This is a genomic window from Candidatus Paralachnospira sp. LCP21S3_A2 (assembly GCF_052118925.1).
Taxonomy (GTDB): Bacteria; Bacillota; Clostridia; order Lachnospirales; family Lachnospiraceae; genus Lientehia.
Genome location: NZ_JBQKGG010000006.1, coordinates 57672 through 115342, shown reverse-complemented (window position 1 = coordinate 115342; position 57671 = coordinate 57672). Strand labels below are relative to the sequence as shown.

General features: G+C 51.5%; 42 protein-coding genes and 1 other annotated feature (2 of these 43 cut by a window edge). Of the genes, 37 read left to right on the top strand and 5 right to left on the bottom strand.

The genetic code is table 11. The features are described from left to right. The 7 genes from ACTQ3K_RS06730 to ACTQ3K_RS06700 form a co-directional block, all read left to right on the top strand. Positions 1–228 carry the end of a helix-turn-helix domain-containing protein gene (locus ACTQ3K_RS06730; protein WP_441568115.1) on the top strand. Its footprint begins 306 nt before the window's first position, so 228 of the gene's 534 nt are visible here — the last part of the coding sequence; its start codon lies beyond the left edge, outside the window; its stop codon occupies positions 226–228. Between the two features lie 253 nt (positions 229–481). After that, the gene (locus ACTQ3K_RS06725; protein WP_441568116.1) at positions 482–1555 is read left to right on the top strand and encodes an ABC transporter ATP-binding protein; all 1074 of its coding nucleotides are present in this window, start codon (positions 482–484) and stop codon (positions 1553–1555) included. Beyond that, positions 1548–2360 carry an ABC transporter permease gene (locus ACTQ3K_RS06720; protein WP_441568117.1) on the top strand — a complete coding sequence of 271 codons (813 nt, stop codon included), beginning with the start codon at positions 1548–1550 and terminating at the stop codon, positions 2358–2360. The genes ACTQ3K_RS06725 and ACTQ3K_RS06720 overlap by 8 nt, the downstream gene beginning before the upstream one ends. Further along, entirely contained in the window at positions 2360–3142 is a 783-nt protein-coding gene (locus ACTQ3K_RS06715; protein ID WP_441568118.1) for an ABC transporter permease, read from the top strand. The genes ACTQ3K_RS06720 and ACTQ3K_RS06715 overlap by 1 nt, the downstream gene beginning before the upstream one ends. Further along, positions 3139–4200: an ABC transporter substrate-binding protein gene (locus ACTQ3K_RS06710; RefSeq protein ID WP_441568119.1), complete on the top strand. Its 1062-nt coding sequence runs from the start codon at positions 3139–3141 to the stop codon at positions 4198–4200. Before ACTQ3K_RS06715 ends, ACTQ3K_RS06710 begins: the two co-directional genes overlap by 4 nt. 400 nt (positions 4201–4600) lie before the next feature. Then, positions 4601–5422 carry a PHP-associated domain-containing protein gene (locus ACTQ3K_RS06705; protein WP_441566687.1) on the top strand — a complete coding sequence of 274 codons (822 nt, stop codon included), beginning with the start codon at positions 4601–4603 and terminating at the stop codon, positions 5420–5422. 5 nt (positions 5423–5427) lie between these two features. Next, positions 5428–6189, top strand: coding sequence for a hypothetical protein (locus ACTQ3K_RS06700; protein WP_441566688.1), 762 nt, complete (start codon positions 5428–5430; stop codon positions 6187–6189). A gap of 189 nt (positions 6190–6378) precedes the next feature. Here ACTQ3K_RS06700 and pckA read toward each other — a convergent pair whose 3' ends face one another. Next, positions 6379–7983, bottom strand: coding sequence for a phosphoenolpyruvate carboxykinase (ATP) (gene pckA / locus ACTQ3K_RS06695; RefSeq protein ID WP_441566690.1), 1605 nt, complete (start codon positions 7981–7983; stop codon positions 6379–6381). Positions 7984–8250: 267 nt separating this feature from the next. Here pckA and ACTQ3K_RS06690 point away from each other — a divergent pair, with 267 nt between their 5' ends. From ACTQ3K_RS06690 to ACTQ3K_RS06670, 5 genes are all read left to right on the top strand, one after another. After that, complete coding sequence (locus tag ACTQ3K_RS06690) at positions 8251–9399, top strand: exonuclease SbcCD subunit D (protein ID WP_441566692.1); 1149 nt, start codon at positions 8251–8253, stop codon at positions 9397–9399. Next, entirely contained in the window at positions 9396–12740 is a 3345-nt protein-coding gene (locus ACTQ3K_RS06685) for an AAA family ATPase (protein ID WP_441566694.1), read from the top strand. The genes ACTQ3K_RS06690 and ACTQ3K_RS06685 overlap by 4 nt, the downstream gene beginning before the upstream one ends. A 27-nt stretch (positions 12741–12767) precedes the next feature. Further along, positions 12768–12992, top strand: a complete 225-nt coding sequence (locus ACTQ3K_RS06680) for a substrate-binding domain-containing protein (protein WP_441566696.1) — start codon at positions 12768–12770, stop codon at positions 12990–12992. 194 nt (positions 12993–13186) lie between these two features. Beyond that, complete coding sequence (locus tag ACTQ3K_RS06675; RefSeq protein ID WP_441566698.1) at positions 13187–13762, top strand: xanthine phosphoribosyltransferase; 576 nt, start codon at positions 13187–13189, stop codon at positions 13760–13762. 39 nt (positions 13763–13801) lie between these two features. After that, a complete protein-coding gene (locus tag ACTQ3K_RS06670) occupies positions 13802–15769 on the top strand; it encodes a diguanylate cyclase (protein ID WP_441566699.1) in 1968 nt (655 codons plus the stop codon). 300 nt (positions 15770–16069) lie between these two features. On the opposite strand, the gene tyrS is transcribed toward ACTQ3K_RS06670, so the two are convergent. Both tyrS and ACTQ3K_RS06660 read right to left on the bottom strand, forming a co-directional pair. Next, positions 16070–17293 carry a tyrosine--tRNA ligase gene (gene tyrS / locus ACTQ3K_RS06665; RefSeq protein ID WP_441566701.1) on the bottom strand — a complete coding sequence of 408 codons (1224 nt, stop codon included), beginning with the start codon at positions 17291–17293 and terminating at the stop codon, positions 16070–16072. Positions 17294–17349: 56 nt separating this feature from the next. Next, positions 17350–17607 (bottom strand) — a binding site (T-box leader). Between the two features lie 134 nt (positions 17608–17741). Continuing rightward, positions 17742–19352, bottom strand: a complete 1611-nt coding sequence (locus ACTQ3K_RS06660; protein WP_441566703.1) for a CTP synthase — start codon at positions 19350–19352, stop codon at positions 17742–17744. A 328-nt stretch (positions 19353–19680) separates the two neighbouring features. On the opposite strand from ACTQ3K_RS06660, the gene ftsH reads away from it, so the two are divergent. The 23 genes from ftsH (at position 19681) to ACTQ3K_RS06545 (ending at position 52302) form a co-directional block, all read left to right on the top strand. Next, a complete protein-coding gene (ftsH, locus tag ACTQ3K_RS06655) occupies positions 19681–21747 on the top strand; it encodes an ATP-dependent zinc metalloprotease FtsH (protein ID WP_441566705.1) in 2067 nt (688 codons plus the stop codon). Positions 21748–21862: 115 nt separating this feature from the next. After that, positions 21863–23740 (top strand): excinuclease ABC subunit UvrC, encoded by a 1878-nt coding sequence (gene uvrC, locus ACTQ3K_RS06650; RefSeq protein WP_441566707.1) that lies wholly within the window; start codon positions 21863–21865, stop codon positions 23738–23740. A gap of 151 nt (positions 23741–23891) precedes the next feature. Then, on the top strand, positions 23892–24845 hold the full coding sequence (gene hprK / locus ACTQ3K_RS06645) for an HPr(Ser) kinase/phosphatase (protein WP_441566709.1): 954 nt from the start codon (positions 23892–23894) through the stop codon (positions 24843–24845). Continuing rightward, positions 24835–25752 carry a UDP-N-acetylmuramate dehydrogenase gene (gene murB / locus ACTQ3K_RS06640; protein WP_441566711.1) on the top strand — a complete coding sequence of 306 codons (918 nt, stop codon included), beginning with the start codon at positions 24835–24837 and terminating at the stop codon, positions 25750–25752. The genes hprK and murB overlap by 11 nt, the downstream gene beginning before the upstream one ends. Before the next feature lie 48 nt (positions 25753–25800). Further along, positions 25801–26742 carry a DNA-binding protein WhiA gene (gene whiA / locus ACTQ3K_RS06635; protein ID WP_441566713.1) on the top strand — a complete coding sequence of 314 codons (942 nt, stop codon included), beginning with the start codon at positions 25801–25803 and terminating at the stop codon, positions 26740–26742. Then, positions 26739–26996 (top strand): HPr family phosphocarrier protein, encoded by a 258-nt coding sequence (locus ACTQ3K_RS06630; RefSeq protein WP_441566715.1) that lies wholly within the window; start codon positions 26739–26741, stop codon positions 26994–26996. The genes whiA and ACTQ3K_RS06630 overlap by 4 nt, the downstream gene beginning before the upstream one ends. Before the next feature lie 86 nt (positions 26997–27082). After that, positions 27083–30568 carry a DNA polymerase III subunit alpha gene (locus ACTQ3K_RS06625; RefSeq protein ID WP_441566717.1) on the top strand — a complete coding sequence of 1162 codons (3486 nt, stop codon included), beginning with the start codon at positions 27083–27085 and terminating at the stop codon, positions 30566–30568. A 76-nt stretch (positions 30569–30644) separates the two neighbouring features. After that, a complete protein-coding gene (gene pfkA / locus ACTQ3K_RS06620; protein ID WP_441566719.1) occupies positions 30645–31619 on the top strand; it encodes a 6-phosphofructokinase in 975 nt (324 codons plus the stop codon). Positions 31620–31828: 209 nt separating this feature from the next. Beyond that, a complete protein-coding gene (locus ACTQ3K_RS06615; RefSeq protein ID WP_441566859.1) occupies positions 31829–34075 on the top strand; it encodes a RelA/SpoT family protein in 2247 nt (748 codons plus the stop codon). Beyond that, on the top strand, positions 34075–34716 hold the full coding sequence (locus tag ACTQ3K_RS06610) for an MBL fold metallo-hydrolase (protein ID WP_441566721.1): 642 nt from the start codon (positions 34075–34077) through the stop codon (positions 34714–34716). The genes ACTQ3K_RS06615 and ACTQ3K_RS06610 overlap by 1 nt, the downstream gene beginning before the upstream one ends. Positions 34717–34781: 65 nt before the next feature. After that, positions 34782–36242 carry a coproporphyrinogen dehydrogenase HemZ gene (gene hemZ / locus ACTQ3K_RS06605; RefSeq protein ID WP_441566723.1) on the top strand — a complete coding sequence of 487 codons (1461 nt, stop codon included), beginning with the start codon at positions 34782–34784 and terminating at the stop codon, positions 36240–36242. A 95-nt stretch (positions 36243–36337) separates the two neighbouring features. Further along, a complete protein-coding gene (gene hisS / locus ACTQ3K_RS06600) occupies positions 36338–37594 on the top strand; it encodes a histidine--tRNA ligase (protein ID WP_441566725.1) in 1257 nt (418 codons plus the stop codon). A 3-nt stretch (positions 37595–37597) separates the two neighbouring features. After that, the gene (gene aspS, locus ACTQ3K_RS06595; RefSeq protein ID WP_441566727.1) at positions 37598–39364 is read left to right on the top strand and encodes an aspartate--tRNA ligase; all 1767 of its coding nucleotides are present in this window, start codon (positions 37598–37600) and stop codon (positions 39362–39364) included. 74 nt (positions 39365–39438) lie between these two features. Next, positions 39439–40680: a serine hydroxymethyltransferase gene (gene glyA / locus ACTQ3K_RS06590; RefSeq protein ID WP_441566729.1), complete on the top strand. Its 1242-nt coding sequence runs from the start codon at positions 39439–39441 to the stop codon at positions 40678–40680. Between the two features lie 597 nt (positions 40681–41277). Beyond that, positions 41278–43248 carry a cadherin-like beta sandwich domain-containing protein gene (locus ACTQ3K_RS06585; RefSeq protein WP_441566731.1) on the top strand — a complete coding sequence of 657 codons (1971 nt, stop codon included), beginning with the start codon at positions 41278–41280 and terminating at the stop codon, positions 43246–43248. A gap of 389 nt (positions 43249–43637) precedes the next feature. Next, a complete protein-coding gene (locus ACTQ3K_RS06580) occupies positions 43638–44612 on the top strand; it encodes an aldolase catalytic domain-containing protein (protein WP_441566733.1) in 975 nt (324 codons plus the stop codon). A 279-nt stretch (positions 44613–44891) separates the two neighbouring features. Then, the gene (locus ACTQ3K_RS06575; RefSeq protein WP_441566735.1) at positions 44892–45275 is read left to right on the top strand and encodes a GntR family transcriptional regulator; all 384 of its coding nucleotides are present in this window, start codon (positions 44892–44894) and stop codon (positions 45273–45275) included. A gap of 26 nt (positions 45276–45301) precedes the next feature. Next, entirely contained in the window at positions 45302–45904 is a 603-nt protein-coding gene (locus ACTQ3K_RS06570; protein ID WP_441566861.1) for a UvrB/UvrC motif-containing protein, read from the top strand. Beyond that, complete coding sequence (locus tag ACTQ3K_RS06565) at positions 45897–46928, top strand: ATP--guanido phosphotransferase (RefSeq protein WP_441566737.1); 1032 nt, start codon at positions 45897–45899, stop codon at positions 46926–46928. Before ACTQ3K_RS06570 ends, ACTQ3K_RS06565 begins: the two co-directional genes overlap by 8 nt. A 17-nt stretch (positions 46929–46945) precedes the next feature. Then, complete coding sequence (locus ACTQ3K_RS06560) at positions 46946–49387, top strand: ATP-dependent Clp protease ATP-binding subunit (RefSeq protein ID WP_441566739.1); 2442 nt, start codon at positions 46946–46948, stop codon at positions 49385–49387. Positions 49388–49546: 159 nt separating this feature from the next. Further along, on the top strand, positions 49547–49960 hold the full coding sequence (locus ACTQ3K_RS06555; protein ID WP_441566741.1) for an endosialidase: 414 nt from the start codon (positions 49547–49549) through the stop codon (positions 49958–49960). Between the two features lie 92 nt (positions 49961–50052). Further along, positions 50053–51447, top strand: coding sequence for a DNA repair protein RadA (gene radA, locus ACTQ3K_RS06550; RefSeq protein ID WP_441566743.1), 1395 nt, complete (start codon positions 50053–50055; stop codon positions 51445–51447). Positions 51448–51465: 18 nt separating this feature from the next. Continuing rightward, positions 51466–52302: an HAD family hydrolase gene (locus ACTQ3K_RS06545; protein WP_441566745.1), complete on the top strand. Its 837-nt coding sequence runs from the start codon at positions 51466–51468 to the stop codon at positions 52300–52302. 133 nt (positions 52303–52435) lie between these two features. Here ACTQ3K_RS06545 and ACTQ3K_RS06540 read toward each other — a convergent pair whose 3' ends face one another. Then, the gene (locus tag ACTQ3K_RS06540) at positions 52436–53491 is read right to left on the bottom strand and encodes a lactonase family protein (protein WP_441566747.1); all 1056 of its coding nucleotides are present in this window, start codon (positions 53489–53491) and stop codon (positions 52436–52438) included. 238 nt (positions 53492–53729) lie between these two features. Between ACTQ3K_RS06540 and ACTQ3K_RS06535 the strand changes: the two genes are divergently transcribed. Together ACTQ3K_RS06535 and ACTQ3K_RS06530 are read left to right on the top strand one after the other, a co-directional pair. Next, complete coding sequence (locus tag ACTQ3K_RS06535; protein ID WP_441566749.1) at positions 53730–54461, top strand: ABC transporter ATP-binding protein; 732 nt, start codon at positions 53730–53732, stop codon at positions 54459–54461. Further along, the gene (locus ACTQ3K_RS06530; RefSeq protein ID WP_441566751.1) at positions 54458–57112 is read left to right on the top strand and encodes an ABC transporter permease; all 2655 of its coding nucleotides are present in this window, start codon (positions 54458–54460) and stop codon (positions 57110–57112) included. Before ACTQ3K_RS06535 ends, ACTQ3K_RS06530 begins: the two co-directional genes overlap by 4 nt. Positions 57113–57256: 144 nt before the next feature. Here the strand turns inward: ACTQ3K_RS06530 and ACTQ3K_RS06525 are convergent, their stop codons facing one another. Beyond that, positions 57257–57671 carry the final stretch of a LacI family DNA-binding transcriptional regulator gene (locus ACTQ3K_RS06525; RefSeq protein WP_441566753.1) on the bottom strand. It continues 623 nt past the right edge of the window, so 415 of the gene's 1038 nt are visible here — the last part of the coding sequence; its start codon lies beyond the right edge, outside the window — the gene reads right to left on this strand; it ends in the stop codon at positions 57257–57259.

Below are 57671 nucleotides of genomic sequence, written 5' to 3'. Positions count from 1 at the left end.
CCGATTTTTCTGACATTGGAAAAAGGAGGATCCACATACCCTGATACTCCTCACGAAGGAGAAGAGTTCGGATATGTACTTCAGGGAAGCATCATGATCCATCTGGGAAATAAAAGCTATCGGGCGAAAAAAGGCGAAGCCTTTTACTTCACACCGGATAAAAAACATTATCTGACATCAAAAAACGGCGCAACCCTGATCTGGGTAAGCTCACCACCAAGCTTCTGAGCGATAAGCGACGAACGCGGCAGCTGTCCGACCTGCCCGCCTGCTTGCAGGAAAGGGCAGGTCAGACAGCTGCCATGTGAGTGCAACGGACATCGAAAAGGCCGAAGGCCTTGAGATGGATCGTCGCTTATCGAGAAGAACAGAAGACGCCGGCTGTCGAAGCAGGACATCGAAAAGGCCGAAGGCCTTGAGATGGTTCGTCGCTTATCGAGATCACATTAATCGTATTATTTTCATATAGAGGAGAAAACCTATGAGTACACCACTGATTCGCCTGGAGGGCGTGTCGAAAACGTTCGACGATACCATGGTTCTGGACGACCTGGAGCTGTCCATCCGGGAAAATGAATTTATGACCCTGTTAGGACCAAGCGGCTGCGGAAAAACGACCACGCTCCGGATCATCGGCGGGTTCGAGAAGCCGGACAAGGGGCGGGTGCTTTTTGACGGCAAGGATATCACAAACCTGTCACCAAACAAGCGGCAGCTCAACACGGTATTTCAGAAATACGCCCTGTTTCCCCATATGAACATCGAGGAAAATATTGCTTTCGGATTAAAGATCAAAGGAAAGTCGAAGGCGTACATTAGGGATAAGATCTCCTATGCCTTAAAGCTGGTAAATCTGGACGGCTACGAAAAGCGGAGTGTTGATTCTCTTTCCGGCGGACAGCAGCAGCGGATCGCGATCGCGAGAGCCATCGTGAATGAGCCGCGGGTCCTGCTTTTAGATGAGCCTCTGGGAGCGTTGGATCTGAAGCTGCGCCAGGATATGCAGTATGAACTGATCCGCCTGAAAAACGAGCTGGGGATCACCTTCCTTTATGTGACCCATGATCAGGAGGAGGCGCTTACCATGTCCGATACGGTGGTGGTCATGAATCAGGGCTATATCCAGCAGATGGGAACGCCGGAGGACATTTACAATGAGCCGGAGAATGCCTTTGTGGCAGATTTCATCGGTGACAGCAACATCATTGACAGCATCATGATCGAGGACAGGCTGGTGGAGATCCTCGGTGTGAAATTCCCCTGTGTGGATGTGGGATTCGGAACGAATCAGCCGGTCGATGTGGTGATCCGTCCGGAAGACATTGAGCTTCTGGAACCGGGGAAGGGAACACTGGACGGCGTGGTATCTCATCTGATCTTTAAGGGTGTACACTATGAGATGGAGGTCATGGCCGGCGGCTTTGAGTGGCTGGTACACTCGACAGCCTGTTATCCGGTAGGTACAGGCGTGAGCATTCATGTGGATCCCTTTAATATTCAGATCATGAAGAAACCGGAATCCGAGGACGAGGAGGCCGTGGGAGTCAATGAGTAAAAAAACACTTGCAGCACCGTATATCATCTGGATGATCGGATTTACGCTGATTCCGCTGGCCCTGGTGGTATTTTACGGGCTGACTGATAAAACCGGAGCATTCACCCTAGAGAACATCATGGCGATCGCTTCTACGGAGCGCATGAATGCACTGCTCCGGTCGCTGAAGCTGTCGCTGATCAGTACGCTGATCTGCCTGATCCTGGCCTATCCGCTGGCCATGATCTTAAAAAGCCTGAATATGGGAAAGGGAAGCTTTGTGGTATTCCTGTTCATTCTGCCCATGTGGATGAATTTTCTGCTTCGGACCATGGCGTGGCAGACGCTTCTGGACCGGAACGGCGTCATCAACAGCATTCTGAAATTTTTACATCTTCCAACCCTGAACCTGATCAACACCCAGGGGGCCATTATCTTTGGCATGGTCTACAACTTTCTGCCGTTCATGGTCCTGCCTATTTATAATGTGCTGATGAAGATTGGAGATGATAAGATCGAGGCGGCCAGAGATCTTGGAGCAAATGCGTTCCAGACCTTTGTGAAGGTTATTTTCCCCATGAGCATGCCCGGTGTCATCAGCGGCATTACCATGGTATTCGTTCCGGCGCTGACGACCTTCGTTATTTCGAACCTGTTAGGCGGCGGCATGGTGCTGCTCATTGGTAATGTCATTGAGCAGGAGTTTACGTTTACGTCTGATTGGAACTTAGGCTCCGGCCTGTCTCTGGTGCTCATGGTGTTCATTCTGATCAGCATGGCACTGCTTGCAAAATACGATAAAGACGGAGAGGGGGCCGCATTCTGATGGGAAAGTTTTTAAAACGGTTTTATCTGGTGATTATGTTTATTTTCCTGTATGCGCCTATCCTCGTGCTCATGGTGCTGTCCTTTAACAGCTCCAAATATATGTCCAAATGGACCGGCTTCAGTTTAAAATGGTATCAGCAGATGTTTTCCAGTAACCTGATCATGTCGGCACTGCGAACCACGCTGATCATCGCATTTGTTTCGGCGCTGATCGCGACGGTCATCGGGACGATTGCCTGTATCGGGATCAATAATATGAAGAAGGTGCCGCGGACGCTGATTCTTGGGGTCAATAACATTCCGCTTATGAATGCGGATATCGTAACGGGAATTTCTCTGATGCTCTGCTTCATCGCCTTTGGCGTAAGCCTTGGCTTCGGAACAGTTCTGGTAGCTCATATTACGTTCAATATCCCCTATGTGGTGCTGAGCGTCATGCCGAAGATGAAGCAGACGGAAAAAAGTACCTATGAGGCGGCACTGGATCTGGGAGCATCTCCGCTCTATGCGTTCTGGAAGGTGATCCTTCCGGACATTCTGCCCGGTATTCTGTCGGGCTTTCTGCTGGCGTTCACCATGTCCCTGGATGATTTTATCATCACTCATTTTACCAAGGGCGCCGGTATTAACACGCTGTCCACGCTGATCTACAGCGAGGTAAGAAAGGGTATCAAGCCCAGCTTATATGCACTGTCCACCATCATGTTCCTGGCGGTTCTGATCCTTCTGATCATTGCGAACCTGCCCAAGAGAAAAACGACCAAAGGAGAAACGACATGAAAAAGAGATTACTTGCTGCAGGAATGATCGCGGTACTCGCCATGACCGGCCTTTCCGGCTGCGGCGGAACGAAGAAAGAAGACAAGGGTGTTGTGAAGGTCTACAACTGGGGTGAATACATTGATGAAGATGTGATTGCCGAGTTTGAGGCAGAAACCGGAATCAAGGTTGTTTATGATACCTTCGAGACCAATGAGGAAATGTATCCCATCATCGAGGCCGGCGGTGTGTCCTACGATGTGGTCTGCCCTTCCGATTACATGATCGAGAAGATGATTGCCAATAACCTGCTGGCAGAGATCAATTTTGATCATATACCCAACATGGAGTATCTGAGCGAATCTATTATGGAGGGCTCCAGAACCTTCGATCCGGAAAACAAGTATTCCGTTCCTTATACCTACGGAACACTGGGGATCCTTTACAATAAGAAGATGATCACCGATAAGATCACCAGCTGGAAGGATCTCTGGAATGAGGCCTATTCCGGAGAGATCCTGATGTATAACAGCCCGAGAGACCTGTTCACAGCACCTCTGGAAATCCTGGGATACTCGCTGAATACAACAGATGAGGCACAGCTTGATGAGGCGAAAAATATGCTTCTGGAGCAGAAACCTCTGGTACAGCGCTATGTCATGGATCAGATCAAGGACGCCATGATCTCCGAGAGTGCAGCCATTGCCATGTGTTATTCCGGTGAGGTGCTTCAGCTTCAGGAGTCCAATGAAAATCTGGAGTATGTGATCCCCGAGGAGGGAAGCAATTACTTCATCGATTCCTGGGTCATTCCTGCCAATGCCGAGAACAAGGAGAATGCGGAGGCATGGATCAACTTCTTAAATGATCCGGAGATCGCTTATAAGAACTTTGAGTATATCACCTATGCAACCCCCAACACCGGTGCACAGGAGCTGATGGATCCGGAGGCAGCCGCAAACCAGGCTGTGAACCCCAGCGCCGAGGTACTGTCCCGCTGTGAAGTGTTTAAAACACTGGGAGAAGAAGGAGATGCCCTGTTCAACGAACTGTGGCTCCAGATCAAGGACGCCAACTAAAAATCAGATAAAGAAAAATATAACTGCCGCCGCCCCGGGAAACAACTCGGAAGCGGCAGTTACTATTTTGGAGCATATTCGCATCTAAGCAGGCTTCACTGCCCGGACCAGACAGAGGCAACTTATGTATGAGCCGGTTGTCTGGCCTGAATTTTATGAGAACCGCTCTTCCATAGATGGAACGCATCCGAGCCGGGGCCACTGTCCACACTTTTCAGAGGCAACTTTTATATGTGCCGGTTGGAAAGTGTGGGCAGTGGCCCCGGCAGAAAGAACAAATCTTAAAAAATCCGAAAGGGCTTTACCCGGCGTGGAAAAAATGATACAGTATATCTGGACTGAACGACAGACTCCGCTCGGGAAACCTGCGGCGGAGCATAACAAATAAGGAGGCTTTTAGTTGAAATATGACTTCCACTGTCATACAAAGGAGGGTTCCATCGATGCAAAGGTGGATGTCCTGTCGTATGCGAGATTTTTAAAGGGGAAGGGGTTTCAGGGGATGATGGTCACGGATCATAACAGCTATAAGGGTTATCGGGCGTGGCTGAAACAAAAACAGGAAGGACTGGCTCCGGAGAATTTTACTGTGCTCCGGGGGATTGAATATGATACACTGGATGCGGGGCATATCCTGGTGATCATGCCGGATCACGTGGAATTAAAGCTTCTGGAGCTTCGGGGAATGCCGGTACAGCTTCTGGCCCGCGTGGTGCATAAGTACGGTGGGATTCTGGGGCCGGCGCATCCGTATGGGGCAAAGTTTTTAAGTGCCATGTGTTCGAAAAGGCTGGAAAAGGATCCCTCACTGATCCATGAATTTGATTTTGTAGAGGCATTCAATACCTGCGAGACGCCCTTTTCCAATGAAAAGGCGCGGGCACTGGCCAGGATGCACGGAAAGCCCATGTTCGGCGGTTCCGATTCCCATAAGGAAGCGTATATCGGGACAGCTTATACGGAGCTTCCGGAAAAAATCAGCTGCTGCGATGATCTGATCCGGCTGGTAAAGGAGAGAGCGGAGATCACCTGCGGCGGTACAGAGCGGGAACCGAAGATCCAGCGGCCGTTCACAAAAGCAGTACTCGGCATGTGCTGGAAGGTTTACAACCGGGGACTGGCAGTAGTGAAGCAGCATGCCAGAAAGCTCCGGCTTGAGGAAATCGGGCTGCGTCCGGTGCGATGGAGGCACAGACACGCAGTAAGTAATGGAGGAGAATAAGCAAGATGAGAGGAATAAGACAGTGGCTGTCTGACAATGGTGAAGTTGCAGGCATTCTGATATTTATCCTGATCGTGGTTCTGGTGGGAGGAATTTCCTACGGGATCAGCTATGCGGTAGGCGGAAAGACAGGAAGCAGTAAGTCGTCAACCGTGGCAGCTTCGGAAGAGACAGCTTCTTCGGAGGAGACTACGGCGCCGTCTACAGAAGCGCCGTCCGAGAGCACCGAGACTACGGCACCGGAAACCACCGGCCAGCCCAGTACCACAACGGCAGGCAATAACGAGAATACTGCCCTGGGTGAGACGATCAATGAATACGGCGTGTATTTTACCATTGTGGATGAGCAGGTGACTGCCAAGATCGAGACAAACCTGCGTCGTGTGCCCAGTACAGAAAAAGCGGAAGATGTGGTGACAACCATTTATAACGGAGACTGGATAAAGCGGACCGGAATCGGTCATAACGGCTGGTCCAGAGTGGAATACAACGGACAGGTGCTTTATGCGGTTACCAGCTATCTTTCCACCGACGGTTCCAGTGCATCGGAGCCGACTTACCAGGACGTCAGTGATAACGTAACGGCCAAGGAGGAGTGCTATCTGCGGAGTACCCCGGATTCTGCCAATGATGACAATGTGGTTGCAACGTTGTCAGCAGGGACCGTTGTTCCCAGAACCGGAATCGGAAGCAATGGCTGGTCAAAGTTAAATTTTAACGGAACTGAGGTATATGCGGTTACAAGCCTGCTGGAAGTGCAGCAGTAGGACAGCAGGACAGCAGAAAAAGCAGGAGTTAAAAGCAAAAAAGAAACGATATAATCATAAACCCGGATTTGGGCTTCGTGCAGACAGAAGCCCGATCCGGGTTTTGTGCAGTGTCAGTGAACAAAAACACCCCCTGCAGGCTTATGCCTGACAGGGGGCTTCTGTTTTAAATAAAATTTCGTTGTGCAATTAAGCCTTGGGGCCTGCTGCTACGAGTGCCTTGCCAGCTTCATTGCCTTCGTACTTCGCGAAGTTCTTAACGAATCTGCCAGCCAGATCCTTAGCCTTAGCATCCCATTCGGAAGCATCTGCATAGGTATCGCGAGGATCCAGGATTGCGGGATCAACGCCGGGCAGCTCTGTGGGTACTTCGAAATTGAAGTAAGGGATTTTCTTGGTAGGAGCGTTCTTGATGTCACCGTTTAAGATTGCATCGATGATACCACGGGTATCCTTGATGGAAATTCTCTTGCCGGTTCCGTTCCAGCCGGTGTTTACAAGGTAAGCCTTTGCACCGCTCTTTTCCATCTTCTTAACGAGCTCCTCTGCATACTTTGTAGGATGCAGCTCCAGGAATGCCTGGCCGAAGCAGGCGGAGAAGGTAGGAGTAGGCTCTGTGATTCCGCGCTCTGTACCTGCAAGCTTTGCTGTGAAGCCGGACAGGAAGTAGTACTGAGTCTGCTCAGGAGTTAATACAGATACGGGAGGAAGTACGCCGAACGCATCTGCGGACAGGAAGATTACATTCTTAGCTGCCGGTGCGGAAGAGATCGGGCGGACAATGTTCTCGATATGATTGATCGGGTAGGAAACACGGGTATTCTCGGTTACGCTCTTATCAGCGAAATCGATCTTGCCGTTGTCATCCAGAGTAACGTTCTCAAGCAGAGCGTCACGTCTGATCGCGTTATAGATATCGGGCTCGGATTCCTTGTCCAGGTTGATAACCTTTGCATAGCAGCCGCCCTCGAAGTTGAATACACCGTTGTCGTCCCAGCCGTGCTCATCATCACCGATCAGCAGACGCTTGGGATCTGTGGAGAGGGTAGTCTTGCCTGTACCGGAAAGACCGAAGAAGATAGCGGTATTCTCACCGTTCTTATCGGTGTTTGCGGAGCAGTGCATGGAAGCGATTCCCTTTAAAGGCAGGTAGTAGTTCATCATGGAGAACATACCCTTCTTCATCTCGCCGCCGTACCATGTGTTTACGATAACCTGCTCACGGCTTGTGATGTTGAACATAACAGCGGTCTCAGAGTTAAGACCAAGCTCCTTGTAGTTCTCAACCTTAGCCTTGGAAGCATTGTATACAACGAAATCAGGCTCGAAGTTCTCAAGCTCTTCCGCAGTGGGCTTGATGAACATGTTGGTTACGAAATGTGCCTGCCAAGCTACTTCTACGATGAAACGGATTGCCATACGGGTATCCTTGTTTGCACCGCAGAATGCGTCAACAACGAACAGTCTCTTGTTGGAAAGCTCCTTCTGAGCCAGTTCCTTAACAGCCTTCCATGCCTCCTCGGAAGCGGGGTGGTTGTCATTCTTGTATTCATCGGAGGTCCACCATACGGTATCCTTGGAGTTTTCATCCATTACGATGAACTTATCTTTAGGAGAGCGGCCGGTGTAGATACCTGTCATTACATCGACAGCGCCGAGCTCGCTGACTCTGCCCTTTTCATAGCCTTCCAGGCTGGGCTTTGTTTCTTCTTCGAATAACAGATCGTAAGAAGGGTTGTACACGATTTCCGTTGTACCGGTGATGCCATACTTGGTCAAATCAATTTTTGCCATCTTACATTTACCTCTTTCTTTTGATGTGATCTAACTGTCTGCCGGAGCAGGAGTTACCTTGTCTTATGAGGAAGATCCCTTGTCCTCCACTTTAATTATACATATTTAGCTGATAAAATCAATAAAAAAACCATGACATTTTTGAAAAATTGTCAAAGAAAAGACAAGAGATGGGTAAGAAGGAGAAGCCTTGCTTTTTCGAAGGGGGTGCGATACTATCTTTAATAAGAAAAAGCAGGACACAAGAATCAGAGTGAGGAAACGTTTATGAAAATATTCCATCTGTCCGATCTGCATATCGGACTGCGGCTTTACAATCGGGATCTGAAGGAGGATCAGGAAGCGGTTTTTAAGGAGATCGCGGACTATGCGGCGGAGGAACAGCCGGACGCCATCGTTATTGCGGGGGATCTTTATGACCGGGCTGTGCCGTCGGCGGAGGCGGTCGAGGTGTTTGACCGGTTTGTGGAGTGCCTGACTGCGGCTGCACCGGGGACGGTGCTGATGATGATCAGCGGGAATCATGACAGCGGCCCGCGGATCAACTGTTTCCGGGGGATCCTTGCCCGCCAGAATCTTTATATGGTCGGAATGCCGCCGAAAAGGCCGGAGGATCGGATCCAGCAGGTGACGCTGTTTGATGAGCATGGGCCGGTTCATGTGTATCTTCTGCCCTTTGTCCGCCCGTCCATGGTACGGGAGACTCTGGGCGCAGCGCCGGAGGAGCCTCTGTCCTATGAGGAAGCACTGAGGCGGCTGCTTGCGCGGGAGGAGATCTGTACGGAGGAACGGAATGTGCTGGTGAGCCATCAGTTTTATCTGCCGGACGGAACGGACGCCGATACGGTGGAACGTATGGATTCGGAGATCCGCACCATCGGAAACATTGACCGGGTTTCGTCATCGGTACTGGAGCCCTTTGACTATGCGGCCCTGGGCCATATCCATAAGCCCATGAAGGCCGGGGAAGAGCGGTTTTGTTACTGCGGAACGCCGCTTCCTGTTTCAGTGAGTGAGGCTGGCCAGAAAAAAGGGATCGTGGTGGTGGAGCTGGGAGAAAAGGGAAAGGTGAAAACCAGGGTGCTTCCGCTGCATCCGTTAAGACAGGTCCGTATTATCCGGGGTGCTCTGGAGGAGGTTCTTTCCCAGGCGTGCGGCGATTATGTGAGCATCCTGCTGACAGATAAGGAGGATCTTAATGTGCTGGACATGCAGGACAGGCTCCGGGCAGCATTTCCGAGACTTCTGGAGATCCGCCGGGAGACGGTACGCCGGGCGGATTATCAGGCTCTTCCGGCACCGGTGAAGGAGCTGGATCCGTTTGCACTGTGCTGCGCCTTTTTAAAGGAGGCCGATCCGGAGGAGCAGGAGATCCTGCGTGATGTGATCAATGCGGCAGGGGGAGGTGCGGTATGAGACCATTAAAGCTGACCATGGAGGCCTTTGGATCCTACGGGGAAAAAACGGTGATCGATTTTCGAAAGCCAAGCCAGAAGCTGTTTCTGATCACCGGTGATACCGGAGCGGGAAAAACGACGGTTTTTGATGCGATCGTCTTTGCTCTTTACGGAGAAGCCGGTTCAGAGCGGAACAAAAAGAAGGGCGTGGAGCTTCAGAGCCAATTCACAGGCTATGAAACAGAGCCTTATGTGGAGCTGGTCTTTTCGGACGGGCAGGGAGTGGAGGCGCCGGTCTATACCGTGCGGCGGATTCCGCGTCATGTCCGGCCTTTAAAGCGCGGAAGCGGGACGAAGGAGGAGCATGAGCAGGTAAGCCTCCGTATGCCGGACGGAACGGAATATCCCCAGAAGGAGACTGACAAAAAGCTGGAGGAGCTGGTGGGAATCACGAAAAGCCAGTTTATGCAGGTGGCCATGATCGCCCAGGGAGAGTTTATGGAGCTTCTGCGGGCAGGGGCGGAGAGTAAGAAGGCCATCTTCCGCCGTCTGTTTCATACGGAGCTGTATCAGCGGATCACAGAGGAGCTGCAGCAGCGGAAAAAGAAGCAGGAGCGGGAAATGGAAACGCTGCGGACAGAGTGCCGGACAGAGGCCGGACATGCCGAGGTTCCGGAGCAGTATGAGCGTGCCGGGGAGCTGAACGAGCGGAAACAGAGGCTTCTGGCGGCAGAACGGCTGACTTCGGCAGACCTGAAGGGCTTTCTGGAGGAGCTGGAAGAACTGCTTCTCTGGCTGGAAGCAGAATATAAAAAAGCGGAGCATGATGCGGCAAAGGCAGGAGAGCGGAGGGATCAGGCCATAAAAGCCTGCCAGGAGGCAGAAGCACTTTCCAAAGCCTTTGAGCAGCTTGAGCAGGCAGAGCACAGGCTGGAAGAGCTGGAGCAGAAAAAGACAGCAATGGACGGGCAGAGAAGGCTGGGAGAAGCGCTGGAGCGGGCGTTTATCATCGAAAAAGAATGGACGATCTGGCAGAAAGCGGAAAACCAGAAAACCCGGATCCAGGAGAAGCTGGTACAGGGAAATGAGGAACTGCCGGCGCTGGAGGCGCAGGCGGCTCAGACGAAGGAGCAGGAAGCGGAAGCGGAGGCCTGTTATAAAAAAGCAATTCAGAAAGAAGAGAATGTATGCCGGGCTGTGGAAGCAGCATGTAAGGCGTTTGAAGCACAGGAAGCGGCAAGAAGGGAAATCCTGGCGTGCAAAGAGAAGCTGGAGGAGATAAACGGACAGAGAAAGAATAAACAGACAGAAAAGGAAAATCTGGCAAAACGGCTGGAGGAAGTGAATGCAGAGCTGGAGCAGCTTTCCGGAGCCGGGGAACGGTTCCGCAGTCTGGCGGAGCAGAAAAAACGACTGGAGGAGCTGGAACGGCTGTTATGGGAGTGGGAACAGGCAGAAGGTGAGCTGTCCGGGGCGGAGGCGGCCTTCCGTAGCGCACAGGAACAGTATCAGGCTATGAGCCGGAGCTGGTCGGAGCTCCAGGCGGAAGAGACGGACATGAGCCGCCGGTTTTATGATGCTCAGGCGGGAATCCTGGCGAGAGAAGAACTGAAGCCGGGAAAGCCCTGTCCTGTCTGCGGATCCCTGGAGCATCCCATGCCCCATGTGTTAAAGCCGGAGGAGGAAACATTAAGCCGGGAAACGCTGGAGGCTGTGAGAAAGAAACTGGTTCAGGCTGCCAGGAAAAGGGAATCGGCATCCAAAACAGCAGGAGCCGCCGGTTCCGAAGTGAATGAAAAACAGGCAGCGGCAGAGCAGGCAAGAAAGCGGTTTCTGAGAAATCTGGAATCGCCGGAAGAAAAGGAAGCCGTCGGAACAATGTCGGAAGAATGCGAAGAGGACTTTGTGAGGGGAGGAAAGTCTGCACCGGAAAACGGAAGAATTGTGCTGGACAGGGAAACGCTGCGTTACCAGGAAGAATGGAAACGCCGTCGTGGGGAAGCAGCTCTGGAACAGACGAGAAAAGAAGAAAAACAGAGGCTGGAACAGAAACAGGAAGCTCTGGCGGCGGAGCTGGAAATGCTTCGGAACCGGGAACAGAGTGAAAAGGAGGCGCTGGCACGGGCAAGAACCAGAGAAGAAGCGGCAGCTGCGCCGGCAGAGTATGATACAAAGGCGCTTGCTCAGGCAGCACGGGCTCAGGTGATAAAAGAGCGAAAGGAAGCAGAGCAGGAAGAAAACCGGAAAAAACAGGCGGCTGCTCAGGCAGCAGAGCTGGTTTCCGCACGGAAAGAAGCGGTCCGTCAGTGGAAGGAGCAGCTTCCGGGGCTTATCAAGGATGCAGAAAACGCAAGGGCTGAATATCAGGCGAGGGCGTGCGAATATCAGGACTGGAAAGCGGAAGCAGCATCAAAAGCGGAAGCAGCATCAAAAGCAGAAGCAGCATCAAAACCGGAAGCGGCATTAAAAGCGGAAACAGCATTAAAAGCGGAAGTAGCATTAAAACCGGAATGGAAGCGCCTGACTGAGCAGTATGATCCTGCAATGCCGGAGAAAATCCGCCGGGAAACGGAAGCATACCAGAGGCTTTTGAGTAGTGCCCTGGGAAGCAGACAGACATCGGAAAGGCTGATTGCCGGGAGGGAGAGGCCGGATCGGGAAGCACTCCGGAAAGCGCAGAAAGAAGCGGAAGCAGAGTATCGAAGCGCACAGGAGCGCAGTCAGGAGCTGAAAAACTGCCTTCGGGCTGACCGGAGTACCATGAAAGCCCTTCGGCCAAAGCAGAAGGTCCAGGCGGCAAAGCTGGAGCATCAGGGAAAGCTGGAGGGACTTTACCAGCTGTTTGCCGGGAAAGTCACCGGCTCCCGTATGGATCTGGAAACCTATGTCCAGCGGTATTATCTGGAACGGATCCTGACGGCAGCAAACAGGAGATTTCTGGAAATGTCCGCCGGCCAGTTTGAGCTGCGGCTGGTGGATCTGGAAAATGCCGGGGACGGAAGAAACCGCGGTCTGGATCTTATGGTCTATTCCTATGTGACCGGAAAGACACGGGAGGTACGGACCTTGTCCGGCGGGGAATCCTTCCTGGCGGCATTGTCTCTGGCGCTCGGCATGGCAGATCAGATCCAGCAGAGCCAGGCAGCCATCAATCTGGATATGATGTTCATTGACGAGGGCTTTGGATCTCTGGACGATCATGCCAGAGAGCAGGCCGTCCGTGTCCTTCAGGAAATGTCCGGAGGCTCCCGCCTTATCGGGATCATTTCCCATGTGACTGAGCTGAAACAGGAGATCGAGGATCAGCTGATCGTGACAAGAGATGAAACCGGAAGCCATGTCCGGTGGCAGATCAGTTAGGAAGCTGCTTTGTGCCGGAGGAGCGTGATGCCGGGGATTTCAGAACCGGCGATTTCCACCGCTGTAACGCCAAAGTATCAGATGGGGAAGAAGGCGGCGGAGTTTTTGTATGAGAGAATGAACGGATATGACGGCCCTTCCAGGCATGAGGTATTAAGGGCACAGCTCGCAATCCGAAATTCAACACTGAAAACGGCGGCGAAGACTTTGGACGCAATTGTCCTGGATGATCGAAATACGATCTATAAGTAAACCGAATATTTGAACAAGGAAAGTCCTGTTCGCCTTACGGGCGACTTCCATCGGAGTCGCGTGAGGCGGAGGGACTTTTGTTCTCTTTCTGAAATTTTTTCTACGATCCTATTGAAAAACCGCCCTTTCTTCCTATATAATAGTCAGCAGAATCGGCCCTCGGGCATAAGAAACAGAGAAAGGGACAGGGAGCCATGAAGTTACTGGAAGAGCGTATCAGAAAAGATGGAATTGTAAAAGAAGGAAATGTATTAAAGGTAGATTCGTTTCTGAATCACCAGATGGATATAGAGCTGTTTAATCAGATGGGAGAAGAATGGGCGAGACTGTTTGCAGACTGTCCCGTGACCAAGATCCTGACAGTGGAAGCATCGGGAATCGGAATCGCCTGCGTGGCGGCCCAGCATTTTCATGTGCCGGTGGTCTTTGCGAAGAAAGCGAAGTCTCTGAACATTGACGGTGAAGTGTATGCCACAAAGATCCAGTCCTTTACCCACAAGCGGGTCTATGATGTGATCGTGTCCAGGAAGTTCCTCGGACCGGAGGACCATGTGCTGATCCTGGATGATTTCCTGGCCAACGGCTGTGCACTGGAGGGACTTCTGGAGCTGGTGGAAGCGGCGGGAGCCAGCGTGGCAGGAATCGGAATCGCTGTGGAAAAAGGCTTCCAGGGCGGCGGTGACCGGCTTCGTGAAAAGGGCCTCCGGCTGGAATCCCTTGCCATTGTGGAGCGTATGGATCCGACAACAGGCGAGATTGTATTTCGTTAAGAGAGGAGTAAGGGAAGGAGGAAGCCGGAGAGAAACCATATGAAAAACAATGCAGCAGAATACGAAGTAAAATTAACAAGGGAGCAGGCAGATGACGAACTGTCGGTCCTGCGGAGAATGTTTAAAGAGGTCAGTCTCGTGGATGCGTCCTCCTTTCAGGAGCTGGATGAGGCCAGTCTTGCGGCACAGGTGCTGCGGGAGAAGTGCCAGAAAACGAGGCTGGAATATGTGGGATCGGAGCTTTACGAGACGGTGGTACGGTATGTGGAAATCGATGATGTGCCACATATTCTGAAATTTTCGCTGACAGTGGAGGGTGACCTGCTTCAGACGAAAAAAACGGAGAGCAACGAAGAAAACGCAGGAAATATTTACAGCACCCTTTATACAGATGCACTGACCGGAGCTTATAACCGCCGGTATTATGAGGACAGGATAAAGCGTCTGCCGGTGACCGGCGGTGTTGCCATGATCGATCTGGACGATTTTAAGCTGGTGAATGATATCTATGGACACGATGCGGGTGATATGATTCTGGCGGCTACGGCGGCCATCATCAGGCGGCGGATTCGCCGGGACGATGCGCTGATCCGGTTCGGCGGTGATGAATTTATTCTGGTTATGCCGGGAATTTCCGATGAAATGTTTGACAGAAAGCTGGATGAGATCTGCAAGCGGCTTTATCAGGAAAAACTGCCGGAGAGCATGGAATTCCAGATTTCTGTGAGTATGGGCGGGCTGGTCGTGAAGGAACAGACCGTGGAACTGGCAGTGCTGCAGGCCGACAAGCTCATGTATCAGGCAAAGGTGAAGAAAAATATGATCGTGACGGAGTGGCGCCGCTACCAGGCAGAGAGCATGGAGCTCCAGGAAGAAAATCTTGGGGAAGAGCGGCCGCTGATCCTCATTGTGGATGATTCTCTGATCAACCGCACAATCTTAAAAGAAATGCTCCAGGACAATTATGATATTCTGGAGGCGGGAGACGGAGCGGAAGGGCTGGGGGCTTTAAGCCGCTATGGAAAGAGTATTGCCCTGGTGCTCCTGGACATCATGATGCCGGTGATGGACGGGTTTGGCGTGCTGGAAAAGATGCAGGAGCAGGGATGGATCAATGATATTCCGGTCATTATGATCTCCAGCGAGGATTCTGCTGATCTGATCAGCCGTGCTTATGCGATGGGCGTTTCCGATTATATCAGCCGTCCCTTTGACGCCAGCGTGGTCTACAAGCGGGTCTATAATACCATTAAGCTTTATGCCAAGCAGCGCCGTCTGGTCAATATTCTGACAGAGCAGGTACGGGAGAAAGAGGAAAGCCGGAAGATCATGGTGGGCATTTTAAGCGAGATCGTTGAGTTCCGGAACGGTGAGAGCGGACTTCATGTTCAGCATATCAATGTGCTGACGGAGATGCTTCTGGAGCGGCTGACAAAGCTCACCGACCGTTACAGCTTAACCCGGGCAGAACGGGATCAGATCGTTATGGCCTCATCCCTTCATGATATCGGGAAAATCGGGATTGATGAAAAAATTCTCAATAAGCCGGGAAGGCTGACGGCTGAGGAGACTGAGGTCATGAAGCAGCATACCCTCATCGGTGCCGGAATCCTGAAACGGCTGAAGCCTTATCAGGAGGAGCCGTTAGTCAAGACGGCGTATCAGATCTGCCGCTGGCATCATGAACGGTATGACGGGCAGGGCTATCCGGACGGACGAAAGGGAGAGGAAATTCCCATTTCGGCACAGGTGGTTTCCCTGGCGGATGCGTATGATGCGCTGGTGAGTGAGCGGGTATATAAAAAGGCTTTCAGTCATGAGAAAGCCCTGGAAATGATCCTGAACGGGGAGTGTGGAGCCTATAATCCGATCCTTCTGCAGTGCCTGAAGGATATTCACGGAGACATCCGCAGTACCGTCTATGAAGTACATCATTCGGAAGCAGCGGAAGACGAGAGCATGCCGGAGAACTTTGGTGGACATCTGAGCGGAAGTGTGTTAAGATAGCGCCTTTGACAGTGATATTTAGAGAAACACCGCAGAAAGGCTTATTCTACATAGCTTTTCCGGCGGTGCTTTTTGTTTTATAATATAGTTTTTTGAAAACTAAAGAAGTTTGAGAGAACAATAACGATTAACCAACAGCCTCTTTTCTTTTACCTCATATCCCCATATTGTCTACTATATCTAATCCATCTAAAATTCAGCCCACGATGCAGGCGTCTGCGGTTCTCTCTGAGGAGAAGCAGGCCGGAAGAACATCTGTGGGCTGATCAGTTCCTGTTAATCGAGGCGGTACCTCAGTGCTTATTTTGCCAGTACTGCCTTGTGGAATACTTTCTTTCCCTTTCGGATCTTGACACCGGCTTCCAGAGCAGTCTTTGTAACCTTGGTGTCGAGGGCTGCCTTTTCGTCATCAATGGTGACGCCGCCCTGCTGAACGAGACGTCTTGCCTCGCTTCTGGTGGGAGCCAGCTTGCAGGCCATCATCAGATCCAGGATTCCGATGGCATCCTCGGTGAGCTGATCCCCGGAGATCTCCGTGGTAGGCATATCGGAATCATCGCCGCCGCCCATGAACAGTGCGTGGGATGCGGTCTTGGCCTTGTCGGCTTCCTCTTTGCCGTGAACCAGACAGGTCAGCTCGTAAGCCAGAATCTCTTTTGCTGTATTCAACTGACTGCCCTCCCAGCTGTCCATCTTGTCGATCTCTTCCAGAGGCAGGAAGGTGAGCATACGGATGCACTTTAAGACGTCGGCATCGCCGATGTTGCGCCAGTACTGGAAGAACTCGAAGGGAGAGGTCTTATTGGGATCCAGCCATACGGCGCCCTTGGCGGTTTTGCCCATCTTTTTGCCTTCGGAATTCATTAAGAGGGTGATGGTCATGGCATAAGCGTCATCTCCCAGCTTCCGGCGGATCAGCTCGGTGCCGGCCAGCATGTTGGACCACTGGTCATTGCCGCCGAACTGCATGTTGCAGCCGTAGTTCTGATGCAGGTAGTAAAAGTCGTAAGCCTGCATGATCATGTAGTTGAACTCCAGAAAGCTTAAGCCCTTTTCCATTCTCTGCTTGTAGCACTCGGCGCGGAGCATGTTGTTGACGGAGAAGCAGGCGCCCACATCGCGGAGCAGATCCACATAGTTCAGCTTCAGAAGCCAGTCGGCGTTGTTGACCATGATGGCCTTGTCTTCGCCGAATTCAATGAAACGCTCCATCTGTTTTTTGAAGCAGTCGCAGTTGTGGTCGATGGTTTCCTTTGTCATCATGGAACGCATATCGGTACGGCCGGAAGGGTCACCTACATGGCCGGTGCCGCCGCCGATGAGGACGATGGGCTTGTTGCCTGCCATCTGGAGACGCTTCATGAGACAGAGTGCCATGAAATGTCCCACATGGAGAGAGTCTGCGGTGGGATCAAAGCCAATGTAGAAACGGGCATTTCCCTTGTTGATCAGTTCCCGGATCTCCGGTTCGTCTGTGACCTGGGCAATGAGGCCGCGGGCCTGTAATTCTTCATAGATCTGCATAATGATAATCCTTTCTCAGAAAACATAGTGAAATAAAAATACCCTCTGTCCCATGGACAGAGGGCAAAAGTTTCGCGGTACCACCTCTTTTTGAACTGCCTTCGCAGACAGCTCCTCATCGGGAACTTTTATCCGGATCGGACAAGCATTCCTCTGCGCAGTAACGGGCGCATCCGGTCAGCCTTACTGAGATTCCTGTTGGGGCGGACAGCTCCGAGATGTATTCAGAACGGAACCGCCTGTACCCTTTCACCGACCGGGAACTCTCTGGAAAGCGGGGAAACCGTCTTACTTCTTCTCATCACAGCGTTTTGTTATAACACTAACTGGATTATAACAGAAAAAATAAAAAAAGCAAGGGGAAAATGATAAAAAAGAAAGCAGGTAAAATACCAGACAAAATGCCCCGGTCCGGAAAAGAGACCAGGGCATGGAGGATACGGAGAAATTAATGGGCTTCGCTGTATTCCAGGGCTGCAGCCACGAATCCGCGGAACAGCGGATGGGGACGGTTGGGACGGGACTTGAATTCCGGGTGTGCCTGGGTGGCAATGAACCAGGGATGGCTCTTTAGCTCGATCATCTCAACGATCCGTCCGTCAGGGGAGATGCCGGAGAGAGTCAGGCCCTTTTCCACCATGACTTTACGGAAGTCGTTGTTGACCTCGTAGCGGTGACGGTGGCGCTCATGGATCAGTTCGGTACCATAAAGCTCATAGGCCTTTGTGGTCTTGTCCAGAACGCAGGGGTAGGAGCCGAGCCGCAGGGTTCCGCCGATGTCCTCGACACCGTTCTGATCGGGCATCAGATGGATCACGGGGTGCGCCGTCTGAGGATCCAGCTCTACGCTGTGTGCATCGCCGTAGCCGACCACATCACGGGCAAATTCCACGATGGCAAGCTGCATGCCGAGGCAGAGTCCCAGGAACGGAATGTTGTTTTCACGGGCATATTTGATGGCCTGGATCTTTCCTTCGATGCCGCGGCTGCCGAATCCGCCGGGAACGAGGATTCCGGATACATCACCCAGAAGCTCTGACACGTTGGATTCATTGACTTCTTCGGAATTGACCCATTTGATGGTCACATCGGCACGGTTGGCAACGCCGCCGTGATGAAGGGCCTCAACAACGCTGATATAAGCATCATGAAGCTGGATATATTTTCCGACAAGAGCCACAGTGACCTTCTTCTTCGGATGCTTCCAGGCATCGATCATGGCCTTCCATTCGGACAGATCCGGCTCCGGGCAGTCCAGCTTCAGGCACTGACAGGCAACCTCGGCCAGATGCTCCTGTTCCATAGCGAGGGGCGCTTCATATAAAATATCCACATCAAGGTTCTGAAGTACATGGCTGGCGGGAACGTTACAGAACAGCGCGATCTTGGAGCGGAGCTGCTGGTCCAGGGGATATTCGGAACGGCAGACGATGATATCGGGCTGGATGCCGATCCCCTGGAGCTCCTTGACACTTGCTTGGGTGGGCTTTGTTTTCAGCTCGCCGGAAGCCTTTAAGTAGGGAATCAGAGTGACATGGATCAGAATGGCATTTTCATGACCGACATCATGCTGGAACTGACGGATCGCCTCCAGAAACGGCTGGCTTTCGATGTCACCGACGGTACCGCCTACCTCAATGATGGCGATTTCCGTGTCCTTGGTGGTGTAGTTCCGGTGAAACCGGTCTTTGATCTCATTTGTGATATGGGGGATAACCTGTACTGTTCCTCCGCCGAAATCTCCGCGGCGTTCTTTGGACAGAACCGACCAGTAGATCTTGCCGGTGGTCACGTTGGAATTCTTTGTGAGACTTTCGTCGATGAAGCGCTCGTAATGGCCGAGATCCAGATCGGTCTCCGCACCGTCATCGGTGACAAATACCTCGCCATGCTGGATCGGGTTCATGGTTCCGGGGTCGATGTTGATATAAGGGTCAAACTTCTGCATGGTGACGTTGTAGCCCCTGGCCTTTAACAGACGTCCCAGAGAGGCCGCCGTGATTCCTTTGCCAAGGCCGGATACCACGCCGCCGGTAACGAACACATACTTTACAGGCATACTTATCCTCCTTTTTTCATAGTGAAGCGGTATGTTGAAAAAAATAACTAAGACATTATACAACTATGGAAACAAGAATACCAGAGTTTTTTTGTGATTTTTTTGAGTTCAGAAGAAATTTTGACGAATATGAGATGGAACAAAAAGAGAAAATGTCGTTCAGTTTATAAATCGTTAAGAAATGTGAACAATTTTTCACGGAGGGATATATTGATTTCTTTTTGAAATGCTTTATAATGGTAAAGACAGCCGTTTTCGAAGAGGTCTGCCGGTATGCGGCGGATGTACAGTGGAAAACGGATGAAGAGATGAGATAAAGGAGAAAAGTATGAATAATCCCAACCAGAACCGGAACCAGAAGGGGAACGGGAATGGAAACAAGCCGGGAAAGAACAACCAGATGATTCTGCTTCTGGTGATCGCAGCGGTGGTCACGCTGCTTTGTGTTTCCATAATGAGCAGCTTCCTGTCCGATGGAACCAGGACAGAGGTGGCATACAGTGATTTTATTCAGATGGTAAAGGACGGGAAGGTAGAGTCTGTCGTGATCAGGGAGGATGAGATCCAGATCACACCGAAAAACGGATATTCCGTGAAGAGTACCGAAGACTCGCCGTTCTATTATCTTCAGACAGAGTCTTATTATACTGTAAAGGTGGAGGACCCGGATCTGACACAGATACTCCTGGATAATGGAGTGGAGGTAAAAGGAAAGAAGCCCAGTGCCAATTCAACGCTCCTGGATATTCTTTTGGTCTATGTGCTTCCCATCGCCCTTGTATGGGTATTCCTGATGTTTATTATGAAGCGCTCCGGCGGGGGCGGCGTTATGGGCGTCGGAAAGAGCAACGCCAAGCTGTATGATGTCCAGAGGGAGACCGGTGTTTCCTTTAAGGATGTGGCCGGAGAGGATGAGGCAAAGGAATCTCTCCAGGAGATCGTGGATTTCCTTCATAATCCCGGACGGTATTCGACCATCGGTGCGAAGCTTCCCAAGGGAGCGCTTCTGGTGGGCCCGCCGGGAACCGGAAAGACTCTGCTGGCAAAGGCAGTTGCCGGTGAAGCAAAGGTACCGTTTTTCTCCCTGTCGGGATCGGATTTTGTGGAGATGTTCGTCGGTGTCGGTGCGTCCCGTGTCCGTGACCTGTTTAAAAAGGCGCAGGAAAATGCCCCCTGTATCGTATTCATTGATGAGATCGATGCCATCGGTAAGAGCCGGGATTCCCGTTACGGCGGCGGAAACGATGAGCGGGAACAGACCCTGAACCAGCTCCTTTCGGAGATGGATGGCTTTGACTCCAACAAGGGGGTGTTTATTCTGGCGGCAACGAACCGGCCTGAGATCCTGGATAAGGCGCTGCTTCGTCCGGGACGACTGGACCGCCGGATTATTGTGGATAAGCCGGATCTCAAGGGCCGTGTCAATATCCTGAAGGTTCATTCAAAGGATGTGCTGATGGACGATTCGGTGGATCTGGAGGCCATTGCCCTGGCAACCTCAGGCGCTGTCGGTTCGGATCTGGCGAACATGATCAATGAGGCGGCCATCAATGCGGTAAAGCATAAGCGTCATGTAGTCAGCCAGGCGGATCTGTTTGAGGCCGTGGAGGTCGTTCTGGTCGGCAAGGAGAAGAAAGACCGGATCATGAGCGAGAAGGAACGCCGGATCGTGTCCTACCATGAGGTGGGCCATGCGCTGATCAGTGCGCTCCAGAAGGATTCGGAGCCGGTACAGAAGATCACCATCGTGCCCAGAACCATGGGCGCTCTTGGCTATGTCATGAATGTGCCGGAGGAAGAGAAGTATTTAAATACCGAAGCGGAGCTTCGTGCAATGCTGGTGCAGTTCCTTGGCGGCCGTGCGGCGGAGGAGCTGGTCTTTGATACCGTGACTACCGGTGCGTCTAATGATATTGAGCGGGCAACCCAGGTGGCGAGAGCCATGGTGACCCAGTACGGCATGTCGAAGAAGTTTGGTCTTATGGGCCTGGAATCCATCGAGAATAAATATCTGGACGGAAGAGCCGTACTCAACTGTTCCGATGTGACAGCGGCGGATATCGACGGAGAAGTAAAGGAAATGCTGGACGAGGCTCATAAGGAGGCACTTCGCCTGTTATCTGAGAACCGGGAGGCTCTGGATCAAATCGCAGCGTTCTTAATTAAGAAAGAGACTATCACCGGAGCTGAGTTTATGAAGATCTTCCATGAGATCAAGAATGGACAGAAGGCAGACGGCGAGGCAGAGAACGCAGAGGACGCCGGTGCGGAAGCACAGGACAGCCAGCCGGCCGAAGGAAGACAGAGCGAGTCTGCTCCCTCAGAAAACAGTGATGCGGAAGTATCGAGCTGTGAGACGGAAAGCAGAGGAGCTGAACCAACAGAAGTAAAGTAACAGGACAGAAACGATCACAGAGAAGCAGCCTCTCCGCTGATACCAGAATGGTGGACCGGCGTTGGAAAGGGCGGTGCCGGGTGCGCCGCCTTTTATGACATATCAGGAGCATTCTATGGCATTTAATATAGAAGAGGAATTGAAAAAGCTTCCGGGAAAACCCGGTGTGTATCTCATGCACGATGAAAAGGATGAGATTATCTATGTGGGAAAGGCCATCAGCCTGAAAAACCGGGTGCGCCAGTATTTTCAGAGCAGCCGGAACAAGACGGCAAAGATCAACCAGATGGTATCGCGGATCGCCCGGTTTGAATATATTGTAACGGATTCAGAGCTGGAAGCGCTTGTACTGGAATGTAATCTGATCAAGGAGCATCAGCCACGTTATAATACCATGCTGAAGGATGACAAAACCTATCCTTATATCAAGGTGACGGTGGGAGAAGCCTTTCCGCGGGTACTGTTTTCCAGAGATATGAAAAAGGACAAATCCCGGTATTTCGGCCCTTACACCAGTGCGGGTGCGGTGAAGGACAGCATCGGGTTGATCCATAAGCTCTATAAGATTCGAACATGCAGACGGCGCCTGCCGGAGGATATCGGAAAGGGGCGTCCCTGCCTTAACTACCATATCCATCAGTGTGATGCTCCCTGTCAGGGTTATATCAGCGAGGCAGACTATAAAAAATCCATCGATCAGGTACTGGATTTCCTGGGAGGCCACTATGAAACCATTCTGGACCGGCTGGAAAACCAGATGAATGAAGCGGCAGAGCAGATGGATTTTGAGACAGCGGCAGGCGTGCGGGATCTGCTGTTCAGTGTCCGGAAGATCGCTCAGAGCCAGAAGATCACGGAGGATTCCAACGAGGATCGGGATATCATTGCGTATGCAGTCGACGGCACAGATGCGGTGGTTCAGATCTTTTTTATGCGGGAAGGAAAGCTCATCGGACGGGACAATTTCCATCTGACGCTGGGGCAGGGAGACGGCCCGGCGCAGCTTATGAGTCAGTTTATCAAGCAGTTTTATGCGGGAACGCCGTTTATTCCGGGAATGCTTCTTCTTCAGCATGAAGTGGAGGAGGGGGAACAGGAGCTCTTGGAGCGGTGGCTGACAGGCAAGCGTGGCCAGAAGGTGGTGATCCGTGTTCCGCAGAAGGGCGAAAAAGCCCGTTTAATGGAAATGGCGGAAAAAAATGCCACTATTATTTTGCGGCAGGACCGGGAAAAAATAAAACGAGAGGAGAAACGAACCATCGGTGCGGTCAAAGAGCTGGAAGAGCTTCTGGGACTTTCCGGTCTGGTGCGGATGGAGGCCTTTGATATTTCCAATATCAGCGGGTTTCAATCGGTCGGATCCATGGTAGTCTATGAGTACGGACAGCCCAAACGGGCCGATTACCGGAAATTCCGGATTAAGACTGTGGAGGGGCCAAATGACTATGCGTCCATGGAGGAGGTACTGACCAGAAGATTTACGCATGGAAAGGAAGCCAGACTGGGACAGCGGGAAGGCCGGGGCTTCGATCGGTTTCCGGACATACTGATGATGGACGGCGGAAGGGGACAGGTGTCTGTGGCCGAGGAGGTGCTTTCCCGGCTGGGACTGTCTATTCCGGTCTGCGGCATGGTGAAGGATGATAATCACCGGACAAGGGGGCTTTATTTCCATGGGGAGGAGCTGCCCATCGACCGGCACAGCGAGGGCTTCCGTCTGATCACCAGGATTCAGGATGAGGCCCATCGGTTTGCCATTGAGTATCACCGGAGCCTGCGTGGAAAGGATCAGGTACATTCGGTTCTGGAGGATATTCCCGGTGTGGGACCGGCCAGGAGAAAGGCTCTTATGAGAAGCTACGGGACCATGGAACGACTGAAGGAGGCCACGGAGGAGGAACTAGCGGGAATCCCGGAAATGAACCGGGCTTCGGCACGGTCGGTCTGGGAGTTTCTGCACCGGACGGCGGAAAACGCACAGGAGAATTCCTAAACAGAAGATGGGAGCAGCGGATCCGGAACAGGATTTTCGCAGAACCGCTCCGTAACAAATTGGGAAGAGCCGAATTATCTTGCGATTCCGGGGCTCCTGTGCTAGGATTAGAACAGGTAAAACCAGGCAGATTCAGGTAAAGGGAGGTATTATGCGGACAACAGCAGTGGTAAAGTTAAAAAAACTGATCGATAAAATGAAACTGGAAAATCTGACACCGGAGATTGATTATTCAAAGATCAAGATCGCCCATCCGGAGATCAACCGCCCGGCGCTTCAGCTTGCCGGATTTTTTGATCATTTCAGTAACGACAGAGTTCAGATCATCGGAAATGTGGAATATGCGTATACAGCTTCCATGTGCCAGGATGCAAAGCTTCATGTTTATGAGGAGATCTTTAAGAGGAAGATTCCCTGTATCGTATATGCACGGAATCTGATGCCCGATGAGGATGTGAAGGCTCTTGCTGTCCAGTATGGTGTACCGCTTCTGTCCACTGGAAAAACAACCTCGGATCTGATGGCAGAGGTGATACGCTGGCTGAAGGTGGAGCTGGCTCCGACCATCAGTATTCACGGCGTATTAGTCGATGTATTCGGCGAAGGCGTTCTGATCATGGGGGAGAGCGGAATCGGAAAGAGCGAGGCTGCTCTGGAGCTGATCAAGCGTGGCCATCGTCTGGTAACGGATGATGTGGTGGAGATCCGGAAGGTCAGTGATGCGACTCTTGTCGGAACGGCACCGGATATTACCCGTCACATGATCGAGCTGCGAGGGATCGGAATTTTGGATGTAAAGGCACTGTTCGGCGCAGAGAGCGTAAAGAACACCCAGAACATCGATATGGTGATCAACCTGGAGGACTGGGATAAGGATAAAGAATATGACCGCATGGGACTGGACGAACAGTATACAGAATTCCTTGGAAACAAGGTGGTCTGCCATAATATCCCCATTCGTCCTGGCCGGAACCTGGCGGTGATCGTAGAATCGGCGGCGGTCAACTACCGTCAGAAGAAGATGGGCTATAATGCGGCTCAGGAGCTTTATAACCGCGTACAGCGTAAGCTGATGCAGGGACAGGATGAGGACGATGATGAGTAAAAAAGAAGAGTTTCTGGCGCGGCTGAAGGCTGCTTCTGCCAACGTAAAAACAGAGGAACCCATGAAACGCCACACCACCTTCCAGGTGGGAGGTGCGGCAGATTATTTTGTAACGCCGGAAAACAGCAGAGAATTAAAGGCAGTCCTGGCTCTTTGCAGGAAAGAAGCCATACCGTTTTTTATCCTCGGAAACGGCAGTAATCTGCTGGTCAGCGACAGTGGCTATCGTGGGGTGATCGTTCATATCGGCCGGCCGATGGCGGAGCTTTCCATCGAGGGAACAACGATCACGGCAGGAGCCGGTGTGACTCTTGCAAGGCTGGCACAGGCGGCCATGGAAGCGGGGCTTACCGGACTGGAATTTGCGTCCGGGATTCCCGGAACGCTGGGCGGAGCACTGGTTATGAACGCGGGAGCTTATGGCGGTGAGATGGCCCAGGTGGTGAAGAATGCCTCGATCTTGACGAAAACCGGGGAGGAACGGCGCCTTTCTCTTACGGAGCTGCAGTTCGGCTATCGCACCAGTGCGATCCTGCAGGAAGGGTATCTGGCTCTTGGCGCAGAACTGAATTTACAGCCGGGAGACAAAGCTGAGATCAAAAAGACCATGGAGGAGCTGGCAGCGAAGCGCCGGGAGAAGCAGCCTCTGGAATATCCCAGCGCCGGAAGTACCTTTAAGCGGCCGGAGGGATATTTTGCCGGAAAACTCATCATGGACGCAGGACTGAGCGGATTCGCCGTGGGCGGCGCCTGTGTTTCGGAAAAACACTGCGGCTTTGTGGTCAACAGAGGCGGTGCGACGGCGGCGGATATCTGGGAATTATGCCGCCTGGTAAAAGAGATCGTAAAAGAAAAATTCGGAGTGACCCTGGAACTGGAGGTACGGCTCCTGGGGGATTTCGGTTGACAAGACAGAAGGTAAATGTTATAACTGGAAGTGTTTTGAGGTGAATGCATGTCTTTTTCATCAGAGGTAAAGGAAGAGCTGTCCCGTCATATTCCAGTGGCGAGGCATTGTCAGATCGCGGAAGCGGCGGCAATCTTCCGTATGTGCGGTCAGTCTGTCCGCACCGGATCCGGCGGGATCGGGATCAGAGCCAGGATCGAGAATCCGGCAGTTGCCAGTACATTTGCGGCGCTTCTGCGGCGTGGATTCGGAATTACGCCTGCGGTGTCGGTCCGTGGAGAGGTTCATCTGGTGGAGGTTCAGGATCCGGAGGCAGCGCTTCATGTGCTGCGGGCGATGAAACTCCTGAACGAAAAAGGAGAAGAGGATCCGAGAGAGGATTTTATCAGTGCCATGGTGGTTCAGAATTCCTGCTGTAAGCGGGCGTTTATCCGCGGTGCATTTCTTGCCGGAGGTTCCATCAGTAACCCGGAAAAGTCCTATCATCTGGAAATTGTATGCGCAGATCAGGCGAAGGCCGATCAGCTGGTGAAGCTGATGGCAGCCTTTGAGGTGGAAGCGAAAACGGTACTCCGGAAGCGCTACCATGTGGTTTATATCAAAGAAGGAAGCCAGATCGTTGATATGCTCGGGATCATGGAAGCTCATGTGGCGCTTATGAATCTGGAGAATGTCAGGATCCTGAAGGAAATGCGCGGAACAGTAAACCGAAAGGTGAATTGTGAGACAGCCAATATCAACAAAACGGTATCTGCAGCAGTGGAGCAGATTAGCGATATTCTGTATATCCGGGATCAGGTGGGCTTTGACAGGCTGCCTGCCGGACTGGAGGAAATTGCCCTTGCCCGTCTGGAACAGCCGGACGCTACGTTAAAGGAACTGGGAGATTCCCTGGATCCGCCGGTGGGAAAATCCGGTGTGAACCACAGGCTTCGGAAGCTCCGGGAGATCGCGACACAGTTAAGGGAACACGAGGAGGAAAAATTATGATTACACGGAGAATTACCATTGGTCTTCCGGCAGGCCTGGAGGCCCGCCCGGTTGCAATGTTAGTACAGGTTGCAAGCCAGTATGACAGCAGCATATATATCGAGGATGAGTCCAGAAAAGTCAATGCCAAGAGTATTATGGGAATGATGTCTCTGGGACTTGGAAATGGTGAGGCTGTTACGGTCTCCGCAGACGGCGCAGATGAAGCGAACGCCATGGAAGCCATCGAACATTATTTAAAGAGTGAGGCGTAAAGTCTGAGAGACGAAACGCAGAGAGTGAGAGGATCCTGCTTCGCAGGATCCTTTTTTCCATTTGTTATACAGAAGGAGGAACCGAAGTGGCGTTTACACATCTTCATGTCCATACGGAATACAGTCTGCTGGACGGCTCCAGTAAGATCGGGGAGCTTGTGGCGCAGGCGAAGGAGCTTGGCATGGACAGCCTGGCGATCACCGATCATGGCGTTATGTATGGCGTCGTAGATTTTTACCGGGCGGCAAAGGCTGCGGGGATCCGCCCTATCATCGGCTGCGAGATCTATGTGACAACCGGCTCCCGCTTTGAAAAGGAGGGGGCGAACTCCGAAGACCGGTATTATCATCTGGTTCTTCTTGCAGAAAATAATACGGGATATTCCAACCTGATAAAGCTGGTATCCATGGGATTTGTGGATGGCTTTTATTATAAACCACGGGTGGATTATGAGTTGCTGGAAAGGTACCATGAAGGGATCATTGCGTTAAGCGCCTGTCTGGCCGGGGAAATTCCGAAAAATCTGATCCGCGGTATGTATGAGGAAGCATGTCAGGTGGCAAGACGGCTGGAAGGAATCTTCGGGAAGGGAAATTTCTTCCTGGAGCTGCAGGATCATGGGATTCCGGAGCAGCGTCTGGTAAATCCGCAGCTTGTCCGCATGTCGCAGGAGCTGGGGATCGAGCTGGTAGCGACAAATGATATCCATTATACCTATGCGTCCGATGTAGAGGCACATGACATCCTGCTCTGTATCCAGACGGGGAAAAAGGTCAGTGATACCAACCGTATGCGCTATGAGGGGGGACAGTTTTACTGCAAATCCGAGGAAGAGATGCGCAGTCTTTTCCCTTATGCGCCGGAGGCCATTGAAAACACCCATAAGATTGCCGAACGGTGTGAGGTAGAGATCGAATTCGGGGTAACGAAGCTGCCGAAATTCGATGTACCCGATGGAAAAACCGCCTGGGATTATTTAAATGAGTTATGTCTTGCTGGGCTGGAGGAGCGTTATCCAAACGATGACGGAACCTTAAAGCGGCGGCTGAAATATGAGCTGGCAGTGATCCGCACCATGGGTTATGTGGATTATTTTCTGATCGTGTGGGATTTTATCCATTATGCCAGGGAGCATGACATTATTGTGGGACCGGGGCGTGGCTCTGCGGCGGGCAGCCTGGTTTCCTACAGTCTTGGGATCACCAGCATCGATCCCATCAGGTACAATCTGCTCTTCGAACGGTTCCTGAATCCGGAGCGTGTGTCCATGCCTGATATCGATGTGGACTTTGGCTTTGAACGGCGCCAGGAGGTCATCGATTATGTCATTGACAAATATGGGAAGGATCAGGTGGTCCAGATCGTGACCTTCGGTACGCTGGCTGCCCGCGGGGTGATTCGCGATGTGGGCCGTGTGCTGGATCTTCCCTACGCTCTCTGCGACCAGGTGGCGAAGATGGTTCCCAAGGAGTTGAATATCAGCCTGGACGAAGCACTGAAAAGTCCGGATCTCAGGGAAATATACAACACCAATGACCAGGTTCATTATTTGATCGATATGTCCCGCCGTCTGGAGGGGCTGCCGCGCCATACCTCGACGCATGCGGCAGGCGTTTTGATCTGTCAGAAGCCGGCAGTGGAGTTTGTTCCCCTGTCCCGTGCGGCAGACGGTACCATTACGACCCAGTTCCCGGCACCGACCCTGGAAGAGCTGGGGCTTCTGAAAATGGACTTTCTGGGGCTTCGTACCTTGTCGGTGATCCAGAACACAGAGCGTCTGGTAGAGAAGGAGCGTGGAATTCTTCTCGATGTGAACCATATCGATTTTGATGATAAGGCAGTGTATGATTCCCTCTGCACCGGAAAATGCGAGGGTGTGTTCCAGCTGGAAAGCTCCGGCATGAAGGCTTTTATGAAGGAACTGCAGCCTCATAATCTGGAGGATGTTATCGCCGGGATCGCCCTGTACCGTCCGGGCCCCATGGATTTCATTCCCCAGTATATCCGCGGAAAGAACCACCCGGATCAGGTAACTTATTCCTGTCCTCAGTTAAAGCCGATCCTGGAAGCCACATATGGCTGTATTGTGTATCAGGAGCAGGTTATGCAGATCGTCCGGGATCTGGCGGGGTACAGCCTGGGCCGGAGTGACCTGGTGCGCCGTGCCATGGCAAAGAAAAAAGCCTCTGTCATGGAGAAGGAACGGAAAAACTTCGTTTACGGCAATGAGGAGGAAGGCGTTCCCGGCTGTCTGGCAAACGGGGTGGATGAAGCAACGGCCAATAAGATCTTTGATGAGATGATGGATTTTGCAAACTATGCGTTCAACAAATCCCACGCGGTTTCCTATGCGGTGGTGGCCTATCAGACGGCCTACTTAAAGCATTATTATCCGGTGGAATTCATGGCGGCGCTGATGACCTCAGTGATCGACAACTCTTCTAAGGTTTCGGAATACATCATGGTCTGCCGCAGTATGGGAATTGAACTTCTGCCGCCGGACATCAATGAGGGCTATGCCGGATTTTCGGTTTCCGGAGGGGCCATCCGCTATGGGCTTTCGGCGATTAAAAGCATCGGAAAAAATGTTATCGATGCGATCGTCCGTAACCGGGAAGAATTCGGCCCCTATAAGGATCTGAAGGATTTTATCTATCGTCTGACAAACAAAGAGATCAACCGGAGAAGCCTGGAAAACTTTATCAAGTCCGGTGCGCTGGACTGCCTGCCGGGAACAAGAAAGCAGAAAATGCTGGCATCCATGGAACTGGTGGAGCAGAAAAATCAGGAAAAGAAGCTGGACATTGCCGGACAGATGAGTCTCTTTGACCTTATGGGTGAGGAGGAGCGGAAAACGTATGAGGTTGGATTCCAGGATGTGGGCGAATATAAGAAGGAAGAGCTTCTTGCCTATGAAAAAGAAGTCCTCGGAATCTATCTGAGCGGCCATCCCATGGAACAGTACCGGCAGATCTGGGAAAAAAATGCCACAGCAAGGACCATTGATTTCAATGTGGACGATGAGACCGGGGAGGCGAATGTGCGGGATGGCCAGAAGGTCACCATCGGCGGTATGATTACTGCAAAAACGGTGAAGACTACAAAACATAACCAGCTGATGGCATTTGTTACCATTGAGGACATGGTCGGGACGGTGGAGGTTATCGTGTTCCCCAGAGATTACGAGGCAGGCCGTACAGTATTAAATGAGGATGGCAAGGTATTTGTCTATGGAAAAGTATCCCTGGGCGATGAGCCAAAGGGGCGTCTGGTCTGTGAGAGACTGATTCCGTTTGATGCGGTCCCGAAGGAACTGTGGATCCAGTTTCCGGATAAACAAAGCTGGTTTTCGGCGGAGCAGGAGTTCCGCGGACTGATCTCCGACAGCGACGGGCCGGATCAGGTGGTGATCTATTTGAAGAAAGAACGGGCCAAAAAATTCCTCGGACTGCGGGACAGTGTCAAGGCTGACGCGGCTCTTTTAGGTAAATTAACCGCAAAATATGGGGAAGAGAATGTAAAAGTTGTAGAAAAGGCTATTGAAAACAAGAGGGCAATCCAATATAATTGACTGTAAATAGTGTCAGGTGACAGGAGACCTTTTGCCCCGGCACAGCAATGACCATTGTGATCTGGAGGAAATTAGTATGGCAAATAAAATCAATACGATCGGTGTACTGACCAGCGGCGGCGATGCACCCGGAATGAATGCGGCGATCCGTGCCGTTGTCCGGACCGCTATTTCCAAGGGAATGAACGTAAAGGGAATCCAGAGAGGGTATGCCGGACTTTTAAATGAAGAGATCGTGGACATGAACAGCCGGAGCGTATCGGAAATTGTCCAGAGAGGCGGTACGATCCTCTATACGGCCCGCTGTGAGGAGTTCCGGACGGAAGAGGGGCAGGCCAAGGGGGCTGAGATCTGCAGAAAGCATGGAATCGAGGGCCTGGTGGTCATCGGCGGAGACGGTTCCTACCGTGGTGCCGGAAAACTGGCGGAGCAAGGAATCAATACCGTGGGACTGCCGGGAACCATCGACCTGGATATCGCCTGCACGGATTATACCATCGGCTTTGATACGGCTGTGAATACGGCCATGGAGGCCATTGATAAGATCCGTGATACTTCGACCTCCCATGAGCGGTGCAGTATCATTGAGGTTATGGGACGTAACGCCGGATACATCGCCCTGTGGTGCGGAATCGCCAACGGCGCCGAGGATATTCTGATCCCGGAGCGGTATGACTGCAACGAGCAGACCATTATCAACCATATTATTGAACATCGGAAAAAGGGCAAAAAGCATCATATCATCATCAATGCCGAGGGAATCGGCCATTCGACCAGCATGGCAAAGCGCATCGAGGCAGCCACCGGAATCGAGACGAGAGCATCGATCCTGGGCTATATGCAGCGAGGCGGCATGCCTACCTGCAAGGATCGTGTCTATGCGTCCATCATGGGGGCGCGGGCCGTGGATCTCTTGGCGGAAGGAAAGAGCAACCGGGTTGTTGGCTGGAGAGGCGGCGAGTTTGTGGATTATGATCTTTATGAAGCTCTTGCCATGCAGAAGGACATCAACGAAGATGTCTATGCTATCAGCAAAATGCTTTCGCGATAAAACGGGAGCAGCGTCTGGGAATGCGGAAGAAAGAAGCTGCTGCCGTGACAGCGGGTAAAATGAGATCAGAGGTGTGAGTGATTATGACAGAGCATATTTTTGAGGAAGAACGGGGCTACGGGACCGGTGTTTCGCTGGAACTGGATGACGGTGCGCTGAAGCCTGTGGAGGAGGTACTGCCTTCCGCAGACGGGGAAAAGAAGCGGATCATGGCAGGCGGCGATACGAAGCTGACGGCTACGACCCCGGAAGAATTATTCGAGATCCTGATCGATTCCATAAAAAAATATCACCCCTCCGATGATCTGACCATGGTGCAGAAGGCGTATGAGATTGCTGATTCTGCCCATAAAGGACAGCTTCGGAAGTCCGGGGAGCCGTATATTGTCCACCCGTTAAGCGTGGCAATCATCCTGGCACAGCTGGAGCTGGACAAGGAATCCATCATCGCCGGAATCCTCCACGATGTGGTGGAAGATACGGTAATGACCATCGATGAAATGAAAGCCACGTTTGGCGAGGAGGTCGCCCTGCTGGTGGATGGCGTCACCAAGCTGACCCAGTTATCCTGGTCGGCGGACAAGGTGGAGATCCAGGCGGAGAATCTGCGGAAAATGTTCCTTGCCATGGCAAAGGATATCCGGGTGATCCTGATTAAGCTGGCCGACCGTCTTCATAATATGCGGACGCTCCAGTATATGAAGCCGGAGAAGCAGAAGGAAAAAGCCAGGGAGACCATGGAAATCTACGCGCCCATCGCGGACCGCCTCGGTATTTCCAAGGTGAAGATCGAGCTGGATGATCTGTCCTTAAAATATCTGGAGCCGGAGGTTTACCGGGATCTGAAGGAAAAGATCTCCCTGCGGCGCATGAGCAAGGAAAGCTTTCTTCAGAATATTATGGCGGAGGTGCGGACCCATATTGAGAACGCCGGAATCAAGGGCCAGATCGACGGACGGGTGAAGCATCTGTTCAGTATTTATAAAAAGATGGTGACCCAGAACAAGACTCTGGATCAGATTTATGATATTTTTGCGGTGCGGATCATTGTTGATACGGTGAAGGACTGCTACGCGGCGCTTGGTGTGATCCATGAGATGTATAAGCCCATTCCCGGGCGCTTCAAGGATTATATTGCCATGCCGAAGGCCAATATGTACCAGTCCCTTCATACGACCCTGATCAGCAGCACCGGCCAGCCCTTTGAAATCCAGATCCGGACGTATGATATGCACCGGACCGCCGAGTACGGGATTGCGGCCCACTGGAAATACAAGGAGGGTCAGGACGGAAAGAGCATCGCCCAGAAGGAAGAGGAGAAGCTGAGCTGGCTGCGCCAGATCCTGGAGTGGCAGAAGGACATGTCCGACAACAAGGAATTCCTTTCTTCCTTAAAGACCGACCTGGATATTTTCTCAGACAGCGTTTACTGTTTTACGCCGGAAGGAGATGTGAAGAATCTGCCCAGCGGTTCCACTACGGTGGATTTTGCTTACAGCATCCACAGTGCGGTCGGCAATAAGATGGTGGGAGCCAGGGTCAATGACAAGCTGGTGCCCATCGACTATGTGATCCAGAACGGTGACCGGATCGAGATCATCACATCCCAGAATTCCAAGGGCCCCAGCCGTGACTGGCTGAAATCGGTGAAGAGCGCTCAGGCGAAGAATAAGATCAATCAGTGGTTCAAGACTCAGAATAAGGAAGAAAATATTATCCGGGGCAAGGATCTGATCGATAAATACTGTAAGGCAAAGGGAATCAATTTCCCCAGTCTGGCAAAGCCGGAGTACGAGGAAAAGGTTCTGATGAAGTACGGCTTCCGCGAGTGGAATGCCGTTCTGGCGGCCATCGGACACGGTGGCATGAAAGAGGGCCAGGTCATCAACAAGCTTCTGGAAGAGTATCAGAGGAAGAATCCGTCTGAGGTTCTGACTGATGAAAAGGTTCTGGGCGATGTGGCGGCAAAGGAAAAGCCGGCACAGGAAAAAAGCAAGAACGGCATTGTGGTAAAGGGTGTCCATGATCTGGCAGTCCGGTTCTCCCGGTGCTGCAGCCCGGTTCCAGGTGATGAGATCGTGGGATTTGTGACCAGAGGACGCGGAATTTCCATTCACCGGACAGACTGTATCAATATCATCAATCTGCCGGAGGAGGAACGGGTGAGGCTGATCGATGCTGAGTGGCAGGCACCGGAGGATGATTATCGTTCCGAGACATATACCACAGAGATCAAGATTTTTGCCCATAACCGGATCGGGCTCAGTGTGGATATTGCCCGGATCTTTACGGAGCGTGAGATCGATATTACGACCATGACAGCCCGCAGAAGCAAGCAGGGAACAGCAACCATTACCATGAGCTTTGATATCCATGGTGTGGAGGAGCTGCAGCGTCTGGTGGAAAAGCTGCGCCAGGTGGAAGGCGTTATGGATATTGAGAGGACGACAGGCTGATGAAAAAGGGAATGATCGCCAGTGCCGTGCTGGGCATGGTGCGTACGAATTGTTATTTTCTGATTAACCGGGAGACCGATGAGGCTCTGATCATCGATCCGGCGGATGACGCGGCAGCTGTCCGGGACTGGTTCCTGAACAATCAAAAGAAACCGGCCGCAATTCTGCTGACCCATGGCCATTTTGACCATATACTGGCGGCTGAAGAGCTTCGGAAGCGCTTTGATATAAAGATCTATGCGGGTGACGGAGAGCAGGAGCTTCTTGAAAATGCGTCCTGGAATCTTTCCGCATCCTGGAGCAGCCAGGTGGTTCTTCATGCAGATGAATTTGTGAAGGACGGAGAGATCCTTTCCCTGGCGGGATTTCAGATCAGGGTGATCGCAACGCCGGGGCATACGGCCGGCGGTGTCAGCTATTATCTTCCGGAGGAACAGATTTTGTTCAGCGGAGATACTCTGTTTGCCGGTTCCTACGGGCGGGTGGATTTTCCGACATCGTCCATGTCACAGATGGTCCATTCGGTCCGGGACAGGCTTCTGGTTCTCCCGGAGGATACGGTGGTTTATCCGGGGCATGGCGAGGCAACAACCATTGGCCAGGAAAAGCGGTATAATCCGCTGGCAGAGTATGAGGAATAACGGACAGATCGGTTGGGGTCAGATTCTTGGCCCCAACTTCGTTTTAGATAAGCGGGAGCAGAAATATGATTTATCTGGAATTTAGAGGAAACGAAAATTTTTTATATGATGTGCAGGGGCTTGCCATGTCCTTTTATCCACGGGTGGAGGTAAAAGAAATCCATCAGCCGGAGGAAGAGCCAATGCAGTTTGAACCCGGCGACCGGCTCCTGCGTGTGGAGTATCTGGAGAAGGAGGTGCGGGTCAGCCTTTGCCGGGGAGAAGATTCTCCGGTGCTTTCCGGAGTGGAACCGGTGGATTTTTCCAACCGGAAGGAAGCAAAATCGGTTGTGAAGCGGCTGGTCTATGGGATTCTTTCGGAGGATACTGATAAGACGCTTCCCTGGGGAACCTTGACCGGGATCCGGCCCACCAAGATCCCCATGGCGATGCTGGAAGAGGGCGCTTCGGACGGAGCCATTACTTCTTATATGGAGCAGACTTATCTCACCAGCCCGGAAAAAACGGCACTGAGCCTGGAGATTGCAAAACGGGAGCGGGAAGTGTTAAAGGATGTGGATTATCAGAACGGCTACAGCCTTTATATCGGAATCCCGTTTTGTCCAACCACCTGTCTTTACTGTTCCTTTACCTCCTATCCGGTAAAAAAATGGGCGCCGCGCATGGATGAGTATCTGGACGCCTTGTTTAAAGAGATTGATTATACAAGGCTTCAGTTTGCCGGCCGTCCCCTGGACAGCATCTACATCGGAGGAGGGACGCCGACCACCCTGGAGCCGGAGCATCTGGAACGGCTGCTGACTAAGGTGGAGGAAAGCTTTGATCTGTCTCATGTGAAGGAATGGACGGTGGAGGCAGGACGGCCCGACAGCATCACCATGGAGAAATTAAAGGTATTAAAGCGTCATCCGGTGACGCGGATCTCCATCAATCCGCAGACCATGAAGGCAGAGACCTTAAAGATCATCGGAAGGCGTCATACCCCGGAGCAGATCCGGGAAGCGTATGCCATGGCGAGAGAGGCCGGTATGGATAACATCAATATGGATCTGATCATGGGACTGCCGGAGGAAAATCTGGACGATGTGCGCCGCACCATGGAGGAGCTGACGGTTATGGCGCCGGACAGCATTACGGTTCATTCCCTTGCCATCAAGCGGGCTGCAAGGCTCAATACCATGAAGGAGCAGTATGCACACATGAGGTTTGAAAATACGGAAGAGATGATGGATCTGACGGCGGCATACTGCCGGAGGCTGGGACTGGAGCCGTATTATCTTTACCGTCAGAAAAATATGGCAGGGAATTTTGAAAATGTGGGCTATGCCCTGCCCGGAAAGGCCGGAATCTATAACATTCTCATTATGGAAGAAAAGCAGACCATTGTGGCACTGGGCGCCGGCTCCACCACAAAGGCCGTATTTCCCGACGGGAGGATCGAACGGTGCGATAATGTGAAGGATATTGACCAGTATCTGACCCGGATCGACGAAATGATTGACAGAAAACGGAAACTTTTGGCTTGAAAAGCGAAGATGGTTCGTGTATGATAAACAAAGAGTGCCCGGAAGACGGCACAATCTGCCCGGAGCCGTATGGCGCAGGGCAAAGGAGGAAAACTATGGCAATGACGAAAAAGCCGGTAACCGGCATGAAAGATATTCTTCCTGCGGAAATGCAGGTGCGGGATTATGTGATCGGACTGATCCAGGAGACCTATAAGAGCTTTGGCTTTTCTCATATCGAGACTCCCTGTATGGAAAACATCGGAAACCTTTCCAGCAAGCAGGGCGGTGAGAATGAAAAGCTGATCTTTAAGGTGTTAAAGCGGGGCGAGAAGCTTCATATTGCAGAGGCGAAGGAAGAGGCGGATGTGGTAGACTGCGGTATGCGCTATGATCTGACGGTTCCCCTGTCCCGGTATTATTCCAACAACGCTTCGGTGCTTCCGGCACCGTTCAAGGCACTGCAGATGGGCAATGTATGGCGTGCAGACCGTCCCCAGAGAGGGCGTTTCCGTCAGTTCATGCAGTGTGACATTGATATTTTAGGTGACCCCACCTGTCTGGCGGAGATCGAGCTGATGTCCGCAACAACGACCCTGCTCGGCAGACTGGGCTTTAAGGATTTCAAGGTCTGCTTCAATGACCGGCGCGTATTGAAGGCTATGGCGGCATACAGTGGCTTTGAAGAAAAGGATTATGACCAGGTGTTCATTATCCTGGACAAGATGGATAAGATCGGCATGGACGGTGTAGAGGCCGAGCTTCTGGAAAGCGGCTATGAAAAAGCGTCTGTGGAAAAATACATGGGACTGTTTTCCGGCATGGAGGGCAGCGATGATGCTCTTGCATACCTGACCGGCGTGCTGGACGGTGTGATCGCACCGGACGTATTCCCCGGAATGAAAACCATTATTGAGAGTGTAAAGGCAGCGGCCGCCTGTGAATTCAGGCTGGTCTTTGACCCGACTCTTGTACGCGGCATGTCCTACTACACCGGTTCCATCTTTGAAATCAAGATGGAGGAGCTTGGCGGTTCTGTGGCCGGCGGCGGACGGTACGATGAGATGATCGGCCGGTTCACCGGAATGAACACTCCTGCCTGCGGTTTCTCCATCGGGTTTGAGCGGATCATCACGATCCTCATGGAGAAGGGCTTTACCGTTCCTGAACAGGGTCCCAGAAAGGCATATCTGATCGAAAAGGGAATGCCGGTAGAGGGTATGGTAAAGGTGCTCGCCGAAGCAAAGGAAGAACGGGCAGCAGGCGTTCAGGTGCTGGTTGCCAATATGAATAAGAATAAAAAATTCCAGAAGGAGCAGCTTTCCAAGGAGGGCTACACCGAATTCAAGGAATTTTATGCAGAAAGGAAATAAGCCATGTTTCAGTCAAGAACCCATACATGCAACGAACTGCGGCTTGCCAATGCAGGCGAGACCGTAACGCTGGCGGGCTGGTATGAGAATCTGCGCCGTGTCAGCAAGAATTTAGGATTCCTGATCCTCCGCGATTTTTACGGCGAGACCCAGGTGGTCATTGAGACCGAGGAGATGATGGAAACGCTCTCCGGGATCAACAAGGAATCCACGTTATCTGTTACCGGCGTTGTAAGAGAGCGTTCCAGCAAGAATGCAGACCTGCCCACCGGTGAGATCGAAGTAGTTCCCGAAAAAATCGAGGTTCTCGGAAAATGCTATTACAACGCGCTGCCCTTTGAGATTTCCCATTCCAAGGATGCAGACGAGAATGCCCGTCTGAAATACCGTTATCTGGATCTGAGAAATCCGGCAGTGAAAGATAAGATCATTATGCGTTCCCGGATCGTAGCAGAGCTGCGCCGCCGGATGATGGATCTGGATTTCTTTGAGATCACGACTCCCATTCTGACCTGTTCTTCCCCTGAGGGTGCAAGAGATTATCTCGTTCCGGCCAGAAATCATCCCGGAAAGTTCTATGCACTTCCCCAGGCACCTCAGCAGTTCAAGCAGCTTCTGATGGCGTCCGGCTTTGACCGCTATTTCCAGATCGCGCCCTGTTTCCGTGATGAGGATGCGAGAGCAGACCGTTCTCCGGGCGAGTTCTATCAGCTGGATATGGAGATGGCCTTTGCATCCCAGGAGGATGTGTTCGCCATCATCGAGCAGGTACTGCCTCCCGTATTTGAGAAATACGGAACCTACAGCCGTGCATCCAAAGCACCGTTCACCAGAATCTCTTACCGGGATTCCATGGAACGGTTCGGAAGCGACAAGCCGGATCTCCGGATCAAGCTGGAGCTTTCCGAGGCAACTGATGTATTAAAGGACTGCGGCTTTGAGCCGTTTGACGGAGCGGTTATCAAGACTGTGGTATGCCCCGACTTTACCGAAAGCCGGAAGATCATTGATAAGATCTGCGCCGATACGGAGGTGCAGACCGGACGGAAGTGTTACTGGTTCAAGGCCGGTGCAGACGGTACTTTGACCGGAGGAATCTCCAAATTCCTGGCAGAAAAGAAGGATGCCGTATGCGAGGCTCTTGGCTTAAAGGGCGGCGAACTGGTTCTTGCTGCTGCCGGAACGAGAGCAGAAGCACAGAAGACTGCCGGTGCGGCGCGGAAGATCGTGGCAAATTATGCGGAACGCTATATGGATAAGGAATGCTATGAATTCTGCTGGATCGTTGACTTCCCCATGTATGAGATCGGCGAAGAATCCGGCGAGCTGGAATTCTGCCATAATCCCTTCTCCATGCCTCAGGGCGGCAGGAAGGCACTGGAAGAAACGGATCCGCTGGAGATCTATGCTTATCAGTATGACCTGGTATGCAACGGAATCGAGCTTTCCTCCGGAGCCGTAAGAAACCATGATCCGGAGATCATGATCAAGGCGTTTGAGCTGGTTGGCCTCGGTGAGGAGGATGTAAAGGCCAAGTTCCCTGCTATGTATAACGCATTCTGCTACGGTGCACCGCCCCATGCGGGAATTGCTCCCGGCGTAGACCGTATGGTAATGCTTCTGGCCGGTGAGGACAGCATCCGTGAGGTTATTCCGTTCCCCATGAACAAGAATGCCCAGGATATCATGATGGGAGCGCCTGCGGAGGTAAGTGAACAGCAGTTAAAGGATGTTCATATTAAATTGGATGTAAAAAAAGAAGATAACTAATCCCTTTCTGATTTTGACAGGAAACAATTGTCAGCCCTAAACATTCATATGATTTCTTAACAGGAGGAGACGAGATGTATTCATTTGAAGAAGTACGCGCATACGATCCGGAAATTGCGAAGGCCATTGAGGATGAGCTGGGAAGACAGAGAAGCCATCTGGAGCTGATCGCGTCTGAGAACCTGGTAAGCAAGGCCGTGATGTCTGCCATGGGAAGTGTTCTGACCAACAAGTATGCTGAGGGTTATCCAGGAAAACGCTATTACGGCGGCTGTGAGTATGTGGATGTAGTAGAAGACCTTGCGCGTGAGCGTGCGAAAAAACTGTTTGGCTGTGAGTATGTGAATGTACAGCCTCATTCCGGTGCACAGGCAAACATGGCGGTGTTCTTTGCAATGCTGAAGCCGGGCGATACAGTTATGGGTATGAACCTGGCTCATGGCGGACATCTGACACATGGAAGTCCGGTCAATATGTCCGGTGCGTATTTCCATGTTGTTCCTTACGGGGTAACAGACAAGGGTGTGATCGATTATGAAGAGGTGGAACGTCTGGCAAAGGAATGTCGTCCGAAGCTTATCGTGGCAGGTGCCAGTGCCTATGCCCGTGAGATTGACTTCAAGCGGTTCCGTGAGATTGCCGATGAAGTTGGTGCATATCTCATGGTAGATATGGCGCACATTGCCGGTCTGGTGGCAGCAGGACTTCATGTAAGCCCGATCCCCTATGCCCATGTGACAACCACAACCACGCATAAGACACTTCGCGGTCCCCGCGGCGGCATGATCCTCTGCAGCAATGAGATCGAGGAGAAATTCAACTTCAACAAGGCAGTATTCCCCGGAATCCAGGGCGGACCTCTGATGCACGTGATCGCGGCAAAGGCTGTATGCTTTAAGGAGGCGCTGGATCCTTCCTTTACAGAATACATGAAGCAGACGAAGGTTAACGCAGCAAGACTGGCTTCCGAGCTGATGAACCGTGGCTTTGACATTGTTTCCGGCGGTACAGACAACCATCTGATGCTGGTGGATCTCCGCCCTGCAGGCGTAACCGGCAAGGCGGCTGAGAAGCTTCTTGATGCAGCAAACATTACCTGCAACAAGAATGCAATTCCCAATGATCCCGAAAAGCCGTTTGTTACCAGCGGAATCCGTCTCGGTGCACAGGCTGTTACCAGCCGCGGCCTGAAGGAAGAGGATATGGTGACGATCGCAGAAGCCATCCGCCTGGTAATTACTCAGGATGCGGCCAACACCGAAAAGGCAAAGGCCATGGTAAAGACCCTGACCGACCGTTATCCGCTGTACGAATAAGCGGTTAAAAATCAGAATACCGATGATACAGAAACCAGTGTTCCCCCGGAACAGAAACCGGCGGAGCGCTGGTTTTTGTATCGAAATTGTATCAGAAGATTTTCTTAATCCTGTGCCTATTCGGTTGACTTTTGTTTTTTTAGTCGGTATGATATTAATAGCATTTTTGCGCGCACAGATATCGAAATCCTCTCCGAGCAAATTTATTTGCAGAGGAGAGAAATTCGATATCTGTATGGGCAGGGATGCCCATAAGCCGCAGACAGAAGCTGCAAAGCAGCGTCGGAGCGTAGCACCGGTCTGCGGGTTAAGCGCAAAATAGCAGAACAGCCAGAGCGGAAAGATACATCCGAAGAAGGCGGTTCGGAGCAGACAGAAGCTGCAAAGCAGCATCGGAGCGTAGCACCGGTCTGCGGGTTAAGCGCAAAATAGCAGAACAGCCAGAGCGGAAAGATATAAAAGATATATCTGAAGAAGGCGGTTCGGAGCAGACAGAAGCTGCAAAGCAGAGTCGGAGCGCAGCACCGATCTGTGTAGCGCGTGCGTATTTTAATTGGAAAAGAACATGGAAAACGGTTCAGGATAGAAGGAGATTATATGAAAACACATACAAAACGAGTTCTTTTAATAAGTCTTGTCTGCTGTCTTTTGGCAGCCTGCCTGGGGCTTTCGGCCTTGGCAACGGGCGGCACCGCAGATGCAACTCTGAGCAGCCTGGAGGTTTCACCGGGAACACTGACACCGGCGTTCTCGTCCAATGTATATGAATATCAGGTAGAGGTCGGAGCAGACTGTGATAAACTGCTGGTAAGTGGAAAGACTACTGACAGCGGTGCCAAGATGGTGATTGCCGGAAATGACGGACTGAAGGCCGGAAGCAATGCGGTCATCGTTAATGTGACAGCGGCAGATGGTGTAACCAAAGCAAAATATACCATTACCGTTATTCGCGGATCTGAGCAGAGCGAGTCGGGATCCCAGCCGGCACAGGCTGACTCGACCCAGCCGGCACAGAACTCTTCCGGTGAATCCATCGGAAATTCGCCTTTGTCCGGGCCGAATCTCAGCGGAAGCCAGGCTTCCGGAAGCACGGAAGGCCAGCAGACTGACCAGGCAACAACGGCATCCAGCGGAACTGTGACCAGTGCAGGAAAGACGTATACGCTTTCCGAACCGGCAGAAGGACTTGTTCCTTCCGGATTCATTGCTGTGGATGTGACCATCGGTGATCAGACGGTGAAGGGCTGGCGCTTCAGCGACTCGGAGGCAGAGGGATTCTATCTCCTTTACGGAACCGATGAAGCCGGGAAGACCACATTTTATATTTATGATTCCACCGAAGGAACGGTCATTACAGCACCGGAGGGCATCCTGACCATGAACCAGGAGAGCCAGATCTCCCAGAATCAGTTAAAAACAGCACAGACCAGCTATCAGAAACGGCTGCAGTTCCGCCTTTATATCATTATTGCACTGGCAGTTCTGTGTTTTATCCTGCTGATCGCACTGACAGCTTCTGTGACCGGACATAAACATGGAAAAGAGACGGCGGAAGTATTTGATGAGCCGGAGGAGGAAGTGTCACATCCGGTGGCAGCAAGAGAACGTGCGCGCCGTGCGTATGAGCTGGATGAAGAATACGAAGAAGAGGAAGAGGACTTCTATGCGGACGGTGACGAAGACGAACGTAATTATCATGTGAGCATCGATGAACCGGAGCACGAAGACGTACAGGATGACTTTGCCGGAGAAGCAGAGTACGAAGATGAGGCGGACGAGTTTGCCGGAGAACCGGAGTACGAGGATGAGGCAGATGGGTTTGCCGGAGAGCCGGAGTACGAAGACGAGGCAGATGAGTTTGCCGGAGAGCTGGAAGATGTAGAAAATCTGGAACTTTTTGATGAAGAACCAGGATATGAGGAAGAACCGAAGGATATTGAAATTTCTCAGAAACCGACAGCACCGGTGCAGGCGGAAAAAACCATAAGGAAACAGGAAGTATCGATGGCAGCCCCGAAACAGGAGAAACTGTCAGAGAGTGCTCAGGATGACGATTTAGAACTGATCGATCTGGATTTAGATCTGGATGACAATCTGAATGAAGCGGAAGCAGAACCGGAGTTTGAGGATATTCCGGCGCTGGAAGAGGATGATCTGGAAGAGGATGATCCGGAAGAAGATGATCTGGAAGAAGATGATCGGAAAGAAGATCTGTCGGAGGATGATTTCGATGTAGATCTGGAGGACCTTGTTCTGGAAAACCTGGATCTGGGAGACGATGTGCCGACAGAAGCGAACGCTGAGCCAGCCGCAGCGGAACCGACGGCTGCCGAGCCGGAATACGAAGAGGAATCGGAAGAACCGGCGGAGGCTTCGAAGGCGGAGGATGATCTGGATGCGGATTTTGACCTGCTGGAGGCACTGCTTTCGGATTCCGTAAGAAGCGGAAAGCCGGAAGGAAAAGACAGCATTGTGAACCGGGCCGCCAGACAGGCCGGCCGGAAAGAGCAGCACAGTGAGGAAGAAGCACCGGTGAATCCTGTGAGAGAGCTGAAGCGGAAGAAATAGGAGATAAGGCCGCCGGGATACTTCAGAAAAAGGATAGATTACGGTATCCTTAATCATATCAAGCGTGGTTAACGCCGCCGTCCTTGCCCATGTATGGCATTGGCACATATTTGAGTTGCCGCTGTCATACATGGAAAATGGATCGGCGGCTGTTCTTTTTGATAAGAAAGAATATGTTCACGAAATGAGCATTTTCGGAAAAAGACAGGTGCTAAGAGGGCAGCGGAGAGATACAGTCTGTCTACGGCAGATAGGTATCTGTGCAGAGGCACGAAAGGCAGATCTTTGTGTTGACATTTCTGCCTCCGGGTGCTATGATGATACAGAACACTGATATGCGTTAATGCAAACACACTTCAACGCGCGAAAGAATAAGGGGAGAAACGATCATGACATCAAGAAAGGGAAACTTAATGGGCGTCCGCGGAGATCTGAAGGTACTGGACGCAACGATCCGTGACGGAGGACTGTGCAATAATTTTGATTTTACCGATGAGTTCGTAACAGAGCTTTATAAAACGAATATTAAAAGCGGCGTTGATTATATGGAGTTTGGCTATAAGGCGAGCAGAGAACTGTTCAGTGAGAAGGACTTTGGAAAGTGGAAGTTCTGTAAGGAAGAGGATATCCGCGCCATTGTCGGTGATAATATTTCCGATATGAAAATCTCGGTTATGGCAGATGTGGGGCGCTGTGATTTTAAAAAGGATTTTCTTCCGAGAAGCGAAAGCGTCATTGATATGGTACGGGTGGCATGCTACATCCATCAGATGCCGGCGGCGATTGAAATGATCGAATATCTTCATAATCTGGGATACGAAACCTGCTGCAATATCATGGCAGTTTCTCAGGTCAATGGAAATCAGCTGGAGGAGGCGCTGGAGATGCTGGTGACATCCAGCGTGGATGTGATCTACCTGGTGGACAGCTATGGATCTCTGTATCCGGAAAATGCTTCGGATCTGGCGCAGTTATACCTTCGCTATGCGGAGAAAGCCGGAAAGCAGGTTGGATTCCATGGTCATAATAATCAGAATCTGGCTTTTGCCAATACCATTGATACCATGTCACGCGGAATCTCCTACCTGGATGCAACGGCCATGGGAATGGGACGTGGCGCCGGAAATTGTGCCATGGAGCTGCTGCTGGGCTTTTTGAAGAATCCCAAGTATAACCTGTACAGCCTTTTGAATTTTATTGAGAAGTACATGCTTCCGCTTCATGAGACTGTGACCTGGGGCTATGATCTTCAGTATATGTTTACCGGTCAGCTGAACCGTCATCCGAGAGAGGCCATTGCATTTACCGAGGAGAAGAGGAAGGATTACTGCGAATTCTATAAGTCGCTGCTGGATAATTTCTAAACGAAGAAGCAGCCTGTAAAAACAGATTTCAAAAAGCAGAAAATCATATCATAAAGAGATGAAGAAGAGTTCCCGTGTATGAAATAGGGGACTCTTTTCTTCTTTCATAGGAAAGCTCGTCCTATGAAAGAAAAGAAAATTCGGGTGGAAAGCTCGCATACGCCCTTGCAAAATCGCTGGCATCATCAAAAAGAACATAAGTTCGAAATTTCTGCTTGCATTTCTCCTTAAACTGTGCTATCATAAATAGCACAAATACGACGAAAGAGGCGGAATATCATGTTGATCAATCTTGATTTTAAAAGTGATGAGGCGCTGTATATCCAGCTTCGCAACCAGATCATTCTGGCAATTGCGACAGATACGCTCCATGAGGGAGATCCCCTTCCTTCTGTAAGGAATCTGGCGGATGATATCGGCATCAATATGCACACGGTAAATAAAGCATATACTGTATTAAAGCAGGAGGGCTTTGTGAAGCTGGACCGCCGCAAGGGCGCAGTGATCGCCGTTGATTTTGACAAAATGGAGGTTATGCAGGAGCTGATGGAGGACATGGAAGTGCTTCTTGCCAAGGCAACCTGCCGGAATATATCCAGAGAAGAGATCCATCAGATGGTAGATACCATGATGGATCAGTTTGAGGGAATTGAAGGAATCTGAGAGATTGCTCAGAGGAGGATAGAATGATGTTGTGTGAGAAATGCAGGACACGGGAAGCGAATATTCGCTATACCGAGGTGATCAATGGCATAAAGACGGAGCATAATCTTTGCAGTCAATGTGCCAGAGAAATGGATTTTGGCCATTATTCGGCCATGTTTGATACGGATTATCCCATCGGAAAGCTGTTGTCCGATCTCTTCGGTCTGACCGGGGAGGAAACGGAACAGGAGGATGCGGGGCTGGATCAGGTCGTATGTCCCACCTGCCATACGGCATACAGCGATTTTGTGAAGAACAGCCGGTTCGGCTGTCCGGACTGTTACGGGGTCTTTGATCTGCTCATGAGTGAGAACATTAAGAGAATCCAGGGCAGTGTGAATCATAAAGGAAAGCATCCGCGGTTCCATTACGAGAACGAATTTGGTACGGAGAGGAAAGCTTCCGGTGCGGAAAACAACGCAGTGGAAAAAACTGGCTGGAATCCAGAGGATGCAGAACGGGAAGAGAAACTGGCGGTTTTGAAATCCAAGCTTCAGGAGGCAATCCTGGAAGAAGAATATGAGCAGGCAGCGAAGTACCGTGATGAGATCCGGGAGTTGAAAGAAAGGACGGAGAAGCATGCTTAAATGGTATCAGAAAACGGAAGAAAGCCATGATGTCTTTGTGGCAGAGCGTGTCCGTCTGGTGAGAAATCTGGCTCATGAGCCCTTTCCGGTGAAGCTTTCCGAGGAAGAGGGGAAGGCGTTGCTTGGACGGATGGAGCGCGGTATGGAAACGCTTCGGGATGAAACAGGCGCGGCCTTTTCGGTGCTGGAAATGCCGGAGCTGGGAGATACAGAAAAGCAGGCCTTAAAGGAACGCCGTGCCATCAATGGTGCCGGAGCCGTGAAGAAAGGGCCGGAGCGGCTGCTCCTTTCGGACGATGAAAGCGAAAGCCTTTTATTAAACGGGGAGGATCATATCCGGATCCAGTGTATCGGAAGCGGAACCGGGCTGGAAGCACTGTGGAAAGAAGCAGACCGGCTGGATGATGCGGTTAATGAACAGTTTCCCTATGCATTCCATGAGAAATACGGTTATCTGACTGCATATCCGACCAATGTGGGAACGGGACTGCGTGCCGGTGTGACCCTGCATCTGCCGCTGTTGTCCGTGGGGAAGCAGTTCGGAAAGCTGGTCAATGAGATTGGACGGTTTGGTGTCAGTGTCCGTGGCCTGTACGGTGACGGAGCGGAAAATTATGGAGCGCTCTATGAGGTTTCCAATCAGAAGACTCTGGGTGTCAGTGAAGCTGAGATTCTGTCGCTGGTACAGCAGATGGCAGACCGCCTGGCAGGCAATGAACGGAAAATGAAGACCATGACCCTGAAAAACCATCGCCTGGATATGGAGGACGAGGTATTTAAATCCTATGGGGTATTGAAATATGCAAAAAAGCTCAGCGTGAAGGAGGCCATGATCTATTTATCTCAGGTGCGTGTCGGTGAGATGGAGGGGCTTCTGGAGTTTCGCTCACCTATGAATTTCTACGGACTGATGCTGGAAATCCAGCAGGCGAATCTGGAGCTTCTGGCTCCGGAGGCAGATCGGGGAGATCTGAAAAAGGCACGGGCGGATCATATCAGAAAACGGCTGCCGGAACTGGTTTAGCCGACAGAGGAGGAATTATGTATAACAATCGATTTTCCAATAAAGCGGAGGAGGCTCTCCGCCAGGCGGCTGCTGCCGCCAGTGCTTTAGGTCAGGTATACGTGGGAACGGAGCATATTCTGGTGGGGCTTTTGCAGGAGGGAACCAGCGCCGCCGCACAGATCCTGGAAAACCATGGCGCGAGCCGGGAGCGGGTGCTGGCGTTGATCCGCCAGCTCATTGCACCGGAGTCGCCAGTCCGGGTAGCGGACCGGAGCAGATATTCGCCGAGAGCGGAGCGTGTTCTGGAAAACAGCTATAAGGAGGCCGTGCAGTTTAAGGCATCGCTGATTGGGACGGAGCATATCCTGATCGCGTTGTTAAAGGATCAGGAGTGTTCGGCTGCGAAGCTTCTTGGAACCATGAACATCAATATCCAACGCCTGTATGTGGATATTCTGACCTCCATGGGAGCCGATGCCTCCCAGTATAAAGAGGAGCTGAATGGAAAGCGGAAACGGGAACGGACAGCAACACCGACCCTTGACGAGTACAGCCGGGATCTGACGGCCCTTGCAAAAGAGGGAAGACTGGATCCGGTCATCGGCAGAGAACATGAGATCGAGCGGGTGATCCAGATCCTCAGCCGGAGAACGAAAAACAATCCCTGTCTCATCGGAGAACCTGGCGTCGGTAAAACAGCCATTGCAGAGGGACTGGCGGCAAAGATCGTGGAGGGCAATGTGCCCGATACGGTACAGACTAAGCGGCTGGTGACGCTGGATCTTTCCGGCATGGTTGCCGGTTCCAAGTATCGTGGTGAGTTTGAAGAACGGATCAAAAATGTATTAAAAGAAGTCCGGGCAGATGGGAATGTCCTGCTGTTCATTGATGAAATCCATACCATCATCGGAGCCGGAGGAGCTGAGGGAGCCATTGATGCCTCCAATATTTTAAAGCCCTCCCTGGCACGGGGGGAGATTCAGCTCATCGGTGCGACCACGGTGGACGAGTATCGGAAGCACATTGAAAAGGATGCGGCGCTGGAGCGCCGGTTCCAGCCGGTGACAGTGGAGGAGCCTTCGGAGGAGGAAGCCATCGCCATCTTAAACGGCTTAAAGGGAAAATATGAGGAACATCACCACGTTACCATTACGAAGGACGCGGTGGATGCAGCTGTCAAGCTGTCAGCGCGCTATATCAATGACCGGTTCCTTCCGGATAAGGCCATCGATCTGATCGATGAGGCGGCCTCCAAGGTACGCTTAACCACCTATGCCCAGCCGGAAGAGGTCCACAAATTAGAAGAGGACTGCAAAAAGCTGGAGGAACAGAAGGTAGCAGCGATCCAGGCGGAGGAATATGAAAAGGCCGGAGAAATTAAGAAAAAGCAGGAGAAGAAGCGGGAACGCCGGGAAAAGCTTCTGGCAAAGTGGGAGCGGGAAAAGAGCAGTAAAAAGCTCTATGTGACGGAAAACCAGATTGCAGATGTGGTATCCGGCTGGACCAAGATCCCGGTTCAGAAGCTTTCGGAAGGGGAAGCAGAGCGTCTGCGCCGTCTGGAGGGAATTCTCCATGAGCGGGTCATTGGGCAGGATGAGGCAGTGACTGCCGTTTCCAAGGCAATCCGCCGGGGCCGGGTAGGACTAAAGGATCCCAGGCGTCCGATCGGATCATTCCTGTTTTTAGGACCTACCGGTGTGGGAAAAACGGAGCTTTCCAAGGCACTGGCAGAAGCCATGTTCGGGAGTGAGAATGCCATGATCCGGGTCGATATGTCTGAGTACATGGAGAAGCACAGTGTTTCCAGGATCGTCGGTTCTCCGCCCGGATACGTGGGATATGAAGAAGGCGGCCAGCTCAGCGAAAAGGTACGGCGGAATCCGTATTCGGTAATTCTCTTTGATGAGATCGAGAAAGCGCATCCGGATGTATTCAATATTCTCCTGCAGGTGCTGGATGACGGTCATATCACTGATGCCCAGGGGCGAAAAATCGATTTCAAGAATACGATCCTTATCATGACCTCCAATGCGGGGGCATCGCGGATCATCGAGCCGAAAAAACTGGGCTTCGGAAGTGTCAGCACAGAAGAACAGGATTATCAGTATATGAAGGATGGCGTCATGGAGGAGGTTCGCCGGATTTTCAAGCCGGAGTTTTTAAACCGGATTGATGAGACCATCGTGTTCCATGCTCTGACAAAGGACGATATGGGAGCTATTGTGGATATTATGATGAAGAGCCTCGGCGAGCGGACAAAATCTCAGATGGGAATCAGCCTGGTACTGGAGGAAAGCGGAAAGAGCTTCCTGATCGACAAGGGATATGACCAGAAATACGGTGCAAGACCGCTGCGGCGGACGATCCAGAGTGAGGTGGAGGACCGTCTGGCGGAAGCAATTCTGGATGGATCGATAAAGAAAGGAAGCACTGTGCGGATTCAGGCGGCGGACGGAAAGCTGGAATTCCTGGAATAAGTTTTTGTAACTTTCTGGCTAAATAGCTGGAAAAAAGGCGGATTATATACTATAATAAAAACACGGTTTAAGCGGCGGCAGGCGAACGCTATCTGGTTTTAGAAAGAAAAAATGTGTCTGCCACGACAGGATACAACGATATAGCAGGAGGGCGAAGACGTGCCAGTCATCAAAGAACTTATCAGAACAGAGAACAACGGAACCATCAGCTTCGGCGATTATACCCTTGCCGTAAAATCCAAGCTTCAGGATTATGAGTTTGACGGCGATTATTATAAGGTGAAGACGTTTAACGAGATCACAAAGCTTGAGCGGAACGGGATGTTCGTATATGAATCCGTTCCCGGAACAGCGGTAGAGCAGTTCCGGGCAGATGAGACCGGAGTCTCGTTTAAAGTAGAGGGAACGAAAGATACCCAGATTACTCTGGAACTTCAGGATGATACGGAGTACGATGTGAAGATCGGGGACGAGGATGCCGGTGTGATGAAAACAAACATGGGCGGAAAGGTGACCCTGAGTGTAGAGCTTTCCGACGGAGCAGCTGTTCCGGTGGAGATCCGCAAACGATAAAACGGCAGGCGCCGGATATGAGCCGCCGCAGTGAATGCTGCGGCGGCTTGTGTATTTCAGGGGAACCGATTTCTTTGGAAAGGAAGAATGGCATGGCGAAAGCGAAAACGACAGGCTTTTTCTGTAAAGAATGTGGATATGAGACTTCAAAATGGCTGGGGCAGTGCCCCGGCTGCAAGGCGTGGAATACGCTGGTGGAAGCGCCGCTGGTGAAGGCGCAGGCAAAGCGGGGGCTTGGAGCTGTCCATGCAGGTGTGGGACTTCCTGCCATGGATGCCGGTGTGCCGAAAAAGCTGTCGGAGATCCGTTCCCATTCGGAGGAACGGATCAGCACCGGAATGGAGGAGCTGGACCGTGTCCTTGGAGGAGGACTGGTAGGTGGATCTCTGATCTTAGTAGGCGGTGATCCGGGAATCGGAAAATCCACATTGCTATTACAGGTTTGTCGGAATCTGGCGGCAGAGGGCCATAAGGTACTCTATATTTCCGGAGAGGAATCGCTGACACAGATCAAGCTCCGGGCTGACCGGTTGGGAAGCTTCACCGGAGAGCTTTCGTTTCTGTGTGAGACAAACCTGGATCTTATTTCCGGTGTTATTGAAACGGAAAAGCCGGAAACGGTGGTGATCGACTCGATCCAGACCATGTATCGGGACAGTACCGATTCGGCGCCAGGGAGCGTCGGACAGGTGAGGGAGTCCACCAACGCCTTTCTGCAGCTTGCCAAGGGGAACAATGTGACAATCATTCTGGTGGGACATGTAACAAAAGAGGGAACCGTTGCCGGGCCGCGGATGCTGGAGCATATGGTGGATACAGTGCTTTATTTTGAGGGTGAACGGAGTGCGTCCTACCGGATCCTGCGTGGAGTGAAAAACCGGTTCGGTTCCACCAACGAGATCGGTGTGTTTGAAATGCGGGAGGAGGGGCTTGTCCAGGTGGCAAATCCGTCGGAATATATGCTGGAAGGAAAGCCGGAGGGCGCTTCCGGGTCAGTGACAGCTTGTTCTATGGAAGGCACCAGACCGGTGCTTCTGGAGATCCAGGCGCTGGTCTGCCGGACCAATTTTGGCCTGCCGAGACGGACAGCCGCCGGAACAGACTACAATCGGGTAAATCTGTTGATCGCTGTGCTGGAAAAGAGGGCAGGGCTTCATCTGTCAGACTGTGATGCTTATGTGAATATTGCCGGCGGGATCCGGGTCAATGAACCATCTCTGGATCTTGGCATTGTCATGGCGCTGGCCTCCAGCTATCGGGATGTTCCCATCGATGATAAGATGATGGTGTTCGGAGAGGTGGGGCTTTCGGGAGAAGTTCGTGCGGTAAGTATGGCGGAAAAGCGGGTGCAGGAGGCAGCAAAGCTGGGATTTACGTCCTGTATGCTGCCCAGGGTGTGCCTGAACAAAATGAACCAGACTCAGAACGGAATCCGGCTTATCGGTGTGGGAAATGTGGGAGAAGCGATTGCGGTGATCCGCAGATAATGGGACGGAGGAGAAACTATGAATCAGTACAGATGTATTGCACTTGATCTTGACGGGACGCTTTTGAATGCTCAGGGAAAGCTGAGCGTGTATGCCAGAGAAACCCTGGAAGCAGCCATTGCGGCGGGAATCCATGTAGTAGTTGCCAGCGGACGGGCTTACGATACGCTTCCGGCGTCCGTGCTGGAGATCCCCGGGATCGAATATGCTATCACGTCCAACGGAGCGGCAGTGTATCGCGTCTCGGATGCTTCCTGCCTCTGTGTCCACAAATTACAGAAAGAGGCAGTACAGCAGATTCTGGAGATTGCCGAAAACGAACTGAAGACTCCGGTGTTTGAGGCATTTGTGGATGGAATTGCCTATGGAGCGGCTGATTATGTAAAGCACCCGGAGCATTATGAAGCTGATTCACGGGCCGTTGCCTATATCCGTGCCACCAGAAAACCATGCGAGGATTTTGAAGCATTTCTGGAGGAACACCTGGAACATCTGGACAGCCTGGATCTGGTGATCTCCGATCCCGATGCGAAAAGGCGGCTTTGGGAACGGTTGGAGAGGGAGGTTTCTCATGTATATATAACAGCTTCTGTGCCGCGATTACTGGAGATTTCCGATGAAAAATCCGGAAAGGCACAGGCTCTGGCCTATGTGCTGGATCGGCTTGGTGTCTCAAAAACGGAGACAGCTGCCTTCGGAAATGCCGATAACGATGCGGATATGCTGGAGTTCGCCGGCTGTGGAGTAGCGGTCGCTAATGCAACAGAGAAATGCCTGAGGACAGCCAGCCGTGTGACGGAGTCGAACGAAGAGGACGGAGCGGCAAAAGAGATAAGAAGACTGCTTGGAATATAAATCTTGATGTCTGGAAACAAAGAAGAATGCTGGCAGATCGGAATAAATGAACAAAAGACTGGACTCCCGGAGAGTAACCAGTCTTTTGGATTTTAGGAGAATGTGCGGATACAAAGGAGTCGCACGGCAGTGTTTATGCCTCCGGCAGCTCCACCAATGCACAGCAGTTGGGCTGATCAATCTTGATCGGCGGCGTGTGCATATAAAAATAATTCTTTTCCGGTACCCAGGTAAAGAAGGTCATGGTTCCTGTCTCATGGTTGACCGAGTAGAGATACTTTCCGCCGGGGAACATACCGATGTCTTTGGGATATTCACCACTGACGGGGAGAACCACACGCTGGGACAGAAGCCCGGTCTTTTCATCCCGGTCAAAGATCCCGATGCTGTTGTCTCCGGCGTTGGAGCAGAGCAGAAGCTTTCCGTCTGGAGAAAACCGCAGGGCAGAAGCCGAGTTTACGTTGCTGTGCTTCCTGCCGAGGGTGGAAACGGTCTGAAGCGGTTCAAAACAGGGCAGGCCGTTCTTCTCCTGATAGGAATAGACGGTAATATAGTTTTTCAGCTCACAGATCACATACATGAACCGGCCATCAGGCGAAAAACGTAAGAATCGGGGGGCTGATTCCAGTTCACAGCGAACCACATCGGCCAGTTTTAACGTGCCCAGTTCTTTATTGAAGTGGAAGACCTTGATCTGGTCAATTCCAAGATCGGCAACACAGAGAAATTTTTCATCCGGCGTTAACCGGGAGCAGCTGATATGGGGGCGGAAATTTCGTTCGGCAATGCTGCCGATGCCTTTATCGTAAAAGTTATCGGTGATGCTGCCGACGCTGCCATCCTCGTTCATGCGGAGAACCGTTACCTTTCCGTCATGATAGCCGGACACAAATACAAAGCTTTTATCCCGGTTGGTGGAAATATGGCAGCCGCGCATTCCGCGGATTGTTGCGGTACCAAGAGGCTCCAGGCTTCCATCAGGATTGATTCGAAAGCTTAAAATTCCCTCATCTACGATGGAATAAAGGTGGGTGTTGTCCTGGGAAGCAGAGACATAGGAGGCGTTGTTGGCATCGATTTCGCCGCGCCGGGTCATGGTGCCCTTTTCCGGGTCAACGTCCAGAATGGTAATGCCCTTGCTGTTTCCGATATAAGTATAAGAACCAACGTATGCTGTATATTTTTTCATGAAAAGAAACCCTCCGATCAGATGGTTTTAAATATCTTAAAATATCATAGCATAAGGAACGTGGATTGTTAAGTCCTGTCTGTCAGAATTTCTTTGAATTTCACTGGGAAAGTGACAAAAATGTCACCGGAAATGTCACTGGAATGTCATTTTGCCATGGTATGATAAACTCAAACGAAAACAAAAGGCGTCGAAGGGCCTTTTATGGTATGAAAAAGAAAATCAGGAGGAACAGATCATGGAAATATTGCGGGTGGAACATCTTTGTAAAACATATGGTTCCGGAGACACGCAGGTGGATGCACTGAAGGATTTGTCGTTTTCCGTGGAAAAAGGTGAGTTTGTGGCGATCATTGGACCGTCCGGCTCCGGAAAATCGACGCTGCTTCATATTCTGGGAGGGGTGGATACGCCTACCTCAGGGAAGGTTATCATTGACGGAACGCCCATCTATGAACTGAATGAAACAAAACTGGCGATCTTCCGCCGCCGCCAGATCGGACTGATCTATCAGTTTTACAACCTGCTTCCGGTCCTTGATGTGAAGGAAAATATCACGCTGCCACTGCTTCTGGACGGACAGAAGCCGGATGAGAAATATCTGGCAGAGCTGGTAAAGAACCTGGGGCTGGAAGAACGGCTGAAGCATCTGCCAAACCAGCTTTCCGGCGGACAGCAGCAGAGAGTGTCCATCGGGCGGGCCCTGATCAATCATCCGGCGATCGTGCTTGCCGATGAGCCTACAGGAAATCTGGACTCCAGGAACAGTATGGAGATCATAGAGCTGCTGAAGGCATCCAATGTGAAATATCATCAGACGCTGGTGATCATTACCCATGATGAGCGGATCGCACTCCAGGCAGATCGTATTATTTCTATTGAGGACGGCCAGATCGCTGATGACCGGCGCCAGACCAGTCGGAGCAGCCAGGTACGGGAGGACGGCTGGCGTCGGGAGGTGGTACGATGAATATCGTAAGCAAGGTGACGGTCAAGCATATGAAGGAGAATCGGAAGCGAACCATGGTGACGATCCTTGGGATTATGCTCTCGGTGGCGTTAATTACAGCGATTTCGGCCTTTGCGGCGTCCTTTCTGGATCTGATGCGTCAGTCCTGCATTGCTTCGGAGGGCGAGTGGCACACGGAGTTTTATGAAGTGAAAAAGGAGCAGCTAAGCAGGATCACCGAGGATGATAAGGTGAAGAAGACGCTGATCCGAAAGGAGCTGGGGAATGCGGTACTGGAGGGCGGAGAGAATGAATGGCGGCCTTATATTACCGTGGAGGCATACGATGAGAATGCCATGGAGGTTTATCCGCTGCCCTTAAAGGAGGGACGGTATCCGGAAAACCCGGAGGAGCTTCTGATCTCAGAGCACATGCTGGAAAACACCGGTGTGGATTGGAAGCTGGGCGATCAGGTGACACTGGATCTGGGGATCCGCTGGCTTCCGGAAAGTCAGGAAACAGAGGCGATGGAGCTTCCAAGCTATTATAATTATTCTGAGGGTGAAATCTTAAAGAATCAGATTGCGCATACCTATACCATTGTCGGAATTATGAACCGGACAAGGATGGAGGATATTACCCATGCAGGGTATCTGGCGGTGACAAAGCTGGATGTGGATGTGCTTCCGGCAGAGGAGACTGTGGATGCGGCAGTTCAGATGAAGCATCTGGACAAGAGTATGTATGCGTGGAGCAATGGAGTGGCAGAGGAGCTTGGAGTTCTGAACGGAAATAATACTACGCTGTTAGCTTATTCCATGATTTCCGGAAATTCCGGCATCGTCCATATGCTCAATCTGCTGAAATGGATCATGATGCTCATTGTGGCAGCGGGCTCGGTGGCCGTGATTTACAGCTCCTTTTCTATTTCTATTTCAGAACGAGGCCGGTATCTGGGAATGCTGGCCAGTGTAGGAGCCACACGGAAGCAGAAACGGGATTCAGTCCTTACAGAGGCAGTTTTATTGGGAGTCATCGGGATTCCTCTGGGACTGCTTTTGGGATATCTGGGCGTTTTTGTTGTTACAAAATGTATTCAGGGGCTGATCGGTGACATGCTGAATTACGGTATGGACATGGAGACGGTTTCCATGCGGGTGATCGTATCCTGGCCGGCCATTGCCGGTGCGGTAATCCTGGCGGTGGTGACGATCTTTGTCTCTGCATGGATCCCGGCGGCACGTGCATCAAGGATCACACCGGTCGAGGCAATCCGACAGAACCGCGATATTAAGCTGAGCAGAAAACAGGTGAAGACCTCAAAGCTGACCAGGAAGCTGTTTGGCTTCGAAGGAGAATTGGCTCTTAAGAATTTAAAGAGGAATAAGAAGCGTTATCGTGCAACAGTCATCTCTCTGATCTTTTGTATCGCTCTGTATTTAAGTGTAAGCTCCTTCACGGAATATCTGAAGGGCGCATACCAGATGGCCTCCGGACTTGAGACGGCCAACTATCCGGATTACAGTGTATCGATCTATGAACCGGAGAGGAAAGAGCAGGAGAAGCTCATTGAAAAGATCCGAAATCTTTCCGGATATGCGGAGATGGAAGTGACCGATTTCATGAATTACAACTTTTATCCATCCGCCGAAGCATTGGATCCAGAGGTGCGGAAGGAGGCAACGCTTGGCGGCGGAATGCAAACGGGAGGAAAGCATGAGGAAACAATCGCATTTAATCTTCAGGTCATTGGATTGGATGATCAAAGCATGGAAGCCTATGTAAAAAAGATCGGTGCGGACGGGGAACTGCTGAAACAGAGCGGTGCGATCCTGATCAACAGGCGTATGGATATAAAGGAAGGACGGCGTGCCTGGAAGCAGACCTGGAGCCTGAGAACGGGAGATACACTGACAGGAGATTTCTGGTTCGTGGAGCATTTTGAGGATACTGAGAAGGAGCCGGAGGAAAAACTGGCATCGATCAGTATTCCTGTGGCAGGAGTGACCGATGAACTGCCGTTGGGAGGAAGCTACAGTGGTGATATCAATACTGTTACTATGTATACAACTATGGAAACTGCCCTGAAGCTTCGAACCCAGAAGGCAGTCATGGAAAATACGGAGGTCAGCGAAAGCTGTCAGATTTATCTGACAGCGGAAAATAAGGAGATCCTGGGAGAAGGACTCAATGAGCTGGATGAAAACCGGAATCTGTATGTGTATGATGCCACCGGTGCCTTGGAGCAGTTTCAGAATATGCTGTTGCTTATGAATGTGTTCGTCTACGGATTCATTATTCTGACAGCGCTGATCTGTGTTACCAGTATTTTCAATACGATTTCCACCAGCATGGCGCTGCGGAAACGGGAATATGCCATGCTCCAGTCTGTTGGCATGGATCCGAAGCGGTTCCGTCGTATGATCACCTACGAAAGCTTCTTTTATGGCTTGAAGGCGCTGATATGGGGGCTGCCCATCGGAATCGCCTTGATGTATCTGATCTATCGCAGTGTTTCAGAGGCGTTAGATATCGGCTTCTACGTTCTGTGGAATCAGGTGTTCATTGCTGTCGTGAGCGTTCTGGCAGTGGTTGGAATTACCATGCGTTATTCCGCACGGAAGATTAAAAAAGCCAATATTGTGGAGACACTGAAAGAGGAAAATGTGTAATCAGAAGTGTGTGGATACAGAAAAACAGCATACAGACAACAAACAATAAGAAGCAATCCATGAGAGAAACAGGAGCCAGGCAATCATAAGCCCGGCTCCTGTTTGGGTAATGGAAAAATAGAAATATAGAAATATATGCATGAGTTATTCTTTCGGCACAGGTCCGGTGCTTTCCCGTTCATAATAATTTAATTCAACGATTTCGGTACGGCTTGGCTTTCCTTCGATCAGTTCGATCAGCATATCCAGAGACAGCTGTGCAAACTGATGCGGATCAAATCCGATGGAGGTAAGCTCCGGGGTCAGCAGAGTGACTAGTGTGGAATTGCTGAAACAGAGCAGGGAAACATCTTCAGGAACTCGATATCCCATAGAAGTGAGCTTTTTCAGCGCACTTGCAACAACAATTGGCTCATCGGCACAGATCGCTGTGGGTGGCGCAATGGGATTTTTTGAGCCAAACATACGATCAATCCACTGGGGTATCTGAGACAGGCTGGAGCAGGAGGCAGGAACATACTGCATGTTCAACGGCAGATGGTTTTCGGTAAAAGCATCC

Excerpts from the sequence above, each read along its gene's own strand:
- ACTQ3K_RS06700 (WP_441566688.1), top strand. The coding sequence starts at position 5,428 with ATGAGAGGAATAAGACAGTGGCTGTCTGACAATGGTGAAGTTGCAGGC.
- ACTQ3K_RS06585 (WP_441566731.1), top strand. The coding sequence starts at position 41,278 with ATGAAAACACATACAAAACGAGTTCTTTTAATAAGTCTTGTCTGCTGT.
- hemZ (WP_441566723.1), top strand. The coding sequence starts at position 34,782 with ATGATTTATCTGGAATTTAGAGGAAACGAAAATTTTTTATATGATGTG.
- uvrC (WP_441566707.1), top strand. The coding sequence starts at position 21,863 with ATGGCATTTAATATAGAAGAGGAATTGAAAAAGCTTCCGGGAAAACCC.
- ACTQ3K_RS06675 (WP_441566698.1), top strand. The coding sequence starts at position 13,187 with ATGAAGTTACTGGAAGAGCGTATCAGAAAAGATGGAATTGTAAAAGAA.
- ACTQ3K_RS06710 (WP_441568119.1), top strand. The coding sequence starts at position 3,139 with ATGAAAAAGAGATTACTTGCTGCAGGAATGATCGCGGTACTCGCCATG.
- murB (WP_441566711.1), top strand. The coding sequence starts at position 24,835 with ATGATGAGTAAAAAAGAAGAGTTTCTGGCGCGGCTGAAGGCTGCTTCT.
- ACTQ3K_RS06540 (WP_441566747.1), bottom strand. The coding sequence starts at position 53,491 with ATGAAAAAATATACAGCATACGTTGGTTCTTATACTTATATCGGAAAC.
- ACTQ3K_RS06570 (WP_441566861.1), top strand. The coding sequence starts at position 45,302 with ATGTTGTGTGAGAAATGCAGGACACGGGAAGCGAATATTCGCTATACC.
- hprK (WP_441566709.1), top strand. The coding sequence starts at position 23,892 with ATGCGGACAACAGCAGTGGTAAAGTTAAAAAAACTGATCGATAAAATG.
- ACTQ3K_RS06690 (WP_441566692.1), top strand. The coding sequence starts at position 8,251 with ATGAAAATATTCCATCTGTCCGATCTGCATATCGGACTGCGGCTTTAC.
- aspS (WP_441566727.1), top strand. The coding sequence starts at position 37,598 with ATGTTTCAGTCAAGAACCCATACATGCAACGAACTGCGGCTTGCCAAT.
- tyrS (WP_441566701.1), bottom strand. The coding sequence starts at position 17,293 with ATGCAGATCTATGAAGAATTACAGGCCCGCGGCCTCATTGCCCAGGTC.
- ACTQ3K_RS06560 (WP_441566739.1), top strand. The coding sequence starts at position 46,946 with ATGTATAACAATCGATTTTCCAATAAAGCGGAGGAGGCTCTCCGCCAG.
- ACTQ3K_RS06630 (WP_441566715.1), top strand. The coding sequence starts at position 26,739 with ATGATTACACGGAGAATTACCATTGGTCTTCCGGCAGGCCTGGAGGCC.
- ACTQ3K_RS06715 (WP_441568118.1), top strand. The coding sequence starts at position 2,360 with ATGGGAAAGTTTTTAAAACGGTTTTATCTGGTGATTATGTTTATTTTC.
- ACTQ3K_RS06580 (WP_441566733.1), top strand. The coding sequence starts at position 43,638 with ATGACATCAAGAAAGGGAAACTTAATGGGCGTCCGCGGAGATCTGAAG.
- ACTQ3K_RS06680 (WP_441566696.1), top strand. The coding sequence starts at position 12,768 with ATGCCGGGGATTTCAGAACCGGCGATTTCCACCGCTGTAACGCCAAAG.
- ACTQ3K_RS06670 (WP_441566699.1), top strand. The coding sequence starts at position 13,802 with ATGAAAAACAATGCAGCAGAATACGAAGTAAAATTAACAAGGGAGCAG.
- ACTQ3K_RS06535 (WP_441566749.1), top strand. The coding sequence starts at position 53,730 with ATGGAAATATTGCGGGTGGAACATCTTTGTAAAACATATGGTTCCGGA.
- radA (WP_441566743.1), top strand. The coding sequence starts at position 50,053 with ATGGCGAAAGCGAAAACGACAGGCTTTTTCTGTAAAGAATGTGGATAT.
- ACTQ3K_RS06615 (WP_441566859.1), top strand. The coding sequence starts at position 31,829 with ATGGCAGGCGGCGATACGAAGCTGACGGCTACGACCCCGGAAGAATTA.
- ACTQ3K_RS06685 (WP_441566694.1), top strand. The coding sequence starts at position 9,396 with ATGAGACCATTAAAGCTGACCATGGAGGCCTTTGGATCCTACGGGGAA.
- ACTQ3K_RS06610 (WP_441566721.1), top strand. The coding sequence starts at position 34,075 with ATGAAAAAGGGAATGATCGCCAGTGCCGTGCTGGGCATGGTGCGTACG.
- hisS (WP_441566725.1), top strand. The coding sequence starts at position 36,338 with ATGGCAATGACGAAAAAGCCGGTAACCGGCATGAAAGATATTCTTCCT.
- pfkA (WP_441566719.1), top strand. The coding sequence starts at position 30,645 with ATGGCAAATAAAATCAATACGATCGGTGTACTGACCAGCGGCGGCGAT.
- ACTQ3K_RS06530 (WP_441566751.1), top strand. The coding sequence starts at position 54,458 with ATGAATATCGTAAGCAAGGTGACGGTCAAGCATATGAAGGAGAATCGG.
- ACTQ3K_RS06565 (WP_441566737.1), top strand. The coding sequence starts at position 45,897 with ATGCTTAAATGGTATCAGAAAACGGAAGAAAGCCATGATGTCTTTGTG.
- ftsH (WP_441566705.1), top strand. The coding sequence starts at position 19,681 with ATGAATAATCCCAACCAGAACCGGAACCAGAAGGGGAACGGGAATGGA.
- glyA (WP_441566729.1), top strand. The coding sequence starts at position 39,439 with ATGTATTCATTTGAAGAAGTACGCGCATACGATCCGGAAATTGCGAAG.
- pckA (WP_441566690.1), bottom strand. The coding sequence starts at position 7,983 with ATGGCAAAAATTGATTTGACCAAGTATGGCATCACCGGTACAACGGAA.
- ACTQ3K_RS06575 (WP_441566735.1), top strand. The coding sequence starts at position 44,892 with ATGTTGATCAATCTTGATTTTAAAAGTGATGAGGCGCTGTATATCCAG.
- ACTQ3K_RS06660 (WP_441566703.1), bottom strand. The coding sequence starts at position 19,352 with ATGCCTGTAAAGTATGTGTTCGTTACCGGCGGCGTGGTATCCGGCCTT.
- ACTQ3K_RS06725 (WP_441568116.1), top strand. The coding sequence starts at position 482 with ATGAGTACACCACTGATTCGCCTGGAGGGCGTGTCGAAAACGTTCGAC.
- ACTQ3K_RS06720 (WP_441568117.1), top strand. The coding sequence starts at position 1,548 with ATGAGTAAAAAAACACTTGCAGCACCGTATATCATCTGGATGATCGGA.
- ACTQ3K_RS06545 (WP_441566745.1), top strand. The coding sequence starts at position 51,466 with ATGAATCAGTACAGATGTATTGCACTTGATCTTGACGGGACGCTTTTG.
- whiA (WP_441566713.1), top strand. The coding sequence starts at position 25,801 with ATGTCTTTTTCATCAGAGGTAAAGGAAGAGCTGTCCCGTCATATTCCA.